This window comes from Prevotella sp. CAG:255, assembly GCF_000431195.1.
Classification (GTDB): domain Bacteria; phylum Bacteroidota; class Bacteroidia; order Bacteroidales; family Bacteroidaceae; genus Prevotella; species Prevotella rara.
The window spans coordinates 1-57,671 of the sequence record NZ_HF986767.1 but is presented as its reverse complement, the minus strand read 5'-3'; the positions used below and the strand labels follow the sequence as shown (position 1 = coordinate 57,671).

Genomic DNA, 57,671 nt, shown 5'->3' with positions numbered 1-57,671 from the left:
ACACATCAGCGCCTGGCGCTGCAGTATGCCTACAAGCACAAGCTCTTCGGCGGAATGATAAGTGCGGGCGTACAGCTGGGGCTGCTCAGCGAGGGCTTCGACGGCTCGAAGCTCGACATTGAAGACTCGAGCGACCCGGCCTTCACCACATCAGACGTCAACGGAAGCGCCTTCGACGTGGGCTTCGGACTTTATTACACGCACGGCCCCTGGTATGTGGGCGTGTCGGCCCAGCACCTCACCGCTCCGCTGGTTGAACTGGGCGAAACAAACGAATTGCAGATAGATCCTACATTTTATTTGACCGGCGGATACAATATTAAACTAAGAAATCCGTTTCTTACAATACATCCGTCTGTGCTGCTGCGCACCGACGGGGTGGCCTGGAGAGGCGACGTGTCGGGCCGGCTGGTCTATACAAACGACAAGAAGATGCTCTACGGGGGCGTGTCTTACAGCCCCACAAACTCGGTTACGGTGCTGGTGGGCGGCAGCTTCCACGGCATCAACATAGGCTACAGCTATGAGGTGTACACCTCGGCCATCAACATGGGCAACGGCAGCCACGAGCTTTTCATCGGATATCAGACTACACTCAACCTTTATAAAAAAGGAAAGAATAAACATAAAAGCGTGAGAATATTATAAGATATGAAAAAGATAAATACAATAATTGCCCTTGGCGTGATAGTGCTCACCACGCTCTCTGCATGCTTCGGCGGACGCTCCGCATCGGTAGGACGCGGAGGCGAGGTGGTAGGAGTAGGCGGGCGTGCCTTCACCGAGCCTACGCCTTACGGAATGACACTTATAAAGCGAGGCTTCCTCAAGATGGGTATGGAGAAAGAAGACAGCCTGTGGGGAAAGCAGACTCCGGTAAAGGAAATATCGGTTGACGGTTTCTGGATGGACGAAACCGAGGTTACAAACTCTGAGTACAAGCAGTTTGTGTTCTGGGTGCGCGACTCTATCCTGCGCACTCGTCTTGCCGACCCGTCTTATGGCGGCGACGAGAGCTACATGATAACCGAAGACAAGAACGGCGACCCCGTAACCCCGCACCTCAACTGGAAGAAACCGTTGCCGCGAAAGCCCAACGAGGACGAGCTGAGAGCCATCGAGAGTCTCTACGTTACAAATCCCGTTACTGGAGAGAAGATGCTCGACGCCAGCCAGATGAACTACCGTTATGAGGTCTACGACTATACAGCCGCAGCGCTGCGCCGCAACAGGCTTAATCCTGCTGAGCGCAACCTCAACACCGACATACCGGTTAATCCCGACGAAGTGGTGATGATTTCAAAGGACACTGCTTACATCGACGACGAAGGACGCATCGTAAGACAGACCATCGACCGCCCTCTCAGCGGCCCGTGGGACTTCCTCAACACATACATTGTCAACGTATATCCTGACACAACATGCTGGGTCAACGACTTTGTCAACTCTGACAACGAGACCTATATGCGCCTTTATTTCAGCAGTCCTACATATAACGACTATCCCGTTGTGGGCGTAACATGGGAGCAGGCCAACGCGTTCTGCGCATGGCGCACCGACTATCTGCTCAAGGGTCTTGGCGGCGAGGCACGCTATATACAGCGCTATCGCCTGCCCACAGAGGCAGAGTGGGAGTATGCCGCACGCGGTAAGGAAGGCACAGAGTTCCCCTGGGAGACTGTCGACGTTAAGAACGACAAGGGCTGTTTCTTTGCCAACTTCAAGCCCGACCGCGGCAACTACACCGAAGACGGCAACCTCATAACCAGCCGTGTGGGCATCTTCTCGTCTAATTCAAACGGACTGTTCGACATGGCGGGCAACGTGGCGGAGTGGACCAGCACCACATATACCGAGGCAGGTATCGACGCCATGAACGACCTTAACCCCGAGCTGCGCTACAACGCGGCCAAGGAAGACCCCTACAAGCTCAAGAAGAAGAGCGTGCGCGGAGGTTCTTGGAAAGACCCCGAGTCGTACATCCGTTCGGCATGGCGTACATGGGAGTATCAGAATCAGCCCCGTTGCTACATCGGTTTCCGCTGTGTCAGAAGTCTGGCAAGCACAACAAGTTCAAAACAGAAAAAGAAGTAAGACATGACAGAATACAGCAAATATAATATCATCTACCGCCTGCAGAGGTGGCTCGACAGCGTACCGGGACAAACGTTCCTGAACTACGCTTACAGTTGGGGTGCGTCTATCGTTATCCTTGGTACATTGTTCAAGCTCACTCACCTTCCCGGAGCCAACATCATGTTGTATTTCGGTATGGGCACTGAGGTTATAGTGTTCTTCATTTCGGCCTTCGACCGTCCTTTCGACAAGACTGCCATAGGCAAGGAAATACCCACTCATATTGCTGAGGAAGGGTATGGCGACGAAGAACTTGACATGGCTGATGCCGACGGGTTTGACTCTCCGGCGGCTGCTCCGCGTGTTGCCGGTGGTGGCGTTCAAGGCGGAAATGTGGTTTATATCAATGGTGGCGGTGCTCAGCCGCAGCCCGCTTCGGCAGCTGTTGCTTCTTCTGACGACAGCGTTCAGCCGTCAGCCGGAGGCCAGTCGTCTGCCGACGGCGAGTTTGTTGCAGGTCAGCCATATGCCGCTGCAGCAGGAACTGCTCCGCAGGGAATGCCCGCTCAGCAGCCTTCTACAGGCTGGATAACAGCCCAGCAGCAGGTATCGCCTGAGATGGAAGAAGCCACAAGCAACTATGTTGAAGAACTCAAGAAACTTACAGACATGCTGGCCAAGGTGTCGGAGCAGAGCGCACGTCTTACACGCGACTCAGAGGAGATGGAAAATCTCAACCGCACTCTCACCGGTATCTGCAAGGTTTACGAGATGCAGCTTAAGGGCGCAAGCTCTCAGATCGGCACTATCGACCAGATAAACGAGCAGTCGCGCAAGATGGCTTCACAGATAGAACAGCTTAACAAGATTTATGCCCGCATGATAGAGGCCATGACCGTAAACATGCGCGCAGCAACAAACAACGGAAACAACGCAGAAGTATAAAAACGCAAGGCAATGGCAATAAAGAAAAGACCGGTATCTCCACGCCAGAAGATGATAAACCTTATGTATGTCGTCCTCATGGCCATGCTTGCGCTTAACGTCTCGACCGAAGTGCTCGAGGGCTTCTCTATTGTGGAGGATAGCCTTCACCGCACCACCTCAAACGCTTCGTCAGAGAACGAATCGCTTTATGGCGACTTCGAGACTCAGATGAAATCGAACCCTCAGAAAGTGAAGGCATGGTTTGAGAAGGCCACTGCCGTCAAGCAGATGAGCGACTCGCTGTTCAATTTTGCACAGCAGCTGAAGGAGGCTATTGTGAAAGAGGCTGACGGAGAAAAAGGCGACGTGCTTAATATAAAGAACAAAGAAAACCTCGAAGCTGCCAACCAGATAATGCTTTCGCCTGCTTCGGGCAAGGGCGAACAGCTCTTCAACGCCATCAACTCATTCCGTGAGCGCATCCTGAAGATGGTTACCGACGAGCGTCAGAAAGCAATCATAGCCAGCAATCTTACCACGACATTGCCCAAGAACGCACGGACAATGGGTAAAAACTGGCAGGAATACATGTTCGAGGATATGCCTGTGGCTGCGGCTGTTACGCTTCTGACCAAGCTGCAGAGCGATGTCCGCTATGCTGAAGGCGAGGTGTTGCACACTCTTGTGGCCAATATCGACATGAAAGACATACGCGTCAACAAGCTAAGTGCTTTCGTGATACCCAATGCACAGACGATAGTGCGCGGCGACAAGTTCTCGGCTCAGATCGTTATGGCAGCGGTAGACACAACGCAGCAGCCACAGATATACATCGGCGGAAGGCAGATGAACCTGCGCAATAATACCTATGAGATTGTAACCGGACGCACCGGCGACTTTAATCTCACTGGTTATATCACAATGCGCAACGGCAGCGGCGATGTGATTCGCCGTGATTTCTCACAGAAGTATACCGTGGTTGACCCCAGCGCAACGGTTTCTGCCGACCTCATGAATGTGCTTTATGCAGGCTATAGCAATCCTATCAGCATAAGCATCCCGGGCGTTCCGCTCAACAAAGTATCGGCATCGATGAGCGGCGGCACGCTTCAGCCAGTGGGTCCGGGCAAGTATATTGCCCGTCCAACAGCCGTAGGAAAGGATGTAACGATAAACGTAATGTCGCTGCAGACAGGCAGCGCCAAGCCGGTAGGCCAGTTTACGTTCCATGTGCGCAAGCTTCCTGATCCTACACCATACATCGCCATCGGCGACAACCGTTTCCGTACGGGCGGCTTGGCCAAGGCTTCGCTCATGTCGGTAGGAGGCATCAAGGCCGCCATTGACGACGGACTGCTCGACATTCCGTTCAAGGTGCTGAGCTTTGAGACCGTGTTCTACGACAACATGGGTAACGCTGTGCCAATGGTTTCTAATGGCGATTCGTTCACGCAACGCCAGCGGGAGACCTTCCGCGGACTGTCGCGCAACAAGCGGTTCTATATCACCCGCATCACAGCCGTAGGTCCCGACGGAATTAAGCGCACGCTGCCGTCGACAATGGAAGTTATTGTGAAATAGTTCTCTTGCCCGAGGCCGGACAGCAGACCCGGGCTGAGATAAAAATAAAAACATAAGTATGACAAGATTCATGTTCTTTAAGAAGATAGCAAATGGCCACAAGACGGTGGCTGGCGGACCCACCTTGCGTGTGTGCGCAGTGCTGCTTTTGCTGGCAGCATGCATGGCAGAGGCGTCTGCACAGCCGGCGGCGCGCCGCAGACAACAGCAGCAGAAAAACGAGTCGAACGCACAGACGCTTACCACCCGTGCCCGCATCTCTTATCCGACGGCTGCCCGCATGTCTGAGGATGTGGTGTGGCGCCGTGACATTTACCGTGAGATCAATCTCGAGGAGGACGCCAATGCCGGCCTTTATTATCCGGTAGAGCCTGTAGGTTCGCAGATGAACCTGTTCACATACATCTTCAAGCTGATGATGCGTGGCGACATAAAGGCGTATGAGTACCGTCTGGACGGCAACGAGGTGTTCACCGACTCTGCCCGTGTAAAGCCCCTTGCCTTTCTCGACAACTATCACATATACTACGAACGCAACGGAGGCCGCGTGCGTCTGGACAACAGCGACATTCCGTCGCGCGAGGTTAAGTCGTTCTATGTAAAGGAGAGCGCATATTACGACCAGGCTTCTGCCACCTTCCATACAAAGGTCTTGGCGCTGTGTCCTATCATGTCGCGTGAGGATGACTTCGGCGACGGAGCGCAGAAGTATCCGCTTTTCTGGGTGAAATACGACGACCTGGCTCCTTATCTGAGCAAGCAGATAATAATGACGAGCAACCTCAACAATGCCGCCACGATGAGCATGGACGACTATTTTACGCGCAACATGTATAAGGGCAAGATATACAAGACCACGAACATGCTTGGCAAGACACTCAGCCAGTATTGCCACACTGACTCTGCCATGATCAAGGAGCAGAAGCGCATTGAGGGCGAGCTTGCCGCCTTTGAGAAAAACATCTGGGGCGACCAGGCACGCAAGGACTCGCTCGACAGCATTGCAAAGGCCGAAGTGAAGGTGAAGGGCAAGAAGGTGAAGAAGAACCGCCGCTCGTCTACAACGGTGAAGAAGAGCCGTTCGTCGAGCAAGAGCTCTTCAGGCTCATCATCGGCAGCACGCGTTACGGTGCGCAGACAGAGACACTGATATAATACAAGATAACGACTGCCCCACGACGGGGCAGCCAAATTTATAAACACTTAAAATGAAAGCTTATGAAAAAGTTATTTACACTGATTGTTCTTGTAGCGGCAACCTATTTCGCCGTGCCGGCAAACGCACAGCTGAAGTTTGGTATCAAGGGTGGTCTTAACATCACAGACATGTCGCTCAGTAATGATGTATTCGAGACATCAAACCGCACCGGATTCTTCATCGGTCCGACTATCAAGTTCACACTCCCCATCGTAGGCCTTGGCATCGATGCTTCTGCGCTCTACGACCAGCGTGAAGGCGAGGTCAATGTTGAGGCAGACGACAACACTCTGGTGTCAACAAGACTGAAGCAGAAGTCAATCAATATTCCTATCAACCTCCGTTACGACATCGGCTTGGGAAGCCTTGCTGCCGTTTATCTCGCAGCCGGACCTCAGTTTGGATTCAACGTCGGCGACAAGAACCAGAGCCTGTATAAGGACGTGGCAGAATGGAGACTCAACACCTCTAACTTCAGTGTCAACGTGGGTGCCGGCGTAATGCTGTTAGGCCATCTGCAGGTTGGTGCCAACTATAACATCGTTTGCGGCAAGACAGGCGAGATAACTGTTCTCGACGGCGCAGAGAGCGTGCTGCGCGGCCGTTCAAACACATGGCAGATTTCTGCTGCCTACTATTTCTGATCCGGGCAAATTCTTTAAAAGCATAGAATAATTCCATTGGAGACATTTCTGCGTAGGCATGAAATGTCTCCTTTTTTTGTTCCTCTTTATTCCGCCATTTATGGTTTTTGTGCAAACAAGCACTTTCATCTTTTGTGCATTTGGGCATAATTCTGTATTTTTGCACAACAGATGACTTACGCAGATATCATACTTCCGCTGCCGCTCGACAGCCTGTTCACCTACTCCGTGCCCGACAGTCTTGCCGGACGCGTGGGGCAGGGCATAAGGGTGCTCGTGCCGTTTGGCAAGAGCAAGACATACGTGGGGCTGGTGGTTAGGACACACAACAACAAGCCCGACTTCAATGTTAAGGACATATCTACCGTGATGGACGACGCTCCCGTGGTTAATGCCGTGCAGCTAGAGCTGTGGCGATGGATGGCCGACTACTATCTGTCGTCTGTTGGCGACGTGATGAACGCTGCCCTGCCGTCGGGACTCAAGAGCGAGGACGGATACACGGCAAAGACCGAGACCTATGTGTCGCTTGCGCCCGAATATCACAGCGAGCGCGCCATACGTGTGGCTCTCGACGTGCTGAAGCGTGCTACGGCCCAGCTTAAGGTGTTTGAGACATTTCTCACGCTCTCTCACTGGGACACCATAAGCGGCGACACATGTGCCGAACCCGTGGCCGAGGTGAGCCGCGACGAGCTTATGAACGAGACACACTGCACTTCGGCAGTGTTCAGAAATCTTGTCGTAAGAAAATTCCTGAACACTTACGAGCGCGAGATAGGCCGGCTGAACAATGCCGGAGAGCCGCATCCCGAGCTGATAAAGCCGCTCAACGAGGCTCAGCAGACGGCCTACAACAATATAGTTTTCAGCTTTCTGAAAAAAAATGTGGTGCTGCTCCACGGCGTAACGTCGAGCGGCAAGACCGAAATCTATATACATCTCATCCGCCAGGCCATCGAACGCCGGCAGCAGGTGCTCTATCTGCTGCCTGAGATAGCGCTCACCGTGCAGATACGCCAGCGCCTTCAGCGCGTGTTCGGCAACCGCCTCGGCATATACCATTCTAAGTATTCCGACGCCGAGCGCGTGGAGATATGGAAGAAGCAGCTGTCTGCCGCTCCCTACGACGTTATACTCGGTGCGCGCTCGGCCGTGCTCCTGCCGTTCACCAATCTCGGCCTTGTCATCATCGACGAGGAGCACGAGACGTCGTTCAAGCAGCAAGACCCCGCCCCGCGCTATCATGCCCGCAGCGTGGCCATAATGCTTGCGCGCAAGTTTGGCGCAAAGGTGCTGCTTGGCTCTGCCACGCCTTCGCTCGAGAGCTGGAACAACGCCCATACGGGCAAGTTTGGCCTGGTGAGCCTTATGCAGCGTTATAACGACATACGCCTGCCAGAGATTGAGGTGGTGGACATTAAAGACCTGCAGCGCCGCAAGATGATGAGCGGTCCGTTCTCGCCCCGCCTGATGGCAGCCGTGCGCAAGGCCTTGGACAACGGCGAGCAGGCCATACTGTTTCAGAACCGCCGCGGCTTCGCGCCGATGATAGAGTGCCGCGAGTGCGGATGGGTGCCACACTGCGACAAGTGCGACGTGTCGCTCACATACCATAAGAGCCTCGGACAGCTTACGTGCCACTATTGCGGCACGACATACACCGTGCCCGAGGTGTGCCCCTGCTGCGGAAGCCGCAACCTGCGTGGGCGAGGATATGGCACGGAGAAGGTGGAAGACTACGTGATGGAGCTGTTTCCCGACGCCCGCGTGGCACGCATGGACCTCGACACCACCCGCACGCGCAACGCCTATGAGAGGCTGATAAGCGACTTCTCGGCGCATAAGACCGACATTCTGATAGGCACGCAGATGGTGAGCAAGGGCCTCGACTTCGACAAGGTGAGCGTGGTAGGCATATTGAATGCCGACAGCATGCTCAACTATCCCGACTTCCGTGCCTACGAGCATGCCTTCATGATGATGGCGCAGGTGGCCGGACGCGCCGGGCGCAAGGGCAAGCAGGGCCTCGTGATACTGCAGACCAAGAGTCCGCAGCTGCCTGTCATAACGCAGGTGGTGCGCAACGACTGCGAAGGACTGTTTGCCGACCAGCTCGAGGAGCGCCAGGCGTTCTGCTATCCGCCGTTCTGTCATCTGATATATGTCTTTCTGAAGCATCGCGACGACGCCGTGGTGGCCTCCGCTTCCATGCGTCTCGGCGACATACTGCACGGTTGGTTCGGCAGCCGTGTGCTCGGTCCCGACAAGCCTTCGGTGTCGAAGGTTAAGACGCTCAACATACGCAAGATTATGCTGAAGCTCGAAAACGGCATCGACCTTGTCAAGGTGCGCCTCTATCTGCGCAAGGCACAGGCCATGATGGGGCAGGACGCCAAGTATCGTTCTGTTCAGATTTACTTCGATGTCGACCCCCTTTAATCCCGATCAGGACATCAGACCGCATATCGTGTTGTCTGTTTCGTGTATTCCGGCTCTCTGCTGTCTTTCCGTTTCCTGTTGCCACTTTTCCGTCCGCTTTTCTTGACATGGCGTACTATGCTTGCGAAATAACAGACGGAAATATGCTCTGAATAAAGCAAAACAACAGGCAGAATAATGATGCCGGTTTAGGCTTAACCACGTCATTCTTAACCGGCTGCAGAGCCTGCTGTTGCCGCTGAAAAAATGGTTGATTATATATGTATTTCCAATATGTGGTCTTTTGCCTTCCAAAAGGCCACATATTGCAACGTAAAAGGCCACCTTTTAGACGATAAAAGGCGGCCTTTTGCAAAAGTAAGATTATGATGCTCGTAACGCACTGATAATCAGTTGCATTACATTGCGTAGGAATTAAAAGTCGATGTCAAGTCCGATACCGAACACACGGTTAGTGCGTGTGAACGTGTCGGCGCCGTAAAGCATGCTCTTTCCTGTCGACGGGTCAGGCGTGGTCAGCAGTGCCGTGGTCTTGTCTACGGCCACCTGTGCAGCCTCCGGGCCCAGCAGTTCGTTGGCCACGTTGCCGATAACCTTTCCGGCCAGTCCGGAGATGTTGTAGTAGTCGTTGGTCTCGCGCTTGTAGTCCTTGTAGAATGTCTGGAAGTAAGCCAGGTTGAGCTTCATCTTCTCGGTCAGCTTAATGCCCACGCCCAGGCCCACAGAGCAAGAACTTACGTTGAAGCTGATGTCCTCCATGTAGCTGTCTGTGAAGTCATACTCCGTAAACTGCGCTCCGGCGCTCACCTGCACTCTCTTGTTGATGTCATATTCTGCACCGAAGAGATACTCGTTGGTGTTGCCTCCGAGCTTGTCCTGGTGGTTGTCAAACTGCTTTGCGTCAGTGTCAAAGTAGTGGTGCCATCCGGCAGAGATGCGCAGCTGCTGCAGCGGCTACCACTGTGCGCCCAGCGTCAGCAGAGCCGGCGAGTCTTCAGCCACCTCAATTCCGTCGGTATAGCGGTTGAGTTGCTCCAGGTTCTTGGCGCTCTCGCTGTTGGCAGAGCGGTTGTTCAGGCGGATTCGCTGTTGGCCGAGCGGTTCTTCAGGCGCATGCGCGTCTTGAATTCATACTTTGCTGCAAAGTTAAAGTCGCCCGTCTTATAGTCAACACCGATTATCGGCGCGATGCCCCATCCGGTCTGGTCGCAGTTAAGCGTTACGTCCTCTGTTGCAGAGCCGAGCGCACCCAGCATCACGGCCTTCACCTTATAGTCCTTTGCCAGCTGTGCATATTTGGCTGCGTTAGCCATGTCGCCTGCCTGCTGATACATGTTGGCCATCTCTGTGTATGTGCCCACAGCTACGGCAGCTTGTGCCGAAAGGTTCTTGAACGTTTCGGGCGCGCTTACCATCTCGCCGTTTATGTTGGCCTTGATGTTCTTCACGTAGCCGTAATAGTTAGAGTTGCCGTATAGCACACGTGCGCCCAGATACACCGACCAGTGGTCGTTCAGCTTGCGTGCCGCTCCGAGCGTAAAGCCGTAATAGTATTGGCGTCCGCGCATGTATGTGTCCATGTCATACTGCGACACCGTGGGCAAGCCCAGCGAGCCCAGTCCGAGTTCGTTTGTCAGCACGTCGAGGTTCTGCGACAGCAGCGGCAGCAGGGCTATGTTGCCCTCAAACGACGACAGACCGTCGTCGAACACACACTTGCCACCACCGCCCGTGATGGCGAAGTTAAACTGGAAGCTCCAGTTGTTCTTGTTGTATGCCGCCTGTATCGACGGTATGATTGGGGCGTTGGCCTCGCCCTTGAAAGTCTTGGTGGTGTTGCCGAAGTTCTTGGCTCCATAGGCAAACGGAGCGAACGTTGAGGTTATCTCACGTGTCTGGTGAGCGTTCTGGATGTTGAGCGACAGATGGAATCCGTTGTTCATAAACGCCACTCCGGCAGGGTTGCTGTACACACCGGCAATGCCAATCACGGCATCCTGAGCCGGATTTCGCAGGAAAGCAATGTTCTGATTGGTGTTAGTAAGAATACCGCCTGCGCTGGCCGTTGCGGCTGCTGACAGTGCAAGAGCTGCGCAGATTAATTTTGTTTTATTCATCTTTAATAACCTTAAATAAATTGGCTGCAAAGGTATCATTCTTGTTCTTTATTTCCTAAAATGCAGTCTTTTGTTTAATTTTTATTAACAAGATAGCGGCGTGTTAATGCACAAATATATAGATGTGTGCAAGTTTTTGTGTCATACACGTGCATAAATAAAAGGTCGCCGGCGCTGCATCTACAACAGCGTTGGCGACCTTTTCAGCTGTGCCGTCGGCCCTTATTGCTTTGCGGGCGGCGTGTTTTCGGTCTTGTTGTTTTTCTTTGCCAGTTCCGGATAGCTTGTGCGCGTGTGGTATATCGACTTCAGTCGCTCCGTCAGCACCTGCTTAGCCACGGCTATGTCGTGGAAGGTTATCGGGCAGTAGACAAAATATCCCTCGCTCACCTGCTGGTCTATGAGCCTGTTCACCAGGTTGGATATGCTCTCCTCGGTGTATTCAGGCAGCGATCTCGATGCCGCCTCCACCGTGTCGGCCATCATCAGTATGGCCTGTTCGCGCGTGAACGGGTCGGGGCCGGGATATGTGAAGAGCGAGTCGTCCACGGGTTCGTCGGGGTGTTCGTTCTTGTACGATATGTAGAAATACTTTGTCTTGCCGCTTCCGTGGTGAGTGTTTATAAAGTCCTTGATTATGCTCGGCAGATTAAACTTCTCAGCCATTTTCAGTCCTTCGGTTACGTGGCTTATCACGATCTGTGCCGCCTCTATGCGCGGCATCTTGTCGAGCGGGTTGGTGCCCACCTGGTTTTCGGTGAAGAAGGCCGGGTTCTTCATCTTTCCTATGTCGTGATACATGGCTCCTGTTCTCACGAGCTGCGCCTTAGCTCCGATCTTGTTGGCTATCTCGGCGGCAAGGTTGCTCACCATGACAGAGTGCTGGAATGTGCCCGGAGCCACCTCGCTGAGCTGGCGCAGCAGGTCCTTGCTGGTGTTTGACAGCTCAATGAGCGTAACGTTTGATATGAACCCGAACGCCTTCTCGATGATGAGCATCATCGGGTAGGCAAAGAGCAGCAGCACGCCGTTCACGATAAAGTATTTATACATGCTGTGGTCCATCGACGTGATGTTGTTGTCCTGCATCAGCTGCAGCGCGAAATACATGGCGCTGCTGCCTATCGTCACGAGCACGGCCGTCTTGAACAGCTGCGCCCTCTGCGACAGTTCGCGCAGCGAATAGATGGCCACGAGGCCCGCCACAAGCTGCACGATGATGAACTCATACTGATATTTCACGGCGGCGGCACATATCAGAATCATCGTTACGTGCGATATGAAGGCCGTTCGCGAGTCCATGAACACGCGTATGAATATCGGTGCTATGGTGAACGGCAGCACGTAGACGTTCAGTATGCTGTGGCTCATCATCACCGACACGAGTATCGGGAACAGCGTTATCATCGTGTAGAGCATGGTGATGCTGCGCGGCTTTTCAAAGTAGTCCTTGCGGAACAGGCCGAGATACGTGGTGAACAGCATTATGAGCGTGGCCACGAAGAGTATCTGTCCGGCTATTGTCGACGGTATGGCGCTCACCGTTGCGCTGCGCCTCTGCGTTTCCTTCTCAAACGAGTTGAGCACCCTGTACGTGTGGTCGTCCACTATTTCGCCTCGGTCTATTATCTTCTGTCCGCTGAGCACCATTCCGCTTGCCAGCGGTATCGTGCTGAGCAGGTCGGCCTTCTCGGTCTCGCTGCGCTCCTCGTCATAGTTGAGGTTAGGCTGTATATATTCGTTCAGGTTGCATTTCTGCAGTATCTGCCTCTGTTCGGCCAGCTTCTGGTCGGTGAACAGCTGTTCATAGGCCGTCATCGTCGAGTAGATGCACATTATTTCGGCGTTGGTGGCCTTCTTGCCGCTCACAATCCTTATGGTGCTTGTGGTGTCCTTGCTTATCTCTGAGTATTCGGGCGTGTCCATGATTCCTGCCTGATACAGGCGGTGAAGCCTGTCGGCAATGGTCGTAACATAGTTGTAGGGCAGTCCGGGTATGCCCTCCTTGTATTTGCTCAGAAACTTGCCGATCTGCTCCTTCTCTACAGCCGTGTTATAGTTGTAGTAAGGCTCAAAGGCCTTTATTATGCTGTCTTGCTCTCCCTTAATGGCCTCGTCGGTCTTGTAGATAGGAAAGTCGAACTTGGCTATCAGCGAACTGTACATCCACGGCTTGCCTATGTCGTATCTGAACTGCGGTCCGCTGTTGCGCGGAAGGAAGCCCACGATGATGATTACGGCTGTAACCACCAGCGACACTCGTGTCAGGATGTTTCTGAAATAATGTTTGTCAGTTTTGTTGAATTTGCCCATTTCTATTCGTATTAAATGCTTTACACTGCGAAAATAATAAAAAAATACGCCACTTTGCTAAAAAAGTTGTAATTTTGCACAAAATTTATCTTATCTTCATTAATAAATGGCAGAAAGAAAAGTAAGGGTGCGCTTTGCACCAAGTCCTACCGGGGCGTTGCATATAGGCGGCGTACGTACCGCATTGTATAATTATCTTTTCGCCCGTCAGCATGGCGGCGATTTCGTTTTCAGAATAGAAGATACAGACTCAAACCGTTTTGTTCCGGGCGCAGAGGAGTATATCATAGAGTCGTTCAGATGGCTTGGCATCAAGTTTGACGAGGGTGTCAGCTTCGGCGGCGAGCATGGTCCTTATCGTCAGAGCGAGCGTCGTGCGATATACAGAAAATATGTCGACCAGCTGCTCGATGCCGGCAAGGCATACATTGCCTTCGACACGCCCGAGGAGCTTGAGGCAAAACGCCAGGAGATAAAGAACTTCCAGTATGATGCCCATACGCGAATGATGATGCGCAACTCGCTCACATTGCCGGCCGAAGAGGTTGAAAGACTGATAGCCGACGGCAACCAGTATGTGGTGCGCTTCAAGATTGAGCCGGGCGAGGACGTTCACGTTAACGACATGATACGCGGCGACGTTGTTATAAAGAGCGATATTCTTGACGACAAGGTTCTTTATAAGAGCGCCGACGAACTTCCTACATATCACCTTGCAAACATTGTTGACGACCACCTGATGGAGATCAGCCACGTTATCCGTGGCGAGGAGTGGCTGCCGAGCGCACCGCTGCACGTGCTTCTTTACAGAGCCTTCGGCTGGGAAGACACTATGCCACGCTTTGCGCATCTGCCTCTGCTGCTCAAACCGGACGGAAAGGGCAAGCTGAGCAAGCGCGACGGCGACCGCCTGGGCTTCCCCGTGTTCCCGCTGGAGTGGCACGATCCTAAGACAGGCGAGGTGTCTAACGGCTTCCGCGAGCAGGGATATTTCCCCGAGGCTGTCATCAACTTCCTTGCACTGCTGGGCTGGAATCCGGGCACGGAGCAGGAGATGTTCACTCTCGACGAGCTTGTTGAGCAGTTCGACATAACGAAGTGCAGCAAGGCCGGAGCGCGTTTCGACTATCAGAAGGGCATCTGGTTCAATCACGAATACATCCTGCGCAAGAGCAATGAGGAAATTTCTAAGCTGTTTGCGCCTATCGTTGCAGGCAACGGCATCGATGAGTCTATGGAGCGCATAACCAAGGTCGTTTCTATGATGAAAGACCGTGTAAGCTTCGTCAAGGAGCTTTGGCCACTCTGCTCGTTCTTCTTCATACCTCCCACAGAGTATGACGAGAAGACCGTACGTAAGCGCTGGAAGGAAAATTCGGCTCAGGTTATGGGCGAGCTTGCCGAGGTGCTTGAGGGCATTGACGACTTCTCGCTCGAGAATCAGGAGCACATCGTCATGGCTTGGGTTGAGAGCAAGGGCTACAAGCTGGGCGACGTGATGAATGCTTTCCGTCTTACTCTTGTGGGCGAAGGCAAGGGTCCGGGCATGTTCGACATTTCTGCTTTCCTCGGCAAGGAAGAGACGCTGCGCCGTCTGCGCCGTGCAATCGAGGTGCTTAAATAGACCTAACAAACAAGCATAAGCCGTGTACGAAATTGTTATCAGCCTTTACACGCTGGGCGTGGCTGTGATGAGTCTGTTCAGCGACAAGGTAAAGAAGATGTGGCGGGGTGAGCGCGAGGCTTTCAGTATCCTTAAGCGCAGCGTCGACCCCGGCGCACGCTATGTATGGTTCCATGCGGCGTCGCTCGGCGAGTTTGAGCAGGGCCGTCCCATCATTGAGCGCCTGCGCCTTGAGCATCCAGAATATAAGATTCTTCTGACCTTCTTCTCGCCTTCGGGCTATGAGGTCAGAAAGAATTACAACGGTGCCGATATTATTTGTTATTTGCCGCTTGATACTTACATGAACGCACGCCGTTTCCTGAATCTTGTGCATCCCGAGATGGCGTTCTTTATCAAATATGAGTTCTGGTGGAACTATCTGCACATACTGAAGCGCCGCAATGTGCCTGTCTACAGCGTGAGCAGCATATTCAGGCCCAATCAGGTGTTCTTCCGCTGGTATGGCCGCACATACAGCAATGTGCTTAAGTGCTTCACACGTTTCTTCGTTCAGAACGAAGTCAGCAGACAGCTGTTAGCCAAGCTCGGCATCACTGAGGTTGAGATTACGGGCGACACGCGTTTCGATCGTGTGCTGCAGATAAAGAGCCAGGCCAAGAGTCTGCCTATAGTTGAGGCCTTCAGACAAGACTATAAAGTGTTTGTGGCCGGAAGCAGCTGGCCTCCCGATGAGGACATCTTCATTAAATATTTCAACGGCCGCGACGACTGGAAGCTTATTATTGCCCCGCACGTTATCGGCGAGGACCATCTTCAGCAGATATTGTCTAAGCTGAAGGGCAAGGCCGTGAGGTATACCGAGGCCACTCCTGAGAGCGTTGCCGATGCAAAGATTCTCATTATCGACTGTTTCGGTCTGCTCTCCAGCATCTATGGCTACGGCCATGTGTCGTATGTTGGCGGCGGTTTCGGTGTCGGCATACACAATGTGCTCGAGGCGGCGGTTTGGAACATACCGGTGATATTCGGTCCTAACAACGAGCGTTTCCAGGAAGCGCAAGACTTGCTCGCATCGGGCGGCGGCCATCAGATTGACGGTTATCAGCAGTTTGAGAGCCTGATGAACAGCTATATAGCCGACGACAGCCTCCGCAAGGCAGACGGCGACAAGGCTGCGCAATATGTAAGCAGCAAGGCCGGAGCAACGGGAAAGATACTCTCGGCAGTTAAATTCTGATTTTTTTGTTGGCTAATGAATATAAGGACACAGCGCGCCTGCCGTTCACACGGCGACGCGCTGTTGTCTTTTTGTGTTTTTCTTTGTATGTGATGTAAGGTCTTTTATATTTTCAGCCGCAGTCTTTCTGCTGCTTTGACCTGCACATTTTCCCGAGATATATGATGAAGTCAGGCATGCAGTATCCGTTTTTCATCTTATAGGCCTTCTGTCAAACGAGTACATGTTTCTTCTGTATTCGCTTGGCGACATGCCAGTCTGCGACTTTACAAACTTTCCGAAGAATGATATGTTAGGAAAGTTCATCGTGTCCGAAATTTCCTTTATTGTAATGTTTGAATATCTCAGTCTCTTTATTATCGCGTCAATGGTAAACTGGTGAATCCAGCTCAGCGCAGTTCTTCCGCTGACCTTTTTCGACAGCGACGAAAGATATTTGGGCGTTATGCACAGTTTTTCGGCATACGCACTCACCGATCGCTCCATGCCTCCGTTCTCGGCCAGCAGCTCCATGAAGCGCCTGAACAGCAGGTCGCCCTGCCTTATCACCCCGTTGTATATAGTATTGTCTGTGCATGATGCTATAAGTTCGGCCAGTTCATAGAACGCAAACTGAAAGAGCGAGCGCATTATTTCCCTGTGAAACAGCCCGTCCATGCTTTCCAGCTTAAACTGCAACAGACTGTAGAATCTGTTCATCAGTATCTGTTTTTCGCTGTTGAGGCTTATCACTGGGTGATGTGATGCGTATAATACGATGTTCCAAAAGTTTTTGCTGAGGTCAAGACTTCTGAAAAGAGCCTTGCTCGAGAGTCCGAGAATCTTCAGGTCGATGTCGTCTGATGTATTTATGTCGGTTACGAGCGAGTTAGGCAGACATATCATTATATTGCCTTTTTCAAGTCTGTGGTAAGAGTCGTTGATGCAGCACTCAACTCTTCCTCTGGCACAATATATAACTATCAGCAACTCAAGCTTACAGGGGTTGTCCGTGGGGATGTTCTTCAGACTCTCCATTACCACGATGTCTCCGTCGTAATAGTCGGTCTGGGCTTCGTTGATTATTGATTCGATGTCTACTTTAAGTTCGTTATCTGTCATAAGTTGCGTCAAAATTTGTTCTTCGGGTGCAAAGATAGGTATTAACTGAAACAGTGCAACTATCTAAAAGTAGATAATAGTGTTCCTAAATTCTTTGCAGTGTTCATATTCTCCACTTTTGGATTTTTTGTTTAGGAAATAAGAACACAAGAGTAAAAGCCTTTATCCGTAATTTTGCAAAAAAATTTTTGAACAAATACAAAGGAAATGAACAAAGCAAGTTATTTAGCAATCCTTGCGCTGTCGGTGGTGCTTCTTGCATCATGCTCCGGCAAGGAAAAGGCGAGAGAGGTGATGCCGGTTAAGGTGAAGACAGAGAAGGCAGAGCCGGTACCCGTAAGTGGAAGTCAGGAATTTTCGGGCACGGTAGAGGCCTCAGACGATGCCGCTCTAAGTTTTGCTTCGGGCGGAACCGTAACAAAGGTATATGTGTCTGTGGGCGATATGGTAAAGAAAGGTGCCCTCATAGCCGAGGTTGATCCTGTCAGCGTGCGCAATGCCTACAATGCTGCCAAGGCCGTGAGAGAGCAGGCTGAGGATGCCTTCAGGCGTATGAAGCAGCTGCACGACGAAGGAAGCCTCACCGAGATGCAGTGGATAGAAGTGCAGAGCAAGCTGCGCCAGGCTGTGTCAACCGAGAACATTGCCCGCAAGAGTCTGACCGACTGCCGTCTTTATGCCCCATACAGCGGATACGTGGCCGAGAAACTTGTCGAGGCAGGACAGAACGCCGCCCCCGGCATGCCTGTGATAAAGCTGGTAAGTATTAATAAGGTGAAGATAAAGATTGCCGTGCCCGAAGACGAGATGTCTGGCATAAAAGTCGGTCAGAGCGCCCTCGTGCGCGTGCCGGCACTGCAGAACATGAGCTGCAGCGGCCGCGTGGCCGAGAAGGGTGTGGCTGCCGACCCGCTGTCACGCTCTTACGAGGTGAAGATAGAAGTGTCTAACTCTGGCCATAAGCTGCTGCCGGGCATGGTGTGCGAAGCCTATGTGGGCGACAATCTTTCAGCCACGGCCGTGGCCCTGCCTGCCAATGTGATACTGATAGACACCGACAACCGCACCTTTGTGTGGACTGCCGTAGGCGGAAAGGCTCACAAGACTTATGTAGAGGTGGGCGAGAGCGTAGGCAGCCGCGTGGTGATTAACAGCGGAATAAGCGCCGGCGACAAGGTCATTGTCGGCGGACAGCAGAAGGTCAGCGAGGGAACTAAAATAGCAGAACTATGACAAAGAAGAAAAGAAACATCGTAGAGTGGGCCATGCACTATCGCCAGATAGTGATAATGGTGGCATGCTGTCTCGTGGCCTTCGGCGTATACGGTCTGGCTGACATGAACAAGAACGAGTTTCCCGACTTCACGGTGCGCCAGGGTGTGGTTGTAGCCGTCTATCCGGGCGTGTCGGCACAGGACATTGAAGAACAGCTCACAAAGCCGCTCGAAAACTACATATTCTCATATAAGGAAGTAAAGAAAGAGAAGACCAAGTCGTACAGCCGCAACGGCATGGCCATAATACAGATAGAGCTTAACGACGATGTGTCGGGCACCGACAAGGACAACTTCTGGAGCAAGTTCAAGCACGGCATCAACACGTTCAAGGCTCAGCTGCCTTCAGGTGTGCTTGCGCTCATGGTTCAGGACGACTTCGGCGACACGTCGGCCCTGCTCATAACCATGGAGAGCAAGGATAAGACCTACCGCGAGCTCAACGACTATATGGACGACCTGAAAGACAGGCTGCGCCGCATTGAGAGCATCGGCCGCATGAACGTATTGGGAATGCAGAAGGAGCAAATATCAATATATCTCGACAGCGACAAGATGTCCCACTACGGCATAGGCACCAACACCATTGCCGCCAGCCTCTTTGCCAAGGGCTTCGTTACCACTGCCGGCACGCAGAAGGGCAACGGCTACGACAGTCCGATACAGGTGGAGCGCTCGCTCAACGTGGTGGGCGATGTTGAGCAACTCGTTGTCTATTCCGATCCGTCAGGCAACGTGGTACGTCTGAAGGACGTTGCCAGGGTAAGGCGCGAGTATCCCCAGCCGTCGTCGTATGTAACCAACAACGGACAGAAGTGTCTTGTGCTGAGTGTGGAGATGAAGAAGGGCCGCAGCATAACGGCCATGGGAGCTGACATCGAAAAGGTGATGGACGAGTTTAAGTCGACATTGCCGTCAGACGTAACCATCTTTACTATAACGGACCAGACCAAAGTGGTAAACGACAGCGTCGTAAACTTTCTCCGTGAACTTCTCATTGCCATAGCAGCCGTCGTAATAGTGATAATGCTGTTCTTGCCGATGCGCGTCGCTCTTGTGGCGGCGTCCACCATCCCTATCTCTATTTTCATCTCATTAGGTTTGTTCTATGCGTTCGGCATAGAGCTCAACACGGTTACGCTGGCTGCTCTTATTGTTACGCTTGGCATGATTGTCGACAACTCCATTGTGATAATCGACAGCTACATGGAGATGCTTGCCGAGGGCAAATCGCGCTGGACGGCATCTATCAGCAGTGCCACCCATTTCTTCAAGTCGATATTTTCGGCCACGCTTGCCATAAGCATCACGTTCTTCCCGTTTCTGCTTACTACGAAGGGAATGTATCACGACTTCCTGCTTTATTTCCCGTGGTCCATCACCATCGTGCTGCTCATATCGCTTCTGGTGGCAGAGCTTATAGTGCCGTTCCTGCAGTTCTACTTCATACGCAAGCCTGTTGGCACAGGGGGTAAGAAGAAGTTCTCGTTCCTCGACCTCGTTCAGCGCTATTACGACTGGCTCATAGGCCGCTGCTTTGCCCATCCTTACATCACCGTTTCTGTCGGCGTGGCAAGCATAGTGATTGGTTCAGTCATGGTGTCACAGCTGCCGCAGAAGATGATGCCTACGGCCGAGCGCAACCAGTTTGCCGTTGAGATTTACCTTCCCGACGGCACGTCGCTCAAGCGCACCGCTGCCGTTGCCGACAGTCTGGAGCATATTCTGCGCAAAGACAGCCGCGTGGTGTCGGTGGCATCGTTCAAAGGCACTTCATCGCCGCGTTTTCATGCAGCCTATGCGCCGCAGTTTGGCGGATCTAACTATACACAGTTTATTGTCAATACGAAGAGTAACCACGATACTGAGACCCTGCTGAAAGACTACCGCATGAAGTATGCCACACACTTCCCCGACGCTTATGTGAGGTTTAAGCAGCTGTCTTATTCGCAGGATGCCAATCCTGTTGAGCTAAGGCTTACGGGCGACGACTGGCAGCAGCTTAAGTCGGTTGCTGACTCCGTAACGCGCCTGTGGCGTAACAATCCTTACCTTATGCTTGTGCGCAACGACGTCAATGAGCCTCTGCTGACCACCGACGTAGTGCTCGACGAAACCAAGGCAGGCCGCATGGGCGTAACCAACGCCATGGTTGAGGCCACGCTCGCCACGCGCTATAACAGCAGCGGCATAAGTCTCGGCACGATATGGGACGGCGACTATAACTACGGCGTATGCCTTAAAGGCACTAATGCCGACTCGTCTGCTATGAAAGACGTTGCCGACGAGCTTATACCCGTCAGCGGCGGACTCTCCGTGGTGCCCTTGCGTCAGATAGCCGATATTAAGCCTGTATGGGCTGACGGACAGATAGCTCACCGCAACGGTCTGCGCACCATCACCGTGATGGCAGATGTTGTCAACGATAAAAATGTAATGGAGCTGACCACCGAACTGCAGAAGAGCTTCGACGCGTCGCGCCTTCCTTCTGGCGTTACGGCCGAGTGGGGCGGCGAGTATGCCGAGTCGCAGGAGTCGCTGCCGCAGATTCTGTCGGCTCTTGCCGTGGCTGTGGTCATCATCTTCTTTATTCTTGTATGGCACTTCCATCGCATCAACACCGCCGTCCTGCTGCTCGTGTCGCTTGCCATGACAATATTTGGTACGAGCTTGGGTGTTGTTATTTCAGGCGTAACGTTCAGTCTTACGTGCTTCCTCGGCATAATCAGCCTGATGGGTATATTGGTGCGTAACGCCATAATAATGTATGACTATGCCGAAGAGCTGCGCGAAAAGGAGAAGCTGACCGCCCACGAGGCCATCTTCCTTTCGGCCAAGCGTCGTATGCGTCCCATCTTCCTTACCTCGGCGGCAGCCTCAATGGGTGTCATCCCGATGATTCTCGGCGGCAGCGGTCTGTGGATGCCCATGGGTTCTGTTATATGTTACGGCACGCTGGTTACGATGCTGCTCATACTCACCGTGCTGCCCGTGGCCTACTGGCTGATGATGAGCGGATCGACAAAACGTCGTGAGGCAGGACTGAAACTTGAAAATGAATGATAAAAGTAAAAATAAGAAAGCGTTATGAACAATGATATAAAACTAATCGGGCGCGCCCTCTGCGGTCTGCTGGCCGTTCTTAGTCCGGCTGCTGTGCAGGCTCAGACGGGCCTCACGCCCGAGATGTGCCGCAGCATGGCCGTGAGCCATAATGCCAAGATGGTCAACGCCAAGAATGCAGTGGCTGAGGCAGAGCAGACAAAGAAAGAGGCCTTCACCAACTATTTTCCCATTGTCAGTGCCACCGGCATGGGCTTCAATGCCGACAAGGGCATGGCCAAGATGCAGCTTCAGCCCGACATGGCCATGGAGATGTGCAAAAACGGACTCATGGGAGGCGTTACGGCAGTTCAGCCCCTATTTGCCGGCGGACAGATTGTCAACGGCAACAAGCTTGCCGGACTGGGCGTTGACGTGAGCAAGCTGCAGCTCGAAAAGTCGGAAAACGACGTGGAACTTACAGCCGAACAGTATTTCTGGCAGCTCGTGGCTCTTAACGAAAAACTCAACACGCTGCACGTGGCCGACACCATGCTCACGCGCATTTATCGTGATGTAAACAACTCGGTCAACGCCGGCGTGGCGCTGAAGAACGACCTGCTGCAGGTGCAGCTCGAGAAGAACGACAACATGAGCAACCGCGTAAGCCTTGAGGGCAACATCGCTGTGGCAAGAATGCTGCTCGCACAATATCTCGGACTCGAGGACAGCAGCTTTGTGCTCGTGTCAGACATCAGGGTGGGCGAGATGCCCGAGTCGCCCGCCTCGCTGAAGAGCGACCACCGGTCGGCACTGCAGCTTACGCCCGAATACCGCCTGCTCGAAAAGAACGTTGAGGCCACGAGGCTGAAGCAGAAGCTCGACGTGGGCAAGAACATGCCTACGGTGAGCGTAGGCGCCGGATATATGTATCACGACCTGCTCGACTGCAGCCGCTCGTTCGGCGTGGTGTTTGCCACGGTCAACGTGCCGCTGTCGGCATGGTGGGGCGGAAGCCACGCCATAAAGCGCCGCAAGATGGAGGTTGCCGACGCGCAGACCGAACTTACGGACAAGTCGCAGTTGCTCGTCATCGGCATGCAGAAGGCATGGAACGACCTCAACACGGCATACACCCAGCTGGGCATAGCCTGCAAGTCGATAGAGCAGGCTGCCGAAAACCTGAGGCTCAACAACAGCTACTATCGCGCCGGAACCGCCACCATGACCGACCTGCTGAAGGCTCAGACGCAATACACGCAGAGCCGCGACCGCTTCGTTGAAACTTATTGCAATTATAAAATACTGACTCTTCAATATCTTCAGTTAACAGGTAGATAGTATTGTTTTGAGTTGCGCCCGGAGAGAAATCTTCGGGCGTGTTTTTTTGTCTGTCAGTTGTGCATGTTTTACCGAAAATATTACCATTATCCCGTTTTTCGTGCTGCTGCCGTGCCGTAAGTGCAGCGAAAGATGTAACTTTGCAGCCATACTTAAAACAATGAAAACAATGTGGTTTGTTCTTTTCTTCGTGCTGCCGTTCGTCGGCCTTGCCTATGTTCTGTGGCATGTGTGGTGCCTCCTGCCGCTGTCGGCGGGCTGGCGCTGGGCTGTGGTGGGCGTTGGTCTGGCGGCATTTCTCACCCTGTTTCTTAACTTTTCGCGTGCCATCGACGGCCTTCCCCTCAATCTGGCTTCGGCATGTTACGAGGTGGGCAACTCCTCCATATTCATCCTTCTTTATCTCGTCATCGCCTTTCTGCTGCTCGACCTCGGGCGGCTTCTGCACATAGTGCCGCGCTCATGGCTCTATTCCAACTGCATCGTGTCTACGGTGCTGTTTGCCGTCGTAGCGCTTGTGTTCATTGCCGGCAACATTCACTATAACAACAAGGTGCGTCATACCATACAACTCACCACCGACAAGCATCTCTGCCGCCCCGTTAAGGTGGTCATGATGAGCGACCTTCATCTCGGTTATCACAACCGCCGCAAGGAGCTGGCGCGCTGGTTGGACATGATTAACGCCGAGCATGCCGACCTTATCCTTATTGCCGGCGACATGATAGACATCAGCATGCGTCCGCTCATCGAGGAGAACATGGCGTCAGAGCTGCGCCGTCTCAACGCTCCTGTGTACGCCTGTCTTGGCAATCATGAGTATTACAGCGGTGAGCCGCAGGCGCAGAAGTTCTTTGCCGACGCCGGCATAACGCTGCTGCGCGACAGCATGGCCAACGTAGGGCAGCTGTGCATCATAGGCCGCGACGACCGCACCAACCCGCGCCGCCGCAGCGTGGCGGAGCTTATGCGCAGTGCCGACAAGAGCAGATACACCATTCTGCTCGACCATCAGCCCTATCATCTCGACCGCTCCGAGCGTGCCGGCGTTGACTTTCAGCTTAGCGGCCACACCCATCGCGGGCAGCTATGGCCCATATCGTGGATAACCGACCGCATCTACGAGTGCTCTTACGGACCGTGGCAGCGCGGCAACACGCAATATTATGTAAGTTCGGGCCTTGGCATCTGGGGCGGCAAGTTCCGCATAGGCACCTGTTCAGAGTATGTTGTGGCTACGATAACGGGGCGCAAATAGCCGTCGTCAGAAAAAGCCCCTGAAAATCGTAACATTTTACATAATTTTCCCTTTCAGATTAGATATTTAAGTCCTAAAATAAGCCTATCCATTAAGGAATATTTATCGATTTACTTTCGAACTGTTAGTGGCCGAGTTACGCATCGTAACTCGGCCACTTTTTATGCAAAAGTGGCCCACTTTTCAAGCCTAACTCATAGCCTTTTTTCGCGGATTCTGATGGAATAGGAGAGACGGACCATGATATTAAGAGTAAAGGAACGGGGTTAGATGTTTTATAAGGTGAATGGCAACAAGGCAAAATGACTTGTTGGATTTTTTAAAGGGTATATATTATTGGAAGTTATCGGATCACAAATTAGCTTCGCTGACTTTCAGTTCTAATATTTAATTCCGGCAGATTTTTTGCTGCGTTCAACAACTCGTACAAATCAGCCGGCACATTAGTCTTGTTGGTATTTATGGAAGTAATAAGGCAACAAAGCTAATGTTCTGTCAGATTTGTAATCTGACAGCGATGAATATAAGAACTGAAAGTCAGCGAAGCTAATTTGCGATCCGCAACTCCTATCTTTTTATTGACTAATAGGAAACTTAACGGAAAAATTCATTCGCTTAAACCGCGAAACAAGTGATTATCAGCCGGTTGTCGGGATAATGTCAGTAAAATGTCAGTTGTTTTATAGCTGAATTTTTTTGTCAAACTTTATTTTTGCAAAATTAAAAACAGCTATTAGTTATGAGAAAATTGAAATTTATTTTTCTGCTGCTTTGCGGTTTAATGTGTACAATATCTACATTGGCCCAACATACCATAAAGGGTATTGTGAAAGATTCTAAGGAACAATTTATAATTGGAGCTTCAGTAGTAGTAAAATTCAAAACAGATTCTCTTTATTATAAAGGATGCACCACTGACGGAGAAGGACAATTTGCTATAGAAGGACTTGCGTCAGGAGACTATATTCTTGAAATTTCATTTTTGGGATATTTAAATCATCATCAGAATCTGAAATTGAACAAGACTATGGATTTGGGAATAATTCATCTACAAGAAAAGTCTTTAAACATTGACGAAGTTGTTGTAACAGCCAGCATGGTAAAAAGGTTCGCCGATAGGAAAGAATATAAATTAACTAATGCTGAAAAAAGACAATACAGCAGCGCTTTGTCTGCTTTGGAATTTCTGCCTAAGATTCAGGTCCTTGATCAAAGTGTTTCGTCTGTAGATGGTAAGGCTGTAAAGATTCTGATTAACGGTGTCCCGTCAACTCCGGCAGACCTGTCTGTCATATCTCCTGATAATATTTTAAAAATCGACTATTACACACAGCCTCCAATACAATACTCTAATATGGGATTAGGTTCGGTAATAAATGTAGTAACCAAAGAAAAACAAACAGGAGGCACTGTTGGTATAAACACCCAGAATGCTGTTACAACAGGTTTCGGCAACAATGTTGTTAATTTTAAGTATAATTGGGGCAATTCACAGATTGGTGTGACTTACAATATCAATTACAGAAACTACAACAAGAGAATCTTGGATGAGAATATGACATATTCGGTTGGAGGGATAAATTATGAAAAAATAAAAAGTGGTCATAATAGTCCGTATGCCTATGAACAGCAGATGGCTGAAATCAGTTTCAACAATTCAAAGATTGACAACTATCTGTTCAGTGCAAAACTGTCTTTCAATTCATTAAACCGTAGACGTTCGTCGAAACAAGACATAATATCGAGAATCAATGGAATGGAGTCTGACAAGATAGGCGAAAGCTCTGACAGGGATAAGTATATCAGTCCGGTTTTGGATATGTATTTCAGCAAGCAATTCGGCTCAAGACATGAGCTTATAATGAATATTGTCGGCACATACTATAAATCTGACTATGACTATGAGTACAAGGAAATGATGGATGGAAAAAAGGATTTTGAAACAGCAACAGTGATAAACACTGACAAATATTCTGTTATCGGAGAGGTATTGTATAACAATAAAATGAAAAAGGCTGATCTATATGTTGGAACAAGGTATATGTATAACAACAGCACTCAGAACAATTTGCCTTCAAATAATATAATAACAACCAATGAACTCTATTCTTATTTGGGAATATCCGGGATGCTGGGCGAGAAATTCAATTACAGCATAAGCGCCGGCGTGAACAACAATATTTTTACAACAATTGAAAACGAGACGTACAACTTCACTTATTTTCGCCCTCAGGTGCGACTGGGATATTTTATTGATCGGAGTTCGGAATTAATGTTCAATTATGAAGTTAATACAGAAAATCCGTCAGTATCTTCATTGACTTATAATCCGTATTATAAGGATCCGAATTATATATTCACAGGAAATCCAAATTTGTCACCAAGCAATAATCATGAGTTCTCGTTGTCCTATTTCAAAGGTTTCAAGAAGTTTGTTATTAATGCAATGGTAGGATATTCATATACCAAAGATGCCATTGCACCGGTCTTTCAATCTGATGACACAAACATCATTGAGACATACAGCAATCTGGACAACGCACAGAACATGAAAGCCAGCTTATTTCTACAGTGGTATCCATTCTCAGATAATATTCTTAGGTTGAGGCTATACTCAGAAGTGTTTCATCAGAAGAATAAACTTGGAGACTCGAAATGGAATCATACAGGCTATTCAATAATACCTTCAATATATCTTGCATATAATAAATGGGGACTTCAGGTGTTTTATCAGACTCAGAAAAAATCTCTTATAGGACAGACCACGAAAAATATACCAAGTATGGCATCGGTAGAATTGTCTTATAAACCGATTAAAAATTTGACAGTCACGGGTGGCATAAGATATCCTTTCTATGATTCATGGAAACAGGTTACGTCTGTATCAGGAACATCACTTCTGCAACGTACAGAGACTGAAAGAATTGTAAACAATGCCAATATGGTATATGTAAATCTTGTTTACAATATCTCATTTGGCAAGTCTAAATCCGGAGCGAAATTGAAAATACAGAATAAGGATAAGGATTCTGGTATTCTGAATAGGGAGTGATTATTTTATGAACTGACGAAAAGTGAACTTTGTGATGTTCGTTATTTCAAAACATTAGCGGATCGCAGATCCTGATATTGATCTGAAATTCATACCTATTAATCAAAAAAATAGGAAGCTCCGGCAGATTACAAATCAGCCGGCCCATTAGTCTTGTTGGTATTTATGGAAGTAATAAGGCAACTAAGCTAATGTTCTGTCAGATTTGTAATCTGACAGCATGGAATATAAGGATCTGCGATCCGCAGCTTGCCAACAAAAAGGTTTTAGTCTTGTTGTTTTGTTCGATATACCTTTAGGTTGTAGCTTCTTACAGCTTACTCATAAACTTCTCGCGGTCAACGATGAAGCGCAGGTGAGTGCCTTCGCCTATCACGACGTCGCCCTGCATGGCTTTGACTGTGAAATACAGTTTGCGTCCGTCTACCTTTGTCAGCGTGGCTTCTGCCTTGACCTCAGCTCCTAATGGCGTAGGCTTCAGGTGTGATGACTCTATGTGTCCGCCTACGGTGGTGCTTCCTTCGGGCAGTTCGGGGGCAACTGCCAACATTGCGGCGTTCTCCATCAGCGCCATCATGGCCGGCGTAGCCAACACGGGCATGTCGCCCGACCCCATGGCCTTGGCGGTGAGAGCTTCTGTCACCGTCAGGCTGCTTGTGTGTGTAAGTCCTGTTTCCAGCATAATATTTATAGATGTTTTTATTTTCAATGTTCAAAAATACATAATCTTTACTTTACGTGCAAGCTATTAAGTGCCGATTTTTTGTTTTGCAATATAAAATAAACTAACTTTGCATCGTGAACATAAAAAAGATAATAACATTATGGCATTAATAAAATCAATAAAAGGTCTGACACCCAAATGGGGCAAGGACTGCTATTTCAGCGAGAACGCCACTGTTGTTGGCGAGGTTAACATGGGCGACGAATGCTCAATATGGTTCAACGCCGTTGTGCGCGGAGACGTGGCTCCCGTAACCATAGGCAACCGTGTAAACGTGCAGGACGGTGCCTGCGTGCATGTTACCAACACCACCGGTCCGGTTGTCATTGAAGACGACGTGAGCATAGGCCACAACGCCACCGTGCATGCCTGCACGATACGCCGCGGAGCGCTGATAGGCATGGGCGCAACCGTGCTCGATAATGCCGAGATAGGCGAGGGCGCGATAGTTGCTGCCGGCGCACTGGTGCTGCAGGGCACAAAGATAGGTCAGCACGAGATATGGGGCGGAGTGCCTGCCAAGTTTATCAAGAAGACACGTCCCGACCAGGCAGAGAGCTTTGCCAAACATTATGTGGAATACTCTAAGTGGTATCTTGAGGAAGAATAACAGCCTTTGTCGCTGCCGTGTCGTGCCGTTCACCGGCTGTTGAGGCTGATGCTATGATGTGTATGCCGTGGCGACGATAAAAGTAATATCTGAATAAAATACAAAAAACAGACGCCCCGCAGGAACTGTTCCCGCGGGGCGTCATTGTCTTATAGGATCTTTAAATCAAGAAATTAATAGTCTGCGTTCTGAGGATCGAAGTTAGTCCATCCGTTGAGCCATGTGTCGCCTGCTGCGAAAGCTCCGATGTAATCAACCTTGTCGAAACCGCTTGAGAGCAGAGAGTTAGTGAATGCTGCTGCGCTGAGCAGTGGGCTGCCTGATGTAGGAATATAACCTGTTGTGTCGAACCAGCCTGTAGCTGCGTCATAAACCTGATTGCCGCTCTGAGCCTTGAAGAATGTGCTTGAGAATGAAGGCTTGGTCTGGTCAACCTGCTTTGTCTCGTAGTTGTAAAGTCCGTCAACATAAATCTTGTTGAAGTCAGTACCAACAGCGTCAACGTTAGCCATCCAGATGTTCTCCAGTTTCAAGTTGCCTGCTGTTGCTGCGCCCTGTGTGTCGCCCTTCTCGTTGTCGATGATGATACCGATAGGCCAGCCTATTGCAACAGAGTTGAAGCAGTTGAGGTGAGTGTCGCGGCGTATGTGCATTGCAGCCTGGAACTTGCCGAGGCTTGAGCCGTTGTTGGGATAGTAGTTGCCGCCGTTGATGTAAGAAGCGTCGTTCACGAACGAAGCGTCTGTAGCCATCGGGCCTACGAGTGTCATGTTAGAGAATACGGCTGATGTGTGAGGCTCGCTGTTAGAACCGTCGGCGTTGTTGTCGCTCTCAAAGCTGTTGCTCTGTGATACGTCGGCAATCTTAGAGTCGCGTACTGACAGACCGAACTGAACTTTTCCGCTGAATCCGTTATCTGTATCGAAGTCGTCGTCCCATCCTTTGTATGCAATGAGGTATTTGCAGTTTACTGTTCCGCCGAACCACTCGTAAGAGTCGTCGTTAGAGTAAGACACCTGTACGTGGTCGATCTTTGTGCCGCTACCTACAGATCCGAGTGTAAGACCGTTGATCTCCTGGTCTGTCTGGAAAGGATAACCGGCGAACTCTATACGTACATAGCTCAGTACACCAGAGTTGTCGGCGTCGTCGTTGCCGCCGTGCTTTGTGCGCGGGCCGCCCTCAATCTGTATTTCGCTCTTGTTGTTCTTTGCCTTACCGCAGAGGATGATGCCACCCCAGTCGCCAGGACGGCGGTTGCCTTTAGCCTCTTCTGATGTAAATACGATAGGCTCTGTTGCTGTTCCCTGTGCGATGAGCTTGCCTCCGCGCTCAGCTATGAGCGAAGCCTTTGTCTGCTTGTCGCCCTTGATTACGGTTCCCGGCTCTATTGTAAGCTCGGCTCCGTCGGCTATGTAAACCCATCCTTTCAGGATATATGTGCCTTTCTTGATAGTCTGCTTTCCTGTGAAAACAAACTCCTGGTCACCGTTTCCAATCTGTGTACCGTTGTCGTTTACGTTGGCGTCGCCGTCTGCCGTGAACAGCAGGTGGTCGCAGGCCTTGATACCGCCGTTGGTGGTCCAGTTGACACCGCTCTGTGTAGTGCCTGAATTGTCGTCGTCGCTGCAAGAGCTCATTGTGAGCGCCATTGCCATGATGCCTAAGCATCCGTAAAGTTTAAACTTGTCCATTTTCATCTTTTTGTTAAACATCTTATAGTGAATAATTTTTTTTATTTTTTCTTTTATGGGAGTAATGGTACTGATGGGAGTAATGTGGGCGGATGTTCCGCCTTGTCCCTTTATCAGAACTTATACACTGCGCTCACTCCTATGTTGCGTCCCGGTTTGTATGCCCTTGTTATCTGTTCTACCTCGCGGCTTGTTCCGTTTGAGTAGTGAACGTCGGCAAACTGTTTGTAGTAAACCTTCTGGGCAAGCAGGTCGCGTATGCTTAGTTTCAGCTCCCAGTGGTTGCCGAATTTCTTTGATGCCGACAGGTCTATCACGTCGCGCGGCATCTCGTAGCTGTCGGGCACTCTCAGTGCCTCGTTGCCGCTTGTTGTTCCTTCGCTGCGTCCTACTCCGATAATTCGTTTACCTATGCGGTTGTAGAGCAGGGCTACGTCGAGCTGCAGTTTGTCGTTCTTATAGAATAGTCCGGTGTTTACGAGGTAAGGCGACTGGCCCTGCATCGGGCGGTCTTCTTCTTTAGAGCCTGCTTCAAACTTAACGCGGCTCTTAATCAGTGCGCCGTTGAACGACCAGCTGAATCCCGGCAGACCTATGAACGAGAGGTCTTTGCGTATGTCAAGCTCTATACCGTAGTTGTTGGCGCGCTTAGCGTTCATGTAAGAATACACAAGACTTGTTCCGCCCGTAACGGTGTAGGTCCACTCGATAGGTGAGTCGAAGTATTTGTAGAATGCCGCTATTGAGATAAGCTCGCCCTTTGAGGGATAGAACTCGTAGCGGAAGTCTACGTTCTGTATGTAGCAAGGCTTCAGGTCGGTGTTACCCTGCACGTCTGAAGCCAGGTCGAAGTCGTAGAACACTGAGGGCGACACCTCGCGGAACTCAGGACGGTTAACCGTCTTTCCGTATGACAGGCGCAGCTGGTGCTTGTCGTTAATCTTGTATGTGGTGTTCACCGAAGGGAACAGGTCGTTGTACTCATAGTTGTGGCTGAACGGACTTTCGGCGTTGTCGCGTGTGTTCGTTATCAGCTCCATGTGGTCATACTCGTAGCGCAGTCCGGCATAGATGTTGAAGTTGCCGAGCGGAATGTTTGCCGCAAAATATCCTGCACCGAGATAGTTGTTGCCCTTATAGTTGTTGCGCATGTGCTGTTCCTCGAGCAGATACAGGCGGTCGGCACCGAAATAGCTCTCGTCGCTGAGCATCTCTGAAAGGTCAAACTGGCGGAAACCGTCGGGCAGGGTGTTGCTGGCAGCGTTCCAGTTGTATATAAAGTCGCGTGTGGTGTATTTACGTGTGCGGTATTCGCCGTATGCTCCAAATTTGAGCGACGGTGTGAATGAGCCGAACTTAAAGTCGTGCTTGTCGTTCACCGCAGCTGAAACGATGTGCTCGTCGAGCTTTGTCCATTCGCGTGATATGTCGTTGGGGCTTGTCAGCTGCATCACTCCCGGCTCCAGTGCGTCGTTTATCAGATAGCGGCGGCGGTCGGGCACGTTGCGGTTGGCATAAGAGTAGCTTGCGCTCCAGTCAAGTTCGTCAAGCGCAAAGGTGTGCTTTCCGGTTATCTGTCCGTTGTATGTGGTGCGGCTGCGGTAGTAATATTCAGCCGAGTTCTCGTTGTCCGACTGTGCGCTCAGTCCCTCGCGCCATGTGTAGCGGTCGTTGCCAATCTGGTTGAAGATGTTCTTCAGCTGATACTTGCTGTTGCCGTCGGCAGAAAGAAGAGTGAAGTTGAGCATGGCTCCCAGTCGAACGTTGTGGTTATACTGGTCGTCTACAGAGTAGCGCAGATAGTTCGACTCGTCTTTCTCTGCGTCGTACACGCCGTAGAGGTTGTTCTGCATGTCTTCATACTTGCGGTATTCGTTGCTGTAGTTGAAGGCAGCAATCATTCCGAGCTGGCGGTCGCCCAGCTTCCAGCGGCGTCCCAGTGAGCCCGACAGCTTCAGGTCGCCTACGGGGTTCATGTTTCTGACGCGCCAGTCGTTGTTCAGATGGTTGTTCAGCAGGTCAACGCCGTTGCCGGCAATGCTGTTAAGCGTGGAGTTTATGCCTCCGTTAAGTCCGCGCATTCCGCTGTCAAATCCCAGAAAGTCGGTGCCCGAGCCTTTGGCGTATTTAAAGTCAGAGAACGAAGTTATGTCGTTCCAGTTGCCGCCGACAGACAGCTCAGCCGTGTTCTCCGCCGGAATGTCCTTTGTCGTTATGGTGATAAATCCGCCCGTATAGTCAGCCGGATATTCAGGCGACGGAGTCTTTATTATCTGCATGTTGTCAATCTGTGAACTCGGAATAAGGTCGAAAGAGAAAGCCCTTGAGTCGGCTTCCGAACTCGGCACGGCTCCGCCGTTGATCCAAACGTTGTTGTAGCGCTGCGAGAGTCCGCGCACCATGACAAACTTGTCGTCGATGAGGCTCACGCCCGGCACTCGGCGTATCACCTCTCCTGCGTTTGTGTCCTGTGTCTTTGTTATTTCCTGTGCCGATACGTTGCTCACTATGACGGGACTGCTCTTGGTCATTTGTATTACCGCAATCTCTGTATTCTTCCTTGCTACGCCGGTAACCGTGACCTCGTTCAGTGTCTGTTCGTCAGGTGTAAGTTTAATCTCTATCGCCTGTGGCTGAGCTTCAGCCCGAACCCCGTCAATTTTTTTAGTCTTGTAAGAGATGTATTTTATGGTTAAAGTATAATTTGCGTTTTCGTCAAGTCCGCTGAATGCGAACAGACCGTCAATGTCTGTTGCCGTTGCCTTAGGCGTTCCGTCAATCTGTATGGTTGCTCCTATGAGCGGTTCGCCTGTCGTACTGTCTGTAACTTTACCCTTAATGTCTGCTGCATACGCCTTGAATGTTGTGATGATAAATATCAGCGCCGCGGCCAATCTTAACCTTTTAGTCATACTTTGAAATGCTTTCTATCGTTTACGGTTGCAAAGTTATATGGGGCATGTTGCAATGAGGTTAACGCCGTGTTATGAAAGACTGACAAACGTGTTGCAAATCTGTAACTCAGTTTGCGCATGGCAGCCGGTGAGACATTTGTGCGAATCATTGTTGCATGAAATGAAATAAAAACGGTGTTGCAGCGTTCTTATATTACAGATGCTTACACTATTGCTTGCGGCCGCAATGACGGCTGTGCCACACGACAGCGCCTCCGTTGCTGCTGCTGACAGCATTGATGCCAAAGAAAGAATCAGGGCGGAGGCTTACCGGGCTAAGCGCGAGATTGACAAGATACTCGATATGCGCGACAGCCGGGCACGCAGCAGTATTGACTCTGCCTATCTGGAGCGCGTGCCGCAGCGTCTGCGCTTCAAACTGACGTTGAATGTTTCGGGCTCTGACATCGACACGCGGGGCGTAAATGAAGACGGTAAGTTTACTACTGAGATGAAGGCACAGAACAAATATACCGTAAGCCTTAGCGCGTCTTACCGCGGACTGTCGCTCAGCGTTGCCTTAAATCCGGCGCATCTTGCAGGCAAGAAGAAAGACTATGAACTGAACATGAACGCATACGGCAACAGGCTTGGAGCCGACGTGATATTCCATTCGTCAAAGACCTTTGAAGGCAGCGTGCATACTTCTCACGGCGACACCGGCATACCTGCCGGAATGATAAGTCAGAACATGCTTACGCTCAATGCCTATTATGCCCTCAACGGCCGTCGCTTCTCTTATCCGGCAGCCTTCAGCCAGTCGTGGCTTCAGAAGCGCAGCTGCGGAAGCCTTATGCTGGGTGCCTCGTTCATGGGCGGAGTGCTCAAGGTGCGTCACGACGACGTGATAGGCAATCCTGAGTCGAGACTGAGCATTGCCTGCGCAGGCATAGGCGTGGGTTATGGCTACAACCTCGTTTTGCGCCACGGATGGCTCACCCATCTTTCGGCTCTGCCCGAGCTTGTGGTCTACAGCCGTTGCCGCATAACATCAGCCGGCAGCCGCACAAAGATGCCTTACAGGTTTCCCAACATAATAGCCGTGGGGCGCATGGCTGTGGTGAGGCACTTCGGCCGTTATTTTGCCGGCTTTACCACCGTGGTTAACACGTCGCAGCTTGGCGACCGTGACATTCTGCTGCTTAGCAACACCAAATGGCGCGCCCGCCTGTTTGTCGGTATAAAGATTTAGGGTTAAGCCTGTTTGTGTTCTGTTGCCGTGCGTTTCGCCGTGTGTATTGTTCCTGTTTCTTGTGCATTCATGCTTTCAGCTGTCTTTTTGTTTGCTCAATATAAAGCAAAGATACAGGCCTAATTCTAATGCTCTATAGGTTTGGGCTTAACTAAAAAAGTTTTCGCATAAAACTCATCACTCGTCACATTTCGCTCTAATGAGCTGAAACACAGATCGTTAAAGTGTGATGAGTTGCTTTTTGAACTCATCACACTGCAAGTTGTTGACTTACAGTGCTTTAAAGCCTGTTGTGACGAGTGACGAGTTAAAAAGAAAATTTTTTTAGTTTTATATGAATAATGCAGTTTGGTCAATCACCCTATAAGCTAAATTAAGCAAACAGCTTTTCTGTTGTGTCATGCCATTGTAAAAGCATGCCTTTTACATTCTGAAAGGCCACGTTTTATGATGCAAAAGCATACCTTTCACAATGCGAAATGCCGTGTTTTGTATTGTTTGTCATCAGTCATACATAAAACTATATATGGGCTGTTGGCTATTTAGTCTTATTTGGCATAATGTAGGCAGGCATAAAAAAGCAGAGAGGCAAGCACCTTGACGCATGTCCCTCTGCATATAACTGAATTATAAAAACATTTTTTAGTCTTCTTCGCCCCAAATGCTTTTTCTTTCAGGAGCGAGCATCGGACCGTCGCTGTATTCGTCGTTAAGGCCCAGGTCGTTATCTGATACCGGGGGAATAGTAGAGGTCTGCATCAGGTTACCTTCAAACTTTACTTCTATTATGTCACATTCAGGTTTAATATACTTTTTCATAATTTGTTCTCCTTATTATTTATTTTATTGTTTATATCGTTTTTATTTAACAGCCACTTTCTTTCCGCCTACTATATATATGCCTTTGGGCAGGTTGTTGAGGCTCTTGCCTGCATAAATGCCGGTTACGGTGTAAATCTTCTGGCTGTCTCCGTTGCTGTTCATAATGCCGTTAATGGCTGTTGTGCTGCCGTCGCCGTCGAGTGAGAAGCTTGCCGGAGCCTGTGATGCGTCTGTTATGTCGATGGCAAGGAATGCGCGGTTGGCTGTGTATTCGAATGCTGCGCCGTTGGTTGCGCCCCAGTAGAATCCGCATTTGCCGTCGTTGTCAAGTGCAAGCTTGTAGTATTTAACGTTGGTTCCCTCAACAAATGTCATTCCGTCTGCGTCAACGTTGTCTGCGCCATAGAGCATGTTGCCTGCAGGAGCCGTTTCTTCAGATGTAGTGTAGTTTACAGTGTAGTCGCCTTTCTCGCCTTTAAGCACGATAGGAGTCTTAGCAGGAACAGTGGTGCCCGGCTGATAGTTGTAGCTTATGGTGAGCTGGTTTGTCTCCTTGTTGGCTTTGGTTACAATTCCGCCCTGCACATTCTCCGGCATTACAAACGCCTTGTCGGTGTAGTATGTGGCGAAGCCGGCGTCGGTGATTGAGAATGAACCGGTGGTAGGCTCTGACACTTTTTCCCATACAAAGGTTATGTCTTTGATGTATAATGCTCCGTCGTTGCTTCTTATTCCAACATAAGGATAGTTGCCTTCGATGGTCAGTGTTGTTTCACCTTTTGCTAAGCTGCCGATAAGTTCACCTTGGTTTGTATTACCACTTGTTTCATAAAGTTCTGCTGCGCTTGTATATGGATTTGTATTTCCGTAGACATCAATTTGTCTGGCGTTTGCAGTTGAATTATCCCATGTTATAATTATCTGAGATATTCTTCCACCTGATGTTGTAGCAACAATTCCAGAATTACTTTTATCTGATCTTAATTGTATAGAGCCATTTTTATTGGCAGAATTACCTGCATAAACAGCACCAGAAGTCTTTGTTACGCCGGAGAAATCTTTATAAGAATTAGCTTCTCCTTTCAAGTCGGCGGCTGTGATAACATCGCTATAAACCTGCTGGTTCGGATCAACGATTTTCACTGTGCATGTTGCAGTTGCGCCTGTATATTTGTCGCTTTCTGCCATTGTAGCAGTAACTGTTACGCTTCCGGCTGTAGTGCCAGCTAAGAATTCGCCTGATGTTTCATCTATATACCAGTCGCCTTCAGTTGCAGAATAAGTTATTTGTGCATCCGGATTGTTTGATACGGCTTTCAGAGTAATTATCTCATCAAAGTTCACTGTATATGATGGCTGTTCAAATTCGAGTGTTGCGGCGGTCTTGTTTACCGTAAGTTCATACGAAGACTTAACCTCAGGGTCAGATGCCAGTGTGGCGGTTATAGTGGTAGTTCCTGCGCCTACGATGGTTATCTGTCCGTCTGTCTCACCGATAGTGGCAACGCTCTTGTTTGAGCTGTCGTAGTTTACTGCTCCCTCGTATGTGTTAGTAAGAGTAGGCAGAGCGCTTATGTCGCCGTTGTTGATATCTATTTCAGCCGATGTTGCTGTCCATGAGAATGTTTTAGCATTTTCGTCTTTTGTTATGTCGTCCTGTGAAAAGACGTTCAACTGCTTTTCGTCATAGTAAATTCCGGCTACTCCAATGATGTCTATTGTTTCTCCCAATGTCATTGAGATAGACTCGTCGGCTGCTCTTACGGCTAATGTTGTTCCGTTTTGTGAAATCTCGCCGTTTCTGTTGCTGAAAGCAGAAGTTACTTCAGCTGCGGTTACTTTAACAAGGCGTGATTCATATTTGTCGTAGTTGTTTGTAAGTTCTTCAAGAGTAACTTCTGTCGGAGCTACAGCTCCTCCGTCTGTTATAATTATGTCGCCTTCGATGCTTATCAGTTCGGCCCAGTTGTTATACATAAAGCCTTTTACAGTGGCTGTGCCGTTGATAACCTGACCTTCTTTTAAGTCGTTGTTATACTTGAAATATTGTATACCGGTTTCGTTTTCTTCGATAAATGCATTGTTGCCGCTAACTTTTGTTACAACGGCATTGTTCAGGCTTACAATATATTCTTTAGCGTCCTTTTGGCTTGTTACGTTGTCTTCTCTTATCTTGGCGCGCAGTTCGGCAAGTCCGTTCAGCGCATTAATCTTTGTATATGTGGCTGATACCTCACTGCTGTTTTCCAATGTTCCGCTAGGGTCAACCGTTATGGCGCGTATTGTTGTTGTAGCATCTATAATAAGTCCTTCGCTCGGAAATTCAGTTGAGTTGGCGTCAAGTGTAGCCTCCGGGTCTGTGGTATAAACAATCTTTCCGCCTTCAGTGGCTGTTGAGGCTGTAACGGTCAATGTGTTTGCGAACGATGTGCCTGATGCCGGACTGAATGTCGGGGCAGAGCATTGAGTGGTAGCACCTTCTTCATAAGTTACAGTTATCTTTTTTAAGTAAATGGCTTTTTCGCTATTATTTGTCCATATTACTTCTACTTTTCCTGATGATTGGCCTTCAAATCTATAAGGTGTGTTTGTCGTTGTTATTTTTGTTGCATTTCCATAATCAACGTTTCCAACTTTAACTTGAATTGTAGCATTGATTTTTGATGCACCGCTTGTTTCTATTACAACAGATTTAATTGTACCTTTAAAATCTTCCGTTGAAAGGTTTATAGAAGTAGCGGGTTTGCTACCAGAGCCAATTTGTTGACCTTTTGTGCCGTCATATCCCCAAAATCCGGCACCAGGAGCATCTAATGACCATGTAATTCCGTTAAGTGTTTTACTTCCGTTGCCATCCCATGTCTTTTGTTTTAATTCATAGGAGTAAACAGTCTCTTGTCCCCATACATTTACCGAGGCCAAGCACATAAGGGTTAGCAGCCAAAGTGCCAATCCATTTCTTTTTTTGTGTGTAAAATTTTTCATAAAAGTATTATAAGTTAGTCGATAAAAATCATTTATACAAGTAGCGATTATTGATTGTTGTTCAAAAGTCGTTATAAGTGTTCTATTTCTATTTTGCAAATATATAGATATATTTTAAATGGGGTATAACAAATAGAATAAAAAGATGCTTTTGAAATAGATTTATAACAAAATCGTAAAATGGTGGGTGAATTTTGCCTGTTGGTAGATTTTTATCGGCTGATTTTGCAAGGCTATATCTTCGTGAATCATTTGCAGGTTTAAAGTTATGAGATGTCCCATGTGCTGTTAATGTTTGTGCCTTTGATTGCTGTCTGTGAAATGATAAAAAGCTAAAATGACGTTAAAGACAATGCGTTTTGATGTGAGTAAGGGCAGCTGAAAGACTAATTTTATTTATTTTTGTGGAAACGTTAAACACAGGCGTGCAGCAACTTTATCCCTGCCGGCACACCACATACACAATGATGATATGATGAAACATACAGCCTTGCTTATATGCCTCATGGCACTTTCGGGCATCACGGCTCATGCTGCCGGATATGACGACAATGCCATGAAGGTGAAAGAAATGAAACTGAGTAACGGACTTACAGTGTGGATAAATGAAGACCATGCGCTGCCGAGAGTGTTCGGCGCCGTGGTGGTGAAGGCAGGAGCTGCCGACTGCCCCAACACCGGCATTGCACACTATTTTGAACACATAATGTTTAAGGGCACCGACAAGATTGGTACGGTTGACTATGAGAAGGAACGGCCGTGGCTCGACTCTATATCTGCCAAATACGACCAACTGGCGCAGACCAAAGACGAGACCATGCGCCGGCAGATACAAGCCGACATAAACCGGCTGGGCGCAAAGGCTGCCGAATATGCCATACCCAACGAGTTCAGCAACCTTGTGTCGCGCTACGGTGGTTCGGGACTTAACGCCGCAACGAGCCTCGACTATACCGTATATTACAACACGTTTCTGCCGCAGTATGTAGACCAGTGGGCGTCGCTCAACAGCGAGCGCCTTATCAGTCCTGTGTTCCGCCTGTTTCAGAGCGAACTCGAAACCGTGTATGAAGAGAAAAACATGTATGCCGACAATGTGCTTATGAACGCATACGAACGTGTGATGGAAAACTTCTTCAGCGGAACGCCTTACGCTTATCCGATAGTGGGCAGCACCGAAAGCCTGAAGAATCCGCGTCTGAGCGAGATGCGCAACTTCTACGACCGTTATTATGTGGCAGGAAACATGGCGCTGATACTTGCCGGCGATGTGTGCGCCGACTCAATTAAACCGCTGCTCGAGCGCACGTTCGGACGGATAAGGGCAGGCGAGGCTCCGGCGCGCAGCGAGTTTAAGCCCGTGTCGCTCGCGTCGCGGCCGGAAGTAAGACTGCGCATACCTTACCCCATAGTCAAGGGCGAGCTTATGGCATTCCGCACTCCGTCGCACGGACATGCCGACGAGGCTGCGCTCGACATAGCCGTGAGACTGCTGACGAACAACTTCGGTTCGGGCAAGCTCGACTCTATAAGCAACAACGGCGGCGCACTTATGGCCACGGCCATGACTGCCGCGCTGAAGGATGCCGGCATAACGTTTGTGGCAGGAGTGCCGAGTCTGCCGTTCGGCTCGCGTAAGAAACTTATGCGTAGGTGCATGGAGCAGGTGGAAAAGGTGAAGAACGGCGACTTCGGCGACAGCGACCTGCAGGCGCTGAAGATGGAAGCCGGGCGCGAGCTTAAACGCAAGCTGGAAGATGCCGACAAGCGCGGATGGATGATGGTTGAGGCTTACGGCAACGGCGAAGACTCGTGGGCTGAATATTTAGACCGTGAACTGGCTGTTGAGAATGTGAGTCGTGACGACGTGATGCGTGTGGCGCGCAAATATTTCAACAACGAATATATGGACTTCGTCAAGAAATACGGCAGCTATCCTTCCGACAAGGTGTCGCAGCCGGGATATAAGCCCATGCCTGCAAAGAACATAACGGCGCAGTCGGCTTATGCCGCCATGCTCGACTCCATGGGGCACAAGGATGTTGATCCGCGCATAATCGACTTCGACCGTGACGCATCTCGCATAAGTCTCGGCCGTATGGCAGAGCTTTATGCCGTCAAGAATAACGTCAACGACGTGTTCACCCTTCAGCTTATCTATCACAAGGGCAAGATTGCCGACCCGCGTCTGGAGGTGCTCGAATCGTATATCGACGCGCTCGGCACCGACTCGCTTACAAGTCAGCAGCTGCGCCGTGCCCTGCAGAACGTCGGTTCTACGCTCAGTTTCAGTGCCGGCAACAATTCGTTCATCATATCCATGCAGGGCTTTGAGCGCAACCTTGAGCCTTCGTTGAGGCTGCTGGGCCATTTCCTCTCGTCGGTGAAGCCTGACAAGACACAGATGTCTGAACTGAAACGTGCGTGGCGCCTTAACGACATGGCGTTTGTGAAGGATAATTCGAGCATTGCTAATGCTGCGCTGTCGAAGATAGCCTACGGCAGCAAGTCGGCTTATCTCAACCGTGTGTCTGTTGGTGATGTCAAAAAGATGGAGCCCGAAGAGCTTGTAAGTCTGTTTGACAGCCTTCAGAACGTGCAGCTGTCTGTTGTTTATTGCGGCAGTCGCGACGCTGAGTCGGTGGGGCAGGAGGTAAGCCGTCTGTTGCCTGTTGACAAAGCCCGTGAGCCATACGCTGACACCTATAAGCCGCTGATGCAGTATGACGCCCCGGCTGTGTATATCTTCGACAATCCCAAGGCGCGCCAGACTGTAGTTGCCACATACACGCCGCTCGCCCCTGTGCCTGAACAAGACGAGCGCACCTGCCTGAAGCTGTGGGGCAGTTATTTCGGCAGCGGCATGTCGTCGGTAATGTTTCAGGATTTGCGCGAGTTGCGCTCGTATGCTTATTACGCTTCCGGCACAGCCGAAGTGCCGTCGCCCGTGCTACATGCCGACGCTCCCACGGCGTTTATGACAATTATGGGCACTCAGGCTGACAAGACAATGGATGCCGTGGCTACGCTCGACAGTCTGTTTGCCTGCATGCCTGTGCGCGACAAGAACATGAGCGACGCCCGCCGTTCGATGCTCAACGGCATAAACAACAGTTATCCGTCGTTCCGCAACATAGGTCAGACCATAGCCTTGTATCGTGCGCAAGGCTATAAGGCCGATCCTGACGCCGCCCTGGCGGAGTCGTTGAAGACCGTTACAGACGAGGATGTCTACGACTATTATAATAAAAATGTGAAAGGCCGTCCCTACATCTTGATTATTGTAGGAGACAAGTCGAAACTCGACATGCAGAAACTTTCAAAATACGGAAAGATAACAGAATTGAAGTTGGATGAAATATACAGAATGTAATTTTTTAATTCATAATTCACAATTCACAATTCATAATTGGGAACGCTGATTTTAATTCATAATTCATAATTGGAACTGATGATTTAAACTCATTCCTAATTATAAAGTGTAATCATAATTATCCATTCTCAATTCTCCATTCTCAATTATACCAAAAAATCCCGGCTTTTGGCCGGGACTTTTTGGTATAAATTAATTACAGGTTCGGGTTAATCTTGTTCCACTCAGAGATTTCAGGAACGATGTTCAGAGTAACCAGCTCGTCGCGCATCTTGCAGAGGTGCTCGTAGCTAGCGTCGAGTTTAGCGTTCTCCTCAGCAGTTCCCTGCGGCATCTCATAGTGAGCGCCGGTTGTGTCGAGAGTAGTCTTCATAGCCATCATGATGTGGTTGTATTTCTCGTTAGAAACATAAGTTCCAACAGGGAAACGGAAAGGCTCGCCACCCATCACGGCACGGATCATCTCAACAGAGAGATAAGCCGGGCTCTGGAATGAAGAACGTCCGCGGAGCTCGATAATCTTGGCACCACCCTTAGTAACGTCAACCTTCATCTGCTCCCACTCCTCGTTTGTGAACTCAGGTGTGCCGATGATTTCTGTCAGAGGTTTGCCGTCGATAGTTACGTGTGAGCCGAATACAGCCATCTGCTCTCCGTGACCGCCGTATGTAGCGCAACCTTCGATCTCGCTCTGCATAACGTTGAACTTCTTAGCCAGTGCGCTCTGCAGACGTGTAGAGTCAAGAGCTGCAAGAGTTGTAACCTGTGAAGGTTTCAGGCCAGAGTACAGCAGAGTTACAAGACCTGTAAGGTCAGCCGGGTTGAAGATGATAACAACGTGCTTAACGTCAGGGCAATATTCCTTGATGTTCTTGCCAAGTCCTTCAGCAATCTCGCAGTTGCCTTTCAGCAGGTCTTCGCGTGTCATGCCGGCCTTACGTGGAGCACCACCAGAAGAGATGATATACTTAGCGTTTGTGAAAGCTTCTTTTACATCAGTTGTAGCTGTTATCTTCACATCGCCGAAACCGCTCTGGCGCATTTCCTCAGCAACGCCTTCCGGTGAGAAAACGTCATAAAGGCAGATGTCGTTAGTCAGACCCATTGTGAGGGCTGTTTGAACCATGTTTGAACCAATCATTCCGGCTGCGCCGACGATTGTAAGTTTTTCGTTAGTTAAGAATTTCATAATAACTTGTGTTTTATTATTGTTAAGACATTCAATTGTCCTTGTTTTTTACCGTAATCGCAGGCATGGTGTGTCATACCTCTCTTTTTAATAGTCCGATATGCGGCTTTACTTTTGCAAATTTAGTAAAAAGAATGGATATAAAATATTTATTAGTATTTTAGTTTGTTATTAAATTTAAAAAGACATATCTTTGTAATGTCTATTTTGCAAAATCATATAAAATATTATGTGATTTCGTCTAAAATGGGCAAGCCTGCCCTTATATAGGGTACATACTGTGTCTCCAGGCGTCCTTAATCGTCAGGAGATGTCCGGCTGTGCCGGCTTGCAGACCATAAATCGTGACGGGAGTTTCGGCTTATCCTATTTTAATATATATGGTGGTTTCGGATGTCATGGCTTGCAGCTGCACAGATGTCAGTATGGCGTGTGTTGTATTCATATTGTATGTTTTGCTTTTCTTGTCAGTAATATTATGAAAAGATTTTGCTTTTTGCTGGTGTTGTTGCTTCATGTTGTCTGCATGCATGCCTTGTATCGGGAGTTTGAAGGCAGGACTCACTATGAGGACTCTCTGCTTGAAACTGCCAAGAGACTGTCGGACAAGCGTAATTATAAAGAGTCTTTTGAGGTGCTGACAAAGCTGCGTGAGATGGCAGAACGCAAGAACGATTACGAGATGGTGTTCCATTGTCATATCAACTGGGCGTTCAATCTTGCCGAGATGCTCAATTATGACGACGCTTTAGACTATCTGTCGAAGGCATATAAGATTTCGGTAGAGAAACTCAGCAAGCGCGAGGAGATGTCAACCCTGAACAACATGGCATATCTTTACCTGAAAAGCAACAAGTATTTGCAGGCAAACGAATATTTCAAGCGCAACTATAATTATGCAAAGGATATAAAGGATACAACCTTTCTGCGGGGATCTGCGCTCAACGTGGCCATTTCGGCGATAGATATGGGCAATCTTGAGGAGTGTAGGGTATATATGAATATAACCGAGCAGCTGGTTAAGCCCAATACAGAGGAATGGATGTCCCTGCAAGCCCTGAAGACCGACTATTTGTTTGAGACGCATCAGTATAAGGCTCTCATATCTTTTGCAAAACGTGTCATAAAGATGAACCTGTATCCGGATATAAGGCAGGACATAAGAATAAATATGTGTAAGGCCTATATCGAGATGAGAGATTATGACAGTGCGGTGGCAATGGCTAATGAAGGCATCGCTAACGAGACAGACCTTGTCAGAAAGCAGCCTTTCTATGAAATTCTCAGTGAGGCATATCTCTGTATGAAACAATATAATCTTGCGTTTGCATACAAAGACTCGTTCATCGTAGCCAAAGACTCCATGCAGGTGCGTATCGACAGGGTGGCTTTCGAAAATAGCAGTATTCAGTTTGAACTGCTTAGGAAGGAGAAGGAGATAAGTGAATATCATGCCCGGGAAACCCGTACGCAGATTCTGATTGTCTTTATTGTGGTGTTGGTTGTCGTGCTGATATGGGCCTTGTCTAACCACATGGTTAAGGTGAAGCAGCGTCAGAAGATTGTGGAGCTTCAGCTCGAACAGGAAAAGAAAAATCAGGAGCTGCTGGCGAAGAAACTTGAAGAGCAGGAGGCACAGAGCATGCTTGACCAGAAAGATTTTCAGCTTCAGCTCGAGAAGAAGAACCGCGAACTGATGTCTAAGGCTCTGTTCATGGCAAACAGAAACGAGGCCGTGCTGAATATTATAGAATCTTTGTCGAAGGATGTGAACATCGAAAAGAACTCACAGCTCGATTTAAATATCCGTGAACTCAAGTCGCATCTTTCTGAAAATAAAGAATGGAGCTATTTTACAACTTATTTTGAAGAATCTAACAAAGAATTTGTCCTTCGGCTTAAAGAAAAGCATCCTAATCTTACCGCAAATGAGATAAGATTTATTTCTTTGGTGTATATCGGTCTGAATAATAAGGAAATATCCTCCCTTTTGAACATAACATCGGAGTATTGCAAAAAGAAAAAACAGAAAATTGCAAGAAAAATGGGACTTGAAGATACACATTCTATGTATCAATATCTTTTTTTCTTTTAATGTGTAACCTCCTGTTTTAGGGCAAAAAAACGATATATCCCCATAAAAACACTACCAGGGTCCCCTTTTTATCCCCCTAATAAGCTTGAAGTTTAATCAGAATGTGCCTATCTTTGGAGCGAATTAAATTTTTTAATGCTTATGAAGAATTTGTTTACAAGCAGGGGAACTGATAACAGGTTGTTGTCTACCCTTTTGATGTTGTTGGTGGCGTTGTGGACTGTTCCACATTATAGTAATGCCATGAACGTTCAGGCTCCTGACGGAGAGGACGAGTGCGTGTTGGATCTGAAAACTGCAGGAACGACAATTTCATTCAATGTTGGTACGTCCGATGCTGAGGGTGGTACAATTAAAGTTGACTTCGGTGGTGGTAATGTAAAAGATTATGATATCGGAAAGAAGGATACCATATTGATAGATGGAGAAGTAAGTGATGGCAGCGTTAAGGTTTATGGAAGCAAGACGCTCATAACATTTCTCTATTGCCCAATGGTTTCTTTGACGGGATTAAATGTGTCAAACTGCGAAAATCTAGAAATGCTTAGTTGCTATGGAAATGGCTTGTCTGTATTGGATTTGACAAAAAACAGCAAACTTTATTATATTGATTGTGGTCACAATGTCTTGCCTGAATTGGATTTGACACAAAATCCTGCACTTCTTTATGTTGATTGTCAAGATAACCGTCTTAAAAGTTTGGACATAACAAAGAATGAGGAACTTTTGTATCTTTATGCTCAGGCAAATTTTGAAATGGGGAATATTGATTTCTCTCATAACAAGAAAATACGTGAGATTGCTGCTTATGGAGCTGCTAACATGACCAGTATAGATGTTTCAAATAATCTTGGTTTGCAACGTTTGTCTGTTGATCAAACGGGACTGTCAACAATAGATGTGAGTAAAAATACTGAATTGCTCATACTTAGTATAGGACTAACAAAAATAACCACGGTTGATGTCAGCAAAAATACAAAATTGAGAGAGTTGTATCTTACTCAAAAAACACCTTACGAATATCGTCATAAGACATTGGACGTGAGCAATAACCCTGAATTGATAAGGTTGTTTGTTGCATATAATGATTTGACAGATTTGGATCTTTCTAAAAATCCAAAATTGCAGTCTTTGGTTTTAACTGGAAATAATTTGAAAAGTCTTGACCTTTCAAAGAATAATGATATGATAGAGTTGGAACTAAGATATAATTATTTCACGTTTAATTCATTGCCTTTAGCCTATGATGCATTAAAGAACTATTCATATTATCCTCAGAAAGAAATGTCTGTAGCGAAAGAACTTTCTATAGAAGAAACCTTAGATCTTTCAAAAGACATATATGATTCTGAACATGAAACAACAGTTACTGTTTACCTTACAGATAGCAATAGTCCTTATGGATCAAGCACAAGGCTGACAGAAGGAACTGATTATACTTATGATAAAGGTGTGGTTACGTTCCTTAAAGCTCAAAGTGATAGCGTATATTGTGCTTTTAGAAATGATAAGTATCCAGGTCTTGAATTAAAAACAAGCCGTTTCCTTGTTTTGAATCCTGAGGATGTTGGAAAGTCTACACTTGCTGCCGATATGACAACAGGTTTGGCTGTTGGTGAGACATTTGCCATGAACTTGTCTACATTCGGTAAGGGTGAAAAGGTTGAGGTTGACTTTGGTGACGGTGAACTTAAAGAGTTTACTCTGTCTGACACGCCACAAGAGGTCAGCGGCGAGGTTAAGGGCGCTAACATAAAGGTTTATACTGCTTCTGGTGTTCAGCTCAAAGACTTCGATGCTTCTGGAATGAAACTTACCAGTGCGAATATATTTAAATCTAAGGCTATAAGAAATCTTAACCTTAATAATAACGAGATTGCAGAAATAGACCTGTCTGGCAATTTGAAATTTAATTCTATTCAGCTTGACAACAATAAACTTACAACTTTGAGTATAAAAGGACTTACGAATACTAAGATGCTTAGCTGTGACAATAATCAGCTTGAGAGCATAGTATTCGAATCTTCTGCTTCTGCTATGTCAGAAATCAGCTGCTCTGGCAATAAACTTAAGAACCTGTCTTTCTTAAGCAGAGCATCTTCAGTAGAGGTCCTAGACTTCTCAAATAACGAGGTTTCCGACTATATGTTTACAACTATGTACAACATCCGTGACCTGAATATGTCATACAATAAGTTTAAGTCAGTAAATTTGGCATATAACACTAAACTTGAGAAACTGAATGTTGAAGGAAACTACTTTACATACAGCACATTGCCTCAGACTACGGCACAGGAGTTTGTTTACGGTAACCAGAATCCTGTAACTATTGCTGAAAAATCATTCATGGTAGATTTGTCTAAGGAGGCAACATTTAAGGGCAAGAATACCAAGTTTACATGGAAGACTGAAAGCGGAAATGTAATGGAAGAGGGTGTAGATTATAATGTTGAAAATGGTGTTACTACATTCTTGAAAGTTCAGGAGGAGAAAGTATATGCTGAGCTGACAAACGAGGCTTATCCAGATCTGACTCTTACAACAACTCTTGTTGAAACTTCTGAAAAACCGGAATTTGTGTTGGCTAATTTGGTTAGTACCGCAGAAGTGGGTTCTGAAGTAAGGATGATATTGGCTGCCAAGACTCCTAAAGCTGTTTATGTAGATTTCGGTGACGGTAAACTGGCTGAGTGTATATTGGGTAGTGGAAATACAACATTGACATCACAGCTTGGTGCCAACAAGAATATAACAATTTATGGCTATGATGAGTCTTACTGTGATATTACTGTCTTGAGTATGTCTAATGTTGCTTTGGAAAAGGTTGATATATCTAAATTGAAAGATTTGACCACGTTGACATTATCTAACGCAGGCCTTACAGAGATAGATCTGAGCAACAACACTCTCCTCGGATTCCTGACATTGTCAGATTGTAACCTGGAACAGATAGACTTGTCTAAACTTACCAATCTTACAAATGTGTCCTTGATCAATAACAAGCTTTCGGCAATAGACCTTAGCAACAATACAAAGTTGGCAACACTACAACTTAGTGGCAATAATTTTGAAACTTTGGTTTTTCCTGAGCTTCCCGCCTTGTATCAGCTGAGAGTTTCAGATAATAAGTTGAAGACTCTTGATGTTACTAATTGCCCGATATTACGCGAGTTTTATTGCAATGGTAATAACCTTTCATCGCTCGATATGTCAGGCCAGGCAGATAAATATAGCATGGTATACGCTTACGACAATAACTTTAAGTTCAGCACTCTGCCTGTATTCGACATCCATAACCCGATGAACTATAAGTATACTCCTCAGAAGGACGTTGAGATTACTGTAGATGGTGGTAAGGTTGACTTGAGCAGCGAGTATATGGTGGCTGAGAATCCTACAGTTTACACATGGACAACAGAATCAGGCGCAACTCTCGTTGAGGGCACTGACTATACTATTGACAACGGCGTTACAACATTCATGAAGAACTTCGACGAGAATGTTTACTGCTCTATGACCAATGCGGCTTATCCTGAACTGACGCTGAAGACTATAGGCGTTAAGCCTGAGACAACAGGTATCGGCGGAATAACTTCAGGCGAAGGCATTAAGGTTGAAAACGGAAACATCGTGATCACTGTTGACGGCGAGGCTAAGGTGCTCGTATACAACACAGCCGGCATGATGGTGCGTTCATTCGACGTTGAGGGCGGAACCGTTGTAGTAGATGGCCTGGCAGGCGGCGTTTACATGATAGACGTAAGATGCGGCAGCCAGCGCATAGTTAAGAAAGTTATGCTTAAATAAGTTTTTTAGGTTCTTAATGTAGTAAATTTTTCTGTGATGTCAGCGGGCAGGGGTTATCCCTTGTCCGCTGATTCTTTTTGTCTTAATCCTAAAAACGCTAAGTGTAGATACAAACGGCTTCTAAGGTATCTGCTAAAAAATAATCAGGTTATTTCTGTTTTAGTTTGCTGTTAAGTCTAAAAAGAATTATCTTTGTTCAGACTATTCTGAAAAATCTTATTCATTATGACGAACACTATTATAGAACAAAGACTGGCAGCCCTGCGCGACGTGATGCGCCGCGAGAGCATCGATGCGTTTATATTCCCTTCTACCGACCCTCACAACGGCGAGTATGTGCCCGAACATTGGGAGGGGCGCAAGTGGATATCCGGCTTCAACGGTTCGGCGGGAACAGCCGTTGTTACTATGGACGCTGCCGCGCTGTGGACCGACTCGCGCTATTTCCTTGCCGCTGCCGAGCAGCTCGAAGGCACGGAGTTTAAGCTGATGAAAGAGCGTGTTGAGGGCACGCCGTCGATAATAAAGTGGCTCGGCCAGAAGCTCTCTTTCGTTTCGAGTCCCGTTGTGGGCATCGACGGCATGGTCAATTCAGAAGCTTCGGTGGCAGAGCTCATTGCCGGACTTCGGAATGAGGGCGGCATAACCGTAAGAACCAACTTTGATCCGCTCGGGCAGATATGGACCGACCGTCCGCCGGTGCCGCAGAACAAGATAACCGTTCATCCGCTGGAGTATGCCGGAGAGTCGTGCGCCTCGAAACTGGAGCGCATACGCGCAATGCTGAAGGACATAAACGCCTGCGGAATGCTTGCCGCCGCGCTCGACGACATAGCCTGGACGCTCAACCTGCGAGGCTCTGATGTCCACTGCAATCCTGTGTTTGTGTCTTATCTGCTCATAACGTCACGCCATGCCACGCTGTTCGTTGACGGCGCCAAGCTCGACGACGGCGTGCGTGAGTATCTGAAGGGCGAGGGCGTAGACATTGCAGATTATAATAAGGTGAAAGATGCCCTGGCTGCATATTCTGAATATAACATACTGCTCGATTCGTGCGAGATAAACCATACGCTGTTCAGTGCCGTCAGATGCGAGAAGGTGGCGCAGCCGTCGCCCATACCATATATGAAGGCCGTCAAGAACAGTGCCGAGATAGAAGGCTTCCGCCGCGCCATGCTGCGCGACGGCGTTGCGCTGGTGAAGTTTCTGCGCTGGCTTAAGCCTGCCGTTGAGGCCGGCGGTGAGACCGAGATGAGCGTCGACCGCAAGCTGACATCGCTGCGCGCGGAGCAGAAGCTGTTTAAGGACATATCGTTCGACACCATTGCCGCCTATCAGGAGCACGGAGCCATTGTTCACTATGAGGCAACGCCCGAAACCGACGTGCCGCTGCGTCCCGAAGGACTTATTCTGATAGATTCGGGTGCGCAGTATCTCGACGGAACCACCGACATAACGCGCACCATAGCCCTGGGCGATGTAACCGAGGAGCAGAAACTCGTCTATACGCTTGTGCTGAAAGGCCACATACAGCTGGAGCTTTGCAAGTTTCCGCGTGGCGCCAGCGGCACACAGCTCGATGCGCTCGCCCGCAAAGACATGTGGCGCTACGGCTTCAACTACATGCACGGCACGGGCCACGGCGTAGGCTCATATCTCAATGTCCACGAAGGTCCTCACCAGATACGCATGGAATACAGGCCTGCACCGCTCGTTGAAGGCATGACCGTTACCGACGAGCCGGGCATATATCTTGCCGGACGCTTCGGCGTGAGGATAGAGAACACGCTGCTCACCGTGCCATATCGCGACACCGAGTTTGGCTCGTTCCTCGGCTTCGAGTCGCTTACGCTCTGTCCGATAGACCTCGCTCCGGTTAATAAAGAGATGCTGCTGCCTGAAGAAAAAGAGTGGCTCAACGAATACCACCGCACTGTCTACGACCGCCTTTCGCAGCATCTCGAAGGCGAAGACCGCGAGTGGCTGGCATCGGCTTGTGCAGAAATCTGATGCCGTGAATCTTGCTTTTTATTGATTTACAGGCTAAAGTATGTAGCATAACACCTCATCGGCAGTTGTTTTCCTGTAACTTTATAAGCGGAAGTCGTCCTTTAAGGAATACCTTGGGCTACTTCCGCTTATTTTATTTTTACAAGATGTATGGCATAAGACAGGTGCTCATGATTTGAAGCATTGTCAGCTCATCAGGTATTTTGCCGCTCAAAGTGTCATCACAAAAATGTCATGATTTTCTGCCGAAATAGAAAACGGAGAGCGCTTTTATGGCTTGCATCGGTAAAGTATGTTTACATTATCATGCAAAAGGCATGCTTTTGAAAAATTACTCGGCAACTTTTTAGTGGAAAAAGCACCGCTTTTAAGGGGAAAACAGGCCTGTTTTTTTATTGAAATAATAGCTTTTTTGTCCGAAATGGGACAAAAAATGTTGCACATATTGCCAGATTTTGCCGTAACACATTGTAACACACCGGATTACACTTGCACGCGAAAACTGCCCGAATTTTCGTCCAACAGATTTTAATTTTCAAATATCTCAGTATGAGAGTGTCAAAGGAAATCAAAAAGGAAGCTAAGTCCGTTTTTATTCAGCAATGTGATTTGTTCAGGTTTTTTTCCTTCATGAAATATTATTTTCAGGTTGCTGCATGCTGATGCCGGCAAATAAATAAAGTGTTTAAAGTTTTGATGAGACAAAAAATATTCTTATTTTTGTAAAATATTGCTAAATCTGCAGTCGGAACCTGTCTTAAAAGAATATTTGAACCCGTGAACGATACCGGAATATCGCCCCATAAGAATGTCGAATGAGCAATGCTGAAGGGGAAAAGAGTGTGAAGAATGGTCTTTTTTATACATTTATATAAATGTCTGATTCTGTCAGTCCATGTGTTCAGACTGCTGGTGTGGAATTTTAATCATTATAAAAATAGTATGAAAAAACTTTTTGCTTTAATTGCTGTCTTTCTTATGCCTCTGACGATGTTTGCGCAGCGTCAGGCAGGCGAATTTTCTTTGCAGCCAAAGATAGGACTTACTTTTTCAGATGTAAGCGGCATTGACAATACTGCGTATAAAGCTGGGATAAAGGCAGGAGTGGAGGCCGAATATATGGCTACAAAATGGCTCGGAGTAACTTTGGGGATTGATTATTCGGAGCGCGGATGCGGTTTCGACAAGTTTATCTGGGGGTATGCTTATCTTAAAGGGCCTTTGGAGGATCCCGGAACCGGACAAATAGACGATGACATGTATGATAAAGAACTTAAATTCTGGCAAGAAGATGGAGACGGGCATAAAGTGAAGCTTTCTTACCTCAGTGTGCCTGTAATGGCTAACTTTTATATATATAAAGGTCTCGCCGTTAAAGCCGGAGTGCAGGTAGACTTCATGCTGAGCGCAAAATATCCAAGGGGATACAAAGAGATATTTGACGGACAACCGTGGGACGGCAAATATACAGACATAAAAGACCGTTGCCGTAAGGTTGATGTTACCATACCTCTGGGACTCTCGTATGAATACAAACGTTTTGTACTTGATGCAAGATATGAATTTGGACTGCTCGACATAAAAGATGACGAGATTGTTGCGAAGAATCTTTCGACCGACGGAACCAGCTATTTTCTGGAGTATTACCTCCTTAACGGCAAATTGAAGCGTTCTTCGGCTTTCACGCTGACGTTAGGCTACAGACTGGGACTTTAACCCGGAGCTGTAGTAACAATTCATAATTCATAATTCACAATTCATAATTTATAATTGGCTACGCCGAACTACGTTTCATATGCTCAATAAAACGTTTTGCATGGGCAATTTAACCGCTGAAAGTCAGGCAGATGTGAAAAATAAATACTTTTTGCTTAAAAAGCCTCTGAATATTTGGAAGATAAAAAAATAAGATGTAATTTTGCAGCCGCTAATAATAGCATGAAATTAAAAAATAAGTTTAACATATAAAATTTTAAGACAAAAAATGATCATTGTACCAGTTAAAGATGGCGAGAACATCGAAAGAGCATTGAAGAAATTCAAGAGAAAATTTGAGAAGACAGGTGTCGTAAAGGAACTTCGTGCACGTCAGCAGTTCGATAAGCCGTCTGTCTTGAAGAGGCTCAAGATGGAACGCGCTATTTACGTACAGAAACTGAGAGCTACAGAGGAATAACCAATATTGAATGGGTATACCGCTTAGGCGTTAAAAAGTAATGATAAGGTCCTGCGAATATTTGCAGCCGATATGATGGTGCGTTCGCAGGACGATGTAATTTTGCCGATAGGCTATTGGGGGGATGTACACGGAGTGACTGTGCCACATCCTTTTTTTATATATAAAAATATGTAGCGTCTGTGTGCCGTTGAGGCATTGCTGTTTTCTTATGGCGCTTTCGTCGTATTTTTTTTGGAAAGCGATAATCAATCACGTTTTTTTGTTATTATTGTTGTTGTGTGTGTAGCAGCTTCGGCTGTCTGCATCGTGTTTGTAAGCATCAGCATTGGCTTTTCTCCTGTGCATGCATCCTGAGGGTAGGGCTGTTGGCGTATATGGCTGTTGGGCTTGTTTCGGTATTGCCCTTTGACATCCGGCTCTTTATATGGCGTTTAAAAAATGTGTCGGCGATGTCTGATTTTGTTCAGGCTGTCTTGTGGAGCGATTTAAAAAATGTGATTTTTGTAAGATTAAGGTTAAAAAAAGTAAAAGGATGAAGTTTTGGAATATAATTATTATCTTTGCATATATATGCATTTATGTTAAAGAGTGTAGTCAGGCCGGCATGGCTTATCTTTCTTGGCTATAATCTTTGCAGAGGCTTAAGCCCGAACCTCTTGCGGCAAACAAATTCTATATACCTTAATATAGTCGGTTTGTAGGGATTGTAAAAACACATTAAACTTTACGCTATGAAAATTAACGGAATTATCAGAGAAATAGGTAATCTGAAAGGAAAACAGCTGGCAAGAACAGGCAAGGTTTACACATAACGGATTTGCCGACAAATTGAAAACATTCATAATACATGACCAACTTATAAGTCGAAGTGGCGCAAAGCACGCTGATGCCGCTTGCTCGTGTTTTCCGCAAATATCTGATACAAATAAAAAATTAAACTATGAAACACTTTTTAGCCTTTATAATAGCACTGTTTGCATACACTGCGAATGCCCAGACTGGCATCACTGTTACCGGACGCGTGACAGACGATGCCGGCAACGCCATAGAACGCGCCACTGTGACGATGACACGGCTTGACGACGGAACAAAGCTGGCGCCTGTCATTACCGGCAACGACGGCACGTTCATGATAGACAGCATATCCGAAGGACGCTACACTCTCGGCATAACGTGCGTGGGCTATGACAAATACAATAAAAAACTGCGCGTAAGCGGCCCTCTCGATTTGGGCGCGGTCGTTATGGGCGGTTCTGCAAAAATGCTCGACGAAGTGACGGTCATGGCGGATTACTCGAGCGTGAAGTCAAACGGCACCATAACGGTCAGGGTGAAAGGCAATCCGCTGGCTAAAGGCCAGACGCTGCTGGATTTTATGAAATTTATGCGCGGCGTCAGCGTGAGGGGTGAGGATGTCAGCGTCTACGGACGGCAAAACACCTTGATATATCTTGAGGAGCAAGAAATAACACAGGAGCAGATGAAGACCATCGACCCCTCGATGATTTCACACATAGATGTGATAACCAACCCTGATGCCTCTTATGGTTTGGGTATTGGCGGCGTGATAAAAATTTATCTGCGTGACGACGGCGGTGTGCTCGGCACGCTGACATTCAATGGCAGAGCCAGTCAGGATGGTCTTCTGCGTGCCTTGCCGGGGCTGAATCTTCTATATGCGCGAGGCAAGGTGAGAGTAAGCAACCTGCTGACAGGCAGCCTGCACGACAAGTCGGTGCGGTCGCAGGTGCAGAACGACGTGGCGGACAATGTGGAGACACAAACTGAAACAAACAGCGTAACCAGGGGCAATGGCTATCTTATGGATAATCTCGCGCTGAGATATTCGCCTACTGATCTTGACAGAATCTATGTGTACGGAGGCGTGAGAATGAGTAACGGCGAAACGTCGACCAACAGCCATGACGGCACGGATCTCTTGAATATTAACAGTCTGTCGAAACCCCGGTATTATAGTGTCGGACTGCAATACAAACACTTTTTCCGTAAAGACAGTGTCAGCTATTTCTTTTTCAGAGGAAGTTATTCGGGGCAGGATTACAGCGAAGGCTTAAGCTATGTATTGAACTCCACTGCCGACAATGCCAGACTTGGCTATAATACGAATAACGTATGGATAGACCCGGTGTTGCATGTGGTGCTAAACAAAAAATCGAATTTAAATGCCGGCTTGGTTTACGGTTATATGTACGACAAGCACGACGACACGGGGACAACGCAGCTTGGATACATTCGTGACGGGCGCTATGTAAGCTCCGGCACCGACTATGGCGCATGGGTGGACTATAGCACGAAGATAGGCAAGTTCCTGTATGTGCAGGGAACGCTTAACTATCACGGGACGAAAACCGTATTTCGTGACCGTATTGACAGTAAAAACAATGTAGATTTATGGGAAGACGGAATATACCCGAGTATCTTTGCGCAATGGAATCTCAGCAAGGAGGAAAATCCGTCGCCGGCAAAAGAATTTTATATTAACTTCAACTACCAGTATTATTACTCCTTGCCGAATTATAACTATACACTGCCTACCGTTACATGGCAGGGACAAAATCAATACAGCATAGGTAACCCTGACTTGACAAAAGAAAATCGTCACGACTTTTATGTGTGGCTGGCATATCACAGAAAGTGGACCGTGTACTACGACTTCAACTATGGCGACAATTTGGTGAAGGTGATTATGCATGCTGACCCTGACCGTAAGGATACCTATTTTACAAGGCCGGAAAACGCCGGATGGCAGATACAGCACAAGCTGTCGGTGGCATATCAGACTAAAGTCTTTGACTTCTGGTACACCAACACCGAGATGATAGTCAGAAACAGGCGCGAGAGCATGCCGGGAAAGTCTGTCAGTCAGACTTCTTTATATTTTTCAACCAGTAACAATTTTAAAATAGCCAAAAACTATGGCATAACACTCGACTTTGCAGCTTCGACCAAGACAAAGACGCTGTCGTATGAATATGACGGCTGGTTCAATCTCAATGCCCAGGCATATATGTCGCTGTTGAAAAACAAGCTGAACGTAAACCTCAGCTACAATGGCGTGTTTTATAACAGACCGAAAATGACTGTGTATGGCGACGGATGGATGCTGACGCGCAAGTATTTCAGCCACAACACATCTGTAAGTCTGAACGTGTCGTGGAATTTCAGTATTGGCAAGAAGATAAAAGATAACCGTGACATGCCGTCGATAGGCTCCGCAGGAAGAGCAATTCCTACTTTCTGATTTTAAGCACTATGGATTTATTATGGTCCGGCTCTGATGAAATGTTGACATATAAGGTTTCCTCAGTGCCGGATTTTTCTTTTTCCTGCTCATGATAGTTATTCCCTGTAAAGCGGAAAAGAATTTGGCGGAAAAATTTGGCGGTTCGGTTTTATTTTTGTAAATTCGTTGCCGAATAACATGGTTTGAGCAACTGTATTTATGATGATAAGAGAATTTTTGAACTACCTCCAGTTTGAGCGGAACTACTCCGCGAGAACCGTGAAGGAATACGGAGCAGACTTGAAAGAGTTTGAACTGTACTTCAAAAATTTGGATGCTCATCTCTCATGGGAGTCGGTCGACTCTGATGTCATCCGCGACTGGATGGAGAGTATGATGGATAAGGGAAACAGTGCGTCGTCGGTCAACAGGCGATTGAGCGCATTGCGTTCCTTTTTTCGTTTTGCCCTTTCCCGAAATCTTGTTTGCTCAGATCCGGCCCACGGTCTGACAGGCCCGAAGAAAAACAAACCATTGCCACAATTCGTCAAGGAAAGCGAGATGGACGAGCTGCTCAACGGCAGCATGTGGAATCTCTCTGACTATAAAGATGTGTGCGCGCGTACTATTATAATGACTTTTTATGAGACAGGGATGCGCGCTGCCGAACTTATAGGGCTTGACGATGCCATGGTTGACCTCGAAGCCTGCCAGCTGAAGGTTACTGGCAAAAGAAACAAACAGCGCGTCATTCCGTTTGGCCAAGGGCTGCGCGACGCGCTGTCGGCATATATGGAACTAAGAGACAAAGTCGTGACGAGGCTTGAGCCGGCGCTGTTTGTGTCGGCAAAGGGCCGCAGGCTCACTTATCCGCAAGTGAGAGTCTGCGTGTCGGACAATCTTGCGCGGGTGAGCTCGCTTAAAAAACGCAGCCCGCACGTGCTGCGCCATACATTTGCTACAGCCATGCTTAATCATGGCGCCGGACTTGAGAGCGTTAAGAAGCTGTTGGGGCATCAGGAGCTGACAACTACTGAGATATATACTCATACCACGTTTGAACAGCTTAAGAAAGTTTACAAATCCGCCCATCCAAGGGCTTAACCCTTAAAATTACAAGGAGGTAACTATGGAAGTTAAAATTCAGTCAATCCATTTTGACGCTACTGAACAATTGAAGGCATTTATCGAAAAGAAAACTGCCAAGTTGGAAAAATCTTATGAGGATATTCAAACTGTAGAGGTTCAACTTAAAGTTGTTAAGCCTGCCACTGCCATGAATAAGGAAACAAGTATCACTGTAATGGTTCCCGGCTCACGTCTTTTTGTTGAAAAAGTGTGCGATACTTTTGAAGAGGGAATTGACCTCTGTGTGGACTCTTTGAAGGTCCAATTGGCGAAATTTAAAGAAAAATTGCGCAATAGATAAAAAAAATCGCGAAAAGTTTTGGAGATTAAAAAATAATGCCTATCTTTGCAGCCGTTTTAGGACACGTCCTTACAACAAGCGCCTAACGGCTGCTTAACGTTGCCTCTTTAGCTCAGTTGGCCAGAGCACGT

At 48.2% G+C, this 57,671-nt stretch carries 35 protein-coding genes (1 of these 35 running past the window's edge); 25 read left to right on the top strand and 10 right to left on the bottom strand.

Annotation, left to right across the window (positions count from 1 at the left end; all coding sequences use genetic code 11):
- From QVO66_RS01420 to priA, 7 genes are all read left to right on the top strand, one after another.
- Window positions 1-648: the 3' portion of a PorP/SprF family type IX secretion system membrane protein gene (locus tag QVO66_RS01420; RefSeq protein ID WP_125105622.1), read on the top strand. 291 nt of this gene lie to the left of the window's left edge; the window shows 648 of its 939 coding nt (coding positions 292-939); the start codon falls outside the window, past its left edge; the stop codon is at window positions 646-648.
- A gap of 3 nt (window positions 649-651) precedes the next feature.
- On the top strand, window positions 652-2,094 hold the full coding sequence (locus tag QVO66_RS01415; protein ID WP_021853591.1) for an SUMF1/EgtB/PvdO family nonheme iron enzyme: 1,443 nt from the start codon (window positions 652-654) through the stop codon (window positions 2,092-2,094).
- 3 nt (window positions 2,095-2,097) lie between these two features.
- The gene (gene gldL / locus QVO66_RS01410; RefSeq protein WP_021853590.1) at window positions 2,098-3,021 is read left to right on the top strand and encodes a T9SS inner membrane protein PorL/GldL; all 924 of its coding nucleotides are present in this window, start codon (window positions 2,098-2,100) and stop codon (window positions 3,019-3,021) included.
- A gap of 12 nt (window positions 3,022-3,033) precedes the next feature.
- Window positions 3,034-4,584: a type IX secretion system protein PorM/GldM gene (gldM, locus tag QVO66_RS01405; protein ID WP_021853589.1), complete on the top strand. Its 1,551-nt coding sequence runs from the start codon at window positions 3,034-3,036 to the stop codon at window positions 4,582-4,584.
- A 124-nt stretch (window positions 4,585-4,708) separates the two neighbouring features.
- Window positions 4,709-5,734, top strand: a complete 1,026-nt coding sequence (gene gldN, locus QVO66_RS01400; RefSeq protein ID WP_053398704.1) for a type IX secretion system protein PorN/GldN — start codon at window positions 4,709-4,711, stop codon at window positions 5,732-5,734.
- Between the two features lie 68 nt (window positions 5,735-5,802).
- Window positions 5,803-6,426, top strand: coding sequence for a porin family protein (locus QVO66_RS01395; RefSeq protein WP_021853587.1), 624 nt, complete (start codon window positions 5,803-5,805; stop codon window positions 6,424-6,426).
- A gap of 171 nt (window positions 6,427-6,597) precedes the next feature.
- Entirely contained in the window at window positions 6,598-8,868 is a 2,271-nt protein-coding gene (priA, locus tag QVO66_RS01390) for a replication restart helicase PriA (protein WP_021853586.1), read from the top strand.
- A gap of 414 nt (window positions 8,869-9,282) precedes the next feature.
- On the opposite strand, the gene QVO66_RS01385 is transcribed toward priA, so the two are convergent.
- From QVO66_RS01385 to QVO66_RS01375, 3 genes are all read right to left on the bottom strand, one after another.
- Complete coding sequence (locus QVO66_RS01385; protein ID WP_288172427.1) at window positions 9,283-9,675, bottom strand: hypothetical protein; 393 nt, start codon at window positions 9,673-9,675, stop codon at window positions 9,283-9,285.
- Between the two features lie 266 nt (window positions 9,676-9,941).
- Window positions 9,942-10,985 (bottom strand): hypothetical protein, encoded by a 1,044-nt coding sequence (locus tag QVO66_RS01380; protein ID WP_288172426.1) that lies wholly within the window; start codon window positions 10,983-10,985, stop codon window positions 9,942-9,944.
- Between the two features lie 222 nt (window positions 10,986-11,207).
- Window positions 11,208-13,298 carry an HD family phosphohydrolase gene (locus QVO66_RS01375; protein ID WP_021853583.1) on the bottom strand — a complete coding sequence of 697 codons (2,091 nt, stop codon included), beginning with the start codon at window positions 13,296-13,298 and terminating at the stop codon, window positions 11,208-11,210.
- Between the two features lie 106 nt (window positions 13,299-13,404).
- Here QVO66_RS01375 and gltX point away from each other — a divergent pair, with 106 nt between their 5' ends.
- Both gltX and QVO66_RS01365 read left to right on the top strand, forming a co-directional pair.
- Window positions 13,405-14,922 (top strand): glutamate--tRNA ligase, encoded by a 1,518-nt coding sequence (gene gltX / locus QVO66_RS01370; protein ID WP_021853582.1) that lies wholly within the window; start codon window positions 13,405-13,407, stop codon window positions 14,920-14,922.
- 22 nt (window positions 14,923-14,944) lie between these two features.
- Window positions 14,945-16,162, top strand: coding sequence for a 3-deoxy-D-manno-octulosonic acid transferase (locus tag QVO66_RS01365; protein ID WP_021853581.1), 1,218 nt, complete (start codon window positions 14,945-14,947; stop codon window positions 16,160-16,162).
- A gap of 192 nt (window positions 16,163-16,354) precedes the next feature.
- On the opposite strand, the gene QVO66_RS01360 is transcribed toward QVO66_RS01365, so the two are convergent.
- Complete coding sequence (locus QVO66_RS01360; RefSeq protein ID WP_021853580.1) at window positions 16,355-17,263, bottom strand: helix-turn-helix domain-containing protein; 909 nt, start codon at window positions 17,261-17,263, stop codon at window positions 16,355-16,357.
- A gap of 207 nt (window positions 17,264-17,470) precedes the next feature.
- Here QVO66_RS01360 and QVO66_RS01355 point away from each other — a divergent pair, with 207 nt between their 5' ends.
- The 5 genes from QVO66_RS01355 (at window position 17,471) to QVO66_RS01335 (ending at window position 27,230) form a co-directional block, all read left to right on the top strand.
- Window positions 17,471-18,496 carry an efflux RND transporter periplasmic adaptor subunit gene (locus QVO66_RS01355; RefSeq protein ID WP_021853579.1) on the top strand — a complete coding sequence of 342 codons (1,026 nt, stop codon included), beginning with the start codon at window positions 17,471-17,473 and terminating at the stop codon, window positions 18,494-18,496.
- Window positions 18,493-21,600: an efflux RND transporter permease subunit gene (locus tag QVO66_RS01350; protein ID WP_021853578.1), complete on the top strand. Its 3,108-nt coding sequence runs from the start codon at window positions 18,493-18,495 to the stop codon at window positions 21,598-21,600. The genes QVO66_RS01355 and QVO66_RS01350 overlap by 4 nt, the downstream gene beginning before the upstream one ends.
- 24 nt (window positions 21,601-21,624) lie before the next feature.
- A complete protein-coding gene (locus QVO66_RS01345) occupies window positions 21,625-22,920 on the top strand; it encodes a TolC family protein (protein WP_021853577.1) in 1,296 nt (431 codons plus the stop codon).
- Between the two features lie 160 nt (window positions 22,921-23,080).
- The gene (locus tag QVO66_RS01340) at window positions 23,081-24,178 is read left to right on the top strand and encodes a metallophosphoesterase (RefSeq protein ID WP_288172425.1); all 1,098 of its coding nucleotides are present in this window, start codon (window positions 23,081-23,083) and stop codon (window positions 24,176-24,178) included.
- Window positions 24,179-24,917: 739 nt separating this feature from the next.
- A complete protein-coding gene (locus QVO66_RS01335) occupies window positions 24,918-27,230 on the top strand; it encodes a TonB-dependent receptor (RefSeq protein WP_021853575.1) in 2,313 nt (770 codons plus the stop codon).
- Window positions 27,231-27,540: 310 nt separating this feature from the next.
- On the opposite strand, the gene QVO66_RS01330 is transcribed toward QVO66_RS01335, so the two are convergent.
- Window positions 27,541-27,912: a thioesterase family protein gene (locus QVO66_RS01330; protein WP_021853573.1), complete on the bottom strand. Its 372-nt coding sequence runs from the start codon at window positions 27,910-27,912 to the stop codon at window positions 27,541-27,543.
- Between the two features lie 142 nt (window positions 27,913-28,054).
- Here QVO66_RS01330 and QVO66_RS01325 point away from each other — a divergent pair, with 142 nt between their 5' ends.
- Window positions 28,055-28,564, top strand: coding sequence for a gamma carbonic anhydrase family protein (locus tag QVO66_RS01325; RefSeq protein ID WP_021853572.1), 510 nt, complete (start codon window positions 28,055-28,057; stop codon window positions 28,562-28,564).
- 173 nt (window positions 28,565-28,737) lie between these two features.
- Here QVO66_RS01325 and QVO66_RS01320 read toward each other — a convergent pair whose 3' ends face one another.
- The gene (locus QVO66_RS01320; protein ID WP_288172424.1) at window positions 28,738-30,258 is read right to left on the bottom strand and encodes a hypothetical protein; all 1,521 of its coding nucleotides are present in this window, start codon (window positions 30,256-30,258) and stop codon (window positions 28,738-28,740) included.
- A gap of 113 nt (window positions 30,259-30,371) precedes the next feature.
- On the bottom strand, window positions 30,372-33,170 hold the full coding sequence (locus QVO66_RS01315) for a TonB-dependent receptor (protein WP_288172423.1): 2,799 nt from the start codon (window positions 33,168-33,170) through the stop codon (window positions 30,372-30,374).
- Between the two features lie 202 nt (window positions 33,171-33,372).
- Here QVO66_RS01315 and QVO66_RS01310 point away from each other — a divergent pair, with 202 nt between their 5' ends.
- Complete coding sequence (locus tag QVO66_RS01310; protein ID WP_288172422.1) at window positions 33,373-34,404, top strand: DUF4421 domain-containing protein; 1,032 nt, start codon at window positions 33,373-33,375, stop codon at window positions 34,402-34,404.
- A gap of 642 nt (window positions 34,405-35,046) precedes the next feature.
- Here QVO66_RS01310 and QVO66_RS01305 read toward each other — a convergent pair.
- Window positions 35,047-35,223, bottom strand: coding sequence for a hypothetical protein (locus QVO66_RS01305; RefSeq protein WP_021853568.1), 177 nt, complete (start codon window positions 35,221-35,223; stop codon window positions 35,047-35,049).
- Between the two features lie 42 nt (window positions 35,224-35,265).
- Window positions 35,266-38,211, bottom strand: coding sequence for a chitobiase/beta-hexosaminidase C-terminal domain-containing protein (locus QVO66_RS01300; protein WP_021853567.1), 2,946 nt, complete (start codon window positions 38,209-38,211; stop codon window positions 35,266-35,268).
- Between the two features lie 472 nt (window positions 38,212-38,683).
- Here QVO66_RS01300 and QVO66_RS01295 point away from each other — a divergent pair, with 472 nt between their 5' ends.
- Window positions 38,684-41,584 (top strand): M16 family metallopeptidase, encoded by a 2,901-nt coding sequence (locus tag QVO66_RS01295; protein WP_288172421.1) that lies wholly within the window; start codon window positions 38,684-38,686, stop codon window positions 41,582-41,584.
- A gap of 196 nt (window positions 41,585-41,780) precedes the next feature.
- On the opposite strand, the gene QVO66_RS01290 is transcribed toward QVO66_RS01295, so the two are convergent.
- The gene (locus QVO66_RS01290) at window positions 41,781-42,773 is read right to left on the bottom strand and encodes a malate dehydrogenase (RefSeq protein ID WP_021853564.1); all 993 of its coding nucleotides are present in this window, start codon (window positions 42,771-42,773) and stop codon (window positions 41,781-41,783) included.
- A gap of 478 nt (window positions 42,774-43,251) precedes the next feature.
- Here QVO66_RS01290 and QVO66_RS01285 point away from each other — a divergent pair, with 478 nt between their 5' ends.
- The 8 genes from QVO66_RS01285 (at window position 43,252) to hpf (ending at window position 57,540) form a co-directional block, all read left to right on the top strand.
- On the top strand, window positions 43,252-44,868 hold the full coding sequence (locus QVO66_RS01285) for a transcriptional regulator (RefSeq protein WP_288172420.1): 1,617 nt from the start codon (window positions 43,252-43,254) through the stop codon (window positions 44,866-44,868).
- 141 nt (window positions 44,869-45,009) lie between these two features.
- The gene (locus QVO66_RS01280; RefSeq protein ID WP_021853562.1) at window positions 45,010-48,675 is read left to right on the top strand and encodes a leucine-rich repeat domain-containing protein; all 3,666 of its coding nucleotides are present in this window, start codon (window positions 45,010-45,012) and stop codon (window positions 48,673-48,675) included.
- Between the two features lie 225 nt (window positions 48,676-48,900).
- Window positions 48,901-50,688 carry an aminopeptidase P family protein gene (locus QVO66_RS01275; RefSeq protein WP_021853561.1) on the top strand — a complete coding sequence of 596 codons (1,788 nt, stop codon included), beginning with the start codon at window positions 48,901-48,903 and terminating at the stop codon, window positions 50,686-50,688.
- A 942-nt stretch (window positions 50,689-51,630) separates the two neighbouring features.
- The gene (locus tag QVO66_RS01270; RefSeq protein ID WP_288172419.1) at window positions 51,631-52,404 is read left to right on the top strand and encodes a porin family protein; all 774 of its coding nucleotides are present in this window, start codon (window positions 51,631-51,633) and stop codon (window positions 52,402-52,404) included.
- A gap of 268 nt (window positions 52,405-52,672) precedes the next feature.
- Entirely contained in the window at window positions 52,673-52,864 is a 192-nt protein-coding gene (rpsU, locus tag QVO66_RS01265; protein ID WP_021853559.1) for a 30S ribosomal protein S21, read from the top strand.
- A 943-nt stretch (window positions 52,865-53,807) separates the two neighbouring features.
- Window positions 53,808-56,129 (top strand): TonB-dependent receptor, encoded by a 2,322-nt coding sequence (locus tag QVO66_RS01260; protein ID WP_021853557.1) that lies wholly within the window; start codon window positions 53,808-53,810, stop codon window positions 56,127-56,129.
- A gap of 201 nt (window positions 56,130-56,330) precedes the next feature.
- The gene (locus QVO66_RS01255) at window positions 56,331-57,215 is read left to right on the top strand and encodes a tyrosine-type recombinase/integrase (protein WP_021853556.1); all 885 of its coding nucleotides are present in this window, start codon (window positions 56,331-56,333) and stop codon (window positions 57,213-57,215) included.
- A gap of 25 nt (window positions 57,216-57,240) precedes the next feature.
- Window positions 57,241-57,540: a ribosome hibernation-promoting factor, HPF/YfiA family gene (gene hpf / locus QVO66_RS01250; protein WP_021853555.1), complete on the top strand. Its 300-nt coding sequence runs from the start codon at window positions 57,241-57,243 to the stop codon at window positions 57,538-57,540.
- Window positions 57,541-57,671 lie beyond the last annotated feature (131 nt).

Bases quoted from the DNA above. Each gene is read 5' to 3' on its own strand.
- QVO66_RS01415 (WP_021853591.1), top strand. From the start codon at position 652: ATGAAAAAGATAAATACAATAATTGCCCTTGGCGTGATAGTGCTCACC.
- gldL (WP_021853590.1), top strand. From the start codon at position 2,098: ATGACAGAATACAGCAAATATAATATCATCTACCGCCTGCAGAGGTGG.
- gldM (WP_021853589.1), top strand. From the start codon at position 3,034: ATGGCAATAAAGAAAAGACCGGTATCTCCACGCCAGAAGATGATAAAC.
- QVO66_RS01395 (WP_021853587.1), top strand. From the start codon at position 5,803: ATGAAAAAGTTATTTACACTGATTGTTCTTGTAGCGGCAACCTATTTC.
- priA (WP_021853586.1), top strand. From the start codon at position 6,598: ATGACTTACGCAGATATCATACTTCCGCTGCCGCTCGACAGCCTGTTC.
- QVO66_RS01380 (WP_288172426.1), bottom strand. From the start codon at position 10,985: ATGAATAAAACAAAATTAATCTGCGCAGCTCTTGCACTGTCAGCAGCC.
- QVO66_RS01375 (WP_021853583.1), bottom strand. From the start codon at position 13,298: ATGGGCAAATTCAACAAAACTGACAAACATTATTTCAGAAACATCCTG.
- gltX (WP_021853582.1), top strand. From the start codon at position 13,405: ATGGCAGAAAGAAAAGTAAGGGTGCGCTTTGCACCAAGTCCTACCGGG.
- QVO66_RS01360 (WP_021853580.1), bottom strand. From the start codon at position 17,263: ATGACAGATAACGAACTTAAAGTAGACATCGAATCAATAATCAACGAA.
- QVO66_RS01355 (WP_021853579.1), top strand. From the start codon at position 17,471: ATGAACAAAGCAAGTTATTTAGCAATCCTTGCGCTGTCGGTGGTGCTT.
- QVO66_RS01350 (WP_021853578.1), top strand. From the start codon at position 18,493: ATGACAAAGAAGAAAAGAAACATCGTAGAGTGGGCCATGCACTATCGC.
- QVO66_RS01345 (WP_021853577.1), top strand. From the start codon at position 21,625: ATGAACAATGATATAAAACTAATCGGGCGCGCCCTCTGCGGTCTGCTG.
- QVO66_RS01340 (WP_288172425.1), top strand. From the start codon at position 23,081: ATGAAAACAATGTGGTTTGTTCTTTTCTTCGTGCTGCCGTTCGTCGGC.
- QVO66_RS01335 (WP_021853575.1), top strand. From the start codon at position 24,918: ATGAGAAAATTGAAATTTATTTTTCTGCTGCTTTGCGGTTTAATGTGT.
- QVO66_RS01330 (WP_021853573.1), bottom strand. From the start codon at position 27,912: ATGCTGGAAACAGGACTTACACACACAAGCAGCCTGACGGTGACAGAA.
- QVO66_RS01325 (WP_021853572.1), top strand. From the start codon at position 28,055: ATGGCATTAATAAAATCAATAAAAGGTCTGACACCCAAATGGGGCAAG.
- QVO66_RS01320 (WP_288172424.1), bottom strand. From the start codon at position 30,258: ATGGACAAGTTTAAACTTTACGGATGCTTAGGCATCATGGCAATGGCG.
- QVO66_RS01315 (WP_288172423.1), bottom strand. From the start codon at position 33,170: ATGACTAAAAGGTTAAGATTGGCCGCGGCGCTGATATTTATCATCACA.
- QVO66_RS01310 (WP_288172422.1), top strand. From the start codon at position 33,373: ATGCTTACACTATTGCTTGCGGCCGCAATGACGGCTGTGCCACACGAC.
- QVO66_RS01305 (WP_021853568.1), bottom strand. From the start codon at position 35,223: ATGAAAAAGTATATTAAACCTGAATGTGACATAATAGAAGTAAAGTTT.
- QVO66_RS01300 (WP_021853567.1), bottom strand. From the start codon at position 38,211: ATGAAAAATTTTACACACAAAAAAAGAAATGGATTGGCACTTTGGCTG.
- QVO66_RS01295 (WP_288172421.1), top strand. From the start codon at position 38,684: ATGATGAAACATACAGCCTTGCTTATATGCCTCATGGCACTTTCGGGC.
- QVO66_RS01290 (WP_021853564.1), bottom strand. From the start codon at position 42,773: ATGAAATTCTTAACTAACGAAAAACTTACAATCGTCGGCGCAGCCGGA.
- QVO66_RS01285 (WP_288172420.1), top strand. From the start codon at position 43,252: ATGAAAAGATTTTGCTTTTTGCTGGTGTTGTTGCTTCATGTTGTCTGC.
- QVO66_RS01280 (WP_021853562.1), top strand. From the start codon at position 45,010: ATGAAGAATTTGTTTACAAGCAGGGGAACTGATAACAGGTTGTTGTCT.
- QVO66_RS01275 (WP_021853561.1), top strand. From the start codon at position 48,901: ATGACGAACACTATTATAGAACAAAGACTGGCAGCCCTGCGCGACGTG.
- QVO66_RS01270 (WP_288172419.1), top strand. From the start codon at position 51,631: ATGAAAAAACTTTTTGCTTTAATTGCTGTCTTTCTTATGCCTCTGACG.
- rpsU (WP_021853559.1), top strand. From the start codon at position 52,673: ATGATCATTGTACCAGTTAAAGATGGCGAGAACATCGAAAGAGCATTG.
- QVO66_RS01260 (WP_021853557.1), top strand. From the start codon at position 53,808: ATGAAACACTTTTTAGCCTTTATAATAGCACTGTTTGCATACACTGCG.
- QVO66_RS01255 (WP_021853556.1), top strand. From the start codon at position 56,331: ATGATGATAAGAGAATTTTTGAACTACCTCCAGTTTGAGCGGAACTAC.
- hpf (WP_021853555.1), top strand. From the start codon at position 57,241: ATGGAAGTTAAAATTCAGTCAATCCATTTTGACGCTACTGAACAATTG.